This window comes from Corynebacterium tuscaniense (assembly GCF_008693065.1).
GTDB lineage: Bacteria > Actinomycetota > Actinomycetes > Mycobacteriales > Mycobacteriaceae > Corynebacterium > Corynebacterium tuscaniense.
Window position 1 is genome coordinate 1 of record NZ_VXKH01000008.1, and the last position, 52,623, is coordinate 52,623.

General features: G+C 60.1%; 39 protein-coding genes and 1 pseudogene. 28 read left to right on the forward strand and 12 right to left on the reverse strand.

Features of this window, described 5'->3' with window-relative positions; all coding sequences use genetic code 11:
* A partial coding sequence (locus F4V54_RS03270; protein ID WP_150386224.1) for an ACT domain-containing protein occupies positions 1-486 on the forward strand: 486 nt, incomplete at its 5' end.
* Positions 487-488: 2 nt separating this feature from the next.
* A complete protein-coding gene (locus F4V54_RS03275; RefSeq protein ID WP_150386225.1) occupies positions 489-1,157 on the forward strand; it encodes a histidine phosphatase family protein in 669 nt (222 codons plus the stop codon).
* Here F4V54_RS03275 and F4V54_RS03280 read toward each other — a convergent pair.
* Both F4V54_RS03280 and F4V54_RS03285 read right to left on the reverse strand, forming a co-directional pair.
* Positions 1,154-1,501 carry a metallopeptidase family protein gene (locus tag F4V54_RS03280; RefSeq protein WP_034665107.1) on the reverse strand — a complete coding sequence of 116 codons (348 nt, stop codon included), beginning with the start codon at positions 1,499-1,501 and terminating at the stop codon, positions 1,154-1,156. The genes F4V54_RS03275 and F4V54_RS03280 overlap by 4 nt on opposite strands.
* Before the next feature lie 3 nt (positions 1,502-1,504).
* Positions 1,505-2,563, reverse strand: coding sequence for a septum formation family protein (locus F4V54_RS03285; RefSeq protein ID WP_249041220.1), 1,059 nt, complete (start codon positions 2,561-2,563; stop codon positions 1,505-1,507).
* Between the two features lie 56 nt (positions 2,564-2,619).
* On the opposite strand from F4V54_RS03285, the gene serS reads away from it, so the two are divergent.
* From serS to glpK, 5 genes are read left to right on the forward strand one after another with little or no spacing between them, the layout of a single operon-like run.
* Positions 2,620-3,876 (forward strand): serine--tRNA ligase, encoded by a 1,257-nt coding sequence (gene serS / locus F4V54_RS03290; RefSeq protein ID WP_034665109.1) that lies wholly within the window; start codon positions 2,620-2,622, stop codon positions 3,874-3,876.
* Positions 3,877-3,899: 23 nt separating this feature from the next.
* On the forward strand, positions 3,900-4,763 hold the full coding sequence (locus tag F4V54_RS03295; RefSeq protein WP_150386226.1) for a lysophospholipid acyltransferase family protein: 864 nt from the start codon (positions 3,900-3,902) through the stop codon (positions 4,761-4,763).
* 3 nt (positions 4,764-4,766) lie between these two features.
* Positions 4,767-5,618 (forward strand): lysophospholipid acyltransferase family protein, encoded by an 852-nt coding sequence (locus F4V54_RS03300; protein WP_150386227.1) that lies wholly within the window; start codon positions 4,767-4,769, stop codon positions 5,616-5,618.
* 11 nt (positions 5,619-5,629) lie between these two features.
* Positions 5,630-6,463 carry an HAD family hydrolase gene (locus F4V54_RS03305; protein WP_150386228.1) on the forward strand — a complete coding sequence of 278 codons (834 nt, stop codon included), beginning with the start codon at positions 5,630-5,632 and terminating at the stop codon, positions 6,461-6,463.
* 15 nt (positions 6,464-6,478) lie between these two features.
* Entirely contained in the window at positions 6,479-7,999 is a 1,521-nt protein-coding gene (gene glpK, locus F4V54_RS03310) for a glycerol kinase GlpK (protein ID WP_211359455.1), read from the forward strand.
* An 11-nt stretch (positions 8,000-8,010) separates the two neighbouring features.
* On the opposite strand, the gene F4V54_RS03315 is transcribed toward glpK, so the two are convergent.
* The gene (locus F4V54_RS03315; protein WP_150386230.1) at positions 8,011-10,083 is read right to left on the reverse strand and encodes an N-acetylmuramoyl-L-alanine amidase; all 2,073 of its coding nucleotides are present in this window, start codon (positions 10,081-10,083) and stop codon (positions 8,011-8,013) included.
* A 163-nt stretch (positions 10,084-10,246) separates the two neighbouring features.
* On the opposite strand from F4V54_RS03315, the gene glf reads away from it, so the two are divergent.
* The 5 genes from glf to F4V54_RS03340 all read left to right on the forward strand — a co-directional run bounded on the left by glf (position 10,247) and on the right by F4V54_RS03340 (position 15,955).
* Positions 10,247-11,455 (forward strand): UDP-galactopyranose mutase, encoded by a 1,209-nt coding sequence (gene glf, locus F4V54_RS03320; protein ID WP_150386231.1) that lies wholly within the window; start codon positions 10,247-10,249, stop codon positions 11,453-11,455.
* Positions 11,456-11,463: 8 nt separating this feature from the next.
* Entirely contained in the window at positions 11,464-12,171 is a 708-nt protein-coding gene (locus F4V54_RS03325; RefSeq protein ID WP_034665126.1) for a FadR/GntR family transcriptional regulator, read from the forward strand.
* A 108-nt stretch (positions 12,172-12,279) separates the two neighbouring features.
* A complete protein-coding gene (locus F4V54_RS03330; protein WP_150386232.1) occupies positions 12,280-13,701 on the forward strand; it encodes a four-carbon acid sugar kinase family protein in 1,422 nt (473 codons plus the stop codon).
* 11 nt (positions 13,702-13,712) lie between these two features.
* Complete coding sequence (locus F4V54_RS03335; protein WP_150386233.1) at positions 13,713-14,618, forward strand: NAD(P)-dependent oxidoreductase; 906 nt, start codon at positions 13,713-13,715, stop codon at positions 14,616-14,618.
* Entirely contained in the window at positions 14,618-15,955 is a 1,338-nt protein-coding gene (locus F4V54_RS03340; protein ID WP_150386248.1) for a GntP family transporter, read from the forward strand. Before F4V54_RS03335 ends, F4V54_RS03340 begins: the two co-directional genes overlap by 1 nt.
* A 7-nt stretch (positions 15,956-15,962) precedes the next feature.
* Here the strand turns inward: F4V54_RS03340 and F4V54_RS03345 are convergent, their stop codons facing one another.
* On the reverse strand, positions 15,963-17,144 hold the full coding sequence (locus F4V54_RS03345) for an ATP-binding protein (RefSeq protein WP_211359457.1): 1,182 nt from the start codon (positions 17,142-17,144) through the stop codon (positions 15,963-15,965).
* A gap of 115 nt (positions 17,145-17,259) precedes the next feature.
* On the opposite strand from F4V54_RS03345, the gene F4V54_RS03350 reads away from it, so the two are divergent.
* Positions 17,260-18,165 (forward strand): EamA family transporter, encoded by a 906-nt coding sequence (locus F4V54_RS03350; RefSeq protein WP_249041221.1) that lies wholly within the window; start codon positions 17,260-17,262, stop codon positions 18,163-18,165.
* 142 nt (positions 18,166-18,307) lie between these two features.
* Complete coding sequence (locus tag F4V54_RS03355; RefSeq protein ID WP_150386234.1) at positions 18,308-20,020, forward strand: RNA-binding domain-containing protein; 1,713 nt, start codon at positions 18,308-18,310, stop codon at positions 20,018-20,020.
* 473 nt (positions 20,021-20,493) lie between these two features.
* Here the strand turns inward: F4V54_RS03355 and F4V54_RS03360 are convergent, their stop codons facing one another.
* On the reverse strand, positions 20,494-21,765 hold the full coding sequence (locus F4V54_RS03360; protein WP_170253098.1) for a glycosyltransferase family 87 protein: 1,272 nt from the start codon (positions 21,763-21,765) through the stop codon (positions 20,494-20,496).
* Positions 21,766-22,111: 346 nt separating this feature from the next.
* Here F4V54_RS03360 and F4V54_RS03365 point away from each other — a divergent pair, with 346 nt between their 5' ends.
* The 6 genes from F4V54_RS03365 to F4V54_RS03390 all read left to right on the forward strand — a co-directional run bounded on the left by F4V54_RS03365 (position 22,112) and on the right by F4V54_RS03390 (position 28,961).
* Entirely contained in the window at positions 22,112-22,345 is a 234-nt protein-coding gene (locus F4V54_RS03365; RefSeq protein ID WP_150386236.1) for a three-helix bundle dimerization domain-containing protein, read from the forward strand.
* A gap of 212 nt (positions 22,346-22,557) precedes the next feature.
* A complete protein-coding gene (locus F4V54_RS03370; protein ID WP_282958572.1) occupies positions 22,558-24,504 on the forward strand; it encodes a glycosyltransferase in 1,947 nt (648 codons plus the stop codon).
* On the forward strand, positions 24,494-25,018 hold the full coding sequence (locus F4V54_RS03375; RefSeq protein WP_034665140.1) for a phosphatase PAP2 family protein: 525 nt from the start codon (positions 24,494-24,496) through the stop codon (positions 25,016-25,018). Before F4V54_RS03370 ends, F4V54_RS03375 begins: the two co-directional genes overlap by 11 nt.
* Entirely contained in the window at positions 25,015-26,013 is a 999-nt protein-coding gene (locus F4V54_RS03380; protein ID WP_150386237.1) for a decaprenyl-phosphate phosphoribosyltransferase, read from the forward strand. Before F4V54_RS03375 ends, F4V54_RS03380 begins: the two co-directional genes overlap by 4 nt.
* Positions 26,014-26,023: 10 nt before the next feature.
* Positions 26,024-27,838 (forward strand): arabinofuranosyltransferase AftB family protein, encoded by a 1,815-nt coding sequence (locus F4V54_RS03385; protein ID WP_150386238.1) that lies wholly within the window; start codon positions 26,024-26,026, stop codon positions 27,836-27,838.
* 112 nt (positions 27,839-27,950) lie between these two features.
* Entirely contained in the window at positions 27,951-28,961 is a 1,011-nt protein-coding gene (locus F4V54_RS03390; RefSeq protein ID WP_034665183.1) for an alpha/beta hydrolase, read from the forward strand.
* Positions 28,962-29,599: 638 nt separating this feature from the next.
* On the opposite strand, the gene F4V54_RS03395 is transcribed toward F4V54_RS03390, so the two are convergent.
* Positions 29,600-30,703: an HNH endonuclease signature motif containing protein gene (locus F4V54_RS03395; protein WP_150386239.1), complete on the reverse strand. Its 1,104-nt coding sequence runs from the start codon at positions 30,701-30,703 to the stop codon at positions 29,600-29,602.
* A 454-nt stretch (positions 30,704-31,157) separates the two neighbouring features.
* Here F4V54_RS03395 and F4V54_RS03400 point away from each other — a divergent pair, with 454 nt between their 5' ends.
* From F4V54_RS03400 to F4V54_RS03425, 6 genes are all read left to right on the forward strand, one after another.
* The gene (locus tag F4V54_RS03400; RefSeq protein WP_150386240.1) at positions 31,158-33,128 is read left to right on the forward strand and encodes an alpha/beta hydrolase-fold protein; all 1,971 of its coding nucleotides are present in this window, start codon (positions 31,158-31,160) and stop codon (positions 33,126-33,128) included.
* Positions 33,129-33,143: 15 nt separating this feature from the next.
* Positions 33,144-33,611, forward strand: coding sequence for a hypothetical protein (locus F4V54_RS03405; RefSeq protein ID WP_034662679.1), 468 nt, complete (start codon positions 33,144-33,146; stop codon positions 33,609-33,611).
* A gap of 15 nt (positions 33,612-33,626) precedes the next feature.
* Entirely contained in the window at positions 33,627-34,547 is a 921-nt protein-coding gene (locus F4V54_RS03410) for a cutinase family protein (RefSeq protein WP_150386241.1), read from the forward strand.
* A 25-nt stretch (positions 34,548-34,572) separates the two neighbouring features.
* Positions 34,573-36,399: a FadD32-like long-chain-fatty-acid--AMP ligase gene (locus tag F4V54_RS03415; RefSeq protein ID WP_034662685.1), complete on the forward strand. Its 1,827-nt coding sequence runs from the start codon at positions 34,573-34,575 to the stop codon at positions 36,397-36,399.
* 93 nt (positions 36,400-36,492) lie between these two features.
* Positions 36,493-41,322, forward strand: a complete 4,830-nt coding sequence (pks13, locus tag F4V54_RS03420; protein WP_150386252.1) for a polyketide synthase Pks13 — start codon at positions 36,493-36,495, stop codon at positions 41,320-41,322.
* Positions 41,306-42,850 (forward strand): acyl-CoA carboxylase subunit beta, encoded by a 1,545-nt coding sequence (locus tag F4V54_RS03425; RefSeq protein ID WP_034662696.1) that lies wholly within the window; start codon positions 41,306-41,308, stop codon positions 42,848-42,850. The genes pks13 and F4V54_RS03425 overlap by 17 nt, the downstream gene beginning before the upstream one ends.
* A 187-nt stretch (positions 42,851-43,037) precedes the next feature.
* Here F4V54_RS03425 and F4V54_RS03430 read toward each other — a convergent pair whose 3' ends face one another.
* Positions 43,038-43,385, reverse strand: coding sequence for a DUF3054 domain-containing protein (locus F4V54_RS03430; RefSeq protein ID WP_150386242.1), 348 nt, complete (start codon positions 43,383-43,385; stop codon positions 43,038-43,040).
* 175 nt (positions 43,386-43,560) lie between these two features.
* On the opposite strand from F4V54_RS03430, the gene F4V54_RS03435 reads away from it, so the two are divergent.
* A complete protein-coding gene (locus F4V54_RS03435; protein WP_170253099.1) occupies positions 43,561-45,156 on the forward strand; it encodes a vWA domain-containing protein in 1,596 nt (531 codons plus the stop codon).
* Positions 45,157-45,244: 88 nt separating this feature from the next.
* On the opposite strand, the gene F4V54_RS03440 is transcribed toward F4V54_RS03435, so the two are convergent.
* Genes F4V54_RS03440 through trmB form a run of 4 tightly spaced genes read right to left on the reverse strand, consistent with a single transcriptional unit; the run spans position 45,245 to position 49,931 of the window.
* On the reverse strand, positions 45,245-46,246 hold the full coding sequence (locus F4V54_RS03440) for a lysylphosphatidylglycerol synthase transmembrane domain-containing protein (protein WP_102724400.1): 1,002 nt from the start codon (positions 46,244-46,246) through the stop codon (positions 45,245-45,247).
* The gene (locus F4V54_RS03445) at positions 46,239-48,506 is read right to left on the reverse strand and encodes an MMPL family transporter (protein ID WP_150386244.1); all 2,268 of its coding nucleotides are present in this window, start codon (positions 48,504-48,506) and stop codon (positions 46,239-46,241) included. The genes F4V54_RS03440 and F4V54_RS03445 overlap by 8 nt, the downstream gene beginning before the upstream one ends.
* Before the next feature lie 7 nt (positions 48,507-48,513).
* Entirely contained in the window at positions 48,514-49,170 is a 657-nt protein-coding gene (locus F4V54_RS03450) for an NYN domain-containing protein (protein ID WP_150386245.1), read from the reverse strand.
* Entirely contained in the window at positions 49,167-49,931 is a 765-nt protein-coding gene (trmB, locus tag F4V54_RS03455) for a tRNA (guanosine(46)-N7)-methyltransferase TrmB (protein ID WP_034662710.1), read from the reverse strand. Before trmB ends, F4V54_RS03450 begins: the two co-directional genes overlap by 4 nt.
* 299 nt (positions 49,932-50,230) lie before the next feature.
* Here trmB and F4V54_RS03460 point away from each other — a divergent pair, with 299 nt between their 5' ends.
* Complete coding sequence (locus tag F4V54_RS03460; protein WP_150386246.1) at positions 50,231-52,045, forward strand: phosphoenolpyruvate carboxykinase (GTP); 1,815 nt, start codon at positions 50,231-50,233, stop codon at positions 52,043-52,045.
* A 247-nt stretch (positions 52,046-52,292) separates the two neighbouring features.
* Here F4V54_RS03460 and F4V54_RS11415 read toward each other — a convergent pair.
* Positions 52,293-52,623: pseudogene (locus F4V54_RS11415) on the reverse strand (hypothetical protein); the annotation flags it as partial.

Sequence of the window (52,623 nt, forward strand, 5' to 3'; positions counted from 1 at the left end):
CGTTCCGCCGACCTGTTTGGGCTGGAGGTCCACGCCACCGGCATCGCGGACCTGGCCACCGCCCGCACCCGCTTTGTGCTGGCAGGACCCACCGGGGTGCCCACCCCGCGCACTGGGGATGACCGCACCTCTGTCGTCTTCCAGCTCCCTAACGAAGCCGGCACTTTGGTCGGCGCCCTGCACGAGTTCGCCTACCGCGGTGTGGATCTCACACGCATTGAATCCCGCCCGACTCGGGAGGAAGCCAACACCTACAACTTCTACGTTGACCTTGTTGGCCACATCGACGACATCCCACTCGCAGAAGCGCTGCGCTCCCTCTGGCTCCGTGCCACCCGGGTGACGTTCCTTGGGTCGTGGCCGCGCTACCGCGACTCGGATTCTGGGGTTGTTCCGTCGACGATGATGGACCCCGCCCGCCTTGCCCAAGCCGAAGATTGGGTTCGGGCTGCCCGCACTGGAGATCTAGGAGAGTTAGGAGACTAGTCATGCTGATTCTTTTACGCCACGGCCAAACCACCTCCAACGTCGACCGCAAACTGGATACTCTTCTCCCCGGTGCACCCCTGACTCCCCTCGGCGAGGAGCAGGCTTTGGCTGCGGGCCGAGCGATTTCAGCTGACTACCAGGTAGGGAGGGTCTTTTCCTCCGAAGCGTTACGCGCCCGGCAAACCGCCGCTATCGCCTTTTCTTCCCTGGTCGGCGACATCCCTGCCCTGCCCGGCCTCCACGAAATCCAGGCTGGACGGTGGGAAATGCACAACTCGTCCGCAGCCCACGAGGCCTACCTCACCGCATTCCGCGGCTTCTACCGCCGGGACCTCGCCGCCACCGTCGAAGACGGCGACTCCCTGGAGACTTTCCTCACCCGTTACCGCGCTGGGGTGCTGGCCGCGCTTGACCCTGCCTTGTATTCTGCCGGTTCTGCGGGTGCATCGGGTTCTAGCCGCGGTAGCACCGTGATCGTTTCGCACGGTGGGGCCATCAGGGGGTTTACCGCCAATGCCTGCCAGGTTGACCCCCAGTTTGCCGAGCAGTCCTACCTCCCCAACTGTGAATACGTCGTCCTAGACCCAGGTGAGGATCCTGCCGGCACCTTCGGGGATTGGCAGGTCGTGCGCTGGGGCAAGTATGACCTCGCCGGGTTGCGCGGCTAACCCCACCCCAACTCATGCAACTCATTTTCCTCTAGCCCGAAGTAGTGCCCAACTTCGTGGAAGACGGTGACTTTGACCTCGTGGCGGAGTTCCTCAATATCTGAGCAGATGGCTTCGAGCGCGTCTTTGTAAATGAACACGGCATCCGGCAGGTAGCCGGTGTGGTTGGCATGTTGTTCGGTGAGGGGGACTCCCTGGAAAAGCCCGAGCAGGGTGGGGTTGTCCTCGTTGTAGGGCCGGGCCAGGATGACCATGTTGGTCATGGACCGGGCGAAGGATTCAGGAATGAGGTCGAGGGCATCGTTGATGAGGGACTCGAACTCTTCGTCGCTGATGGGGTCCATGATTTAAGGTGCGTTGTAAGGCTGGGGTGCAACGGGGGCGGGGCCAGCAGCTCTACCCTGTGCAGAGCGCAGCGGTCGACGCTCTGGTGGCGGGGCAGGAACGGAGCCATCGACGGTGAGCGCTTCACGGCCGTCCTTGGCGGAGCCGGTGAGGGAGGCGAAGCGATCGTCTTTAGCAAACATGAGGCCGCAGTTGACGGTTCGGCTGCCACCATCCCAAGCTCGTGTGGTGGAGGTGCCCCAGTAGATCTGCAGGGTGGTTTGGTAGAGGTTTTCTTCGCCGCCGACGTATTCTTCGGCAGTTTTGGCGCAAACGTCGCCGAGGTACTTATTTTGTTCGTCGACAGAGGGGGTGTGGTCGGCGAAGACGGGGGCGAGGTCGACTTTGCCGGTGATTTCGATGTGGTGTCGGTCGGAGCATTTGACAACGTTGAGGTTGTTGGCCTGGTCCGTGATCAGGCAGGTTCCGGTTTCGGCGACGCGGGCTTGGTCGCGTTCGGCAGCTTTGCCGGTGGTAAGGATGGGTACGCCCTCGGTGTCGGTTTCTTGGAGGCCACACAGCATGGTGCGGTCACCGTCTTCCCATGCGTCGGTGGGCGGCAGGATGGGGGCGATGGAGTAGCGGCCGGAGGGGTCGTAGCGTCCGCCGAGGTAGCGGATGGATGCGGTTTGGCAGAGCTCTTCGCGGAGCTGGGCCTGACGGGTTTGGTTTGGTGGTGGGGCGCCGGGGCCGAATTCGGCGGTGGGGTAGGTGTTGAGGTCTTCGCGGGAGGAGACTTCGAAGCGGTGTTCTTTGTTGCAGTCGGTTTCTTCGAAGTCGCTGATGGTGCCTTTGTCGTCCATGTCCCAGGTCAGGCAGGTGCCTTCTTTGGCGGCGGTGAAGGGGATGACGCCGTTGGCATCGGGTTCCGGGGTGCCGCCGGTGCTGGCGCCTGATTGTTTGTCGGAAGCCAGGGTTAGTCCGGTTGTTCCGGCGTATGTGCCCATGCACAGTGCGCCGGCGAGTCCGGCGATGAGCAGGGTGCGCAGTCCTGTGCGGGAAAGCGAAGTGCCGTTATTCATATACACCATCATGCCTGCAGCTCGTGGGCCCAGTCCAACGGGTAGGGTTGGGGCTTGTGATTGATCTGAAGTTTCTGCGTGAAAATCCGGATGTTGTTCGTGCCTCTCAGCTGGCTCGTGGTGAGGATCCGGCGTTGGTGGATGCGCTGTTGAAGGCTGATGAGGAGCGGCGCGCGGCCATCGCTAAGGCGGATGAGTTGCGGGGGGAGCAGAAGGCGTTTGGCAAGAGGATTGGTCAGGCTGCTCCGGAGGATCGTCCGGCGTTGCTGGAGGGTTCGAATGAGTTGAAGGCGAAGGTGAAGGAGGCGGAGGCTGCGCAGTCGGGGGCGGAGGAACGTGTGACGCAGTTGCAGTATTCGATCTCCAATGTCATCGCGGGAGCGCCCGCGGGGGGTGAGGAGGACTTCGTTGTTCTTGAGCACGTGGGGGAGGTGCCAGAGTTTGATTTCGAGGTTAAGGATCACTTGGATCTGGGTGAAGAGCTGGGGCTTATCGACGTCAAACGGGGCACCAAAGTCGGTGGCGCCCGCTTCTACTACTTGGTGGGTGACGGTGCGTGGCTGCAGCTGGGCATGTTGATGCTGGCGGCACAGAAGGCGCGTGAGGCTGGTTTTAAGGTGATGGTCCCGCCGGTGCTTGTGCGTCCGGAGATTATGCAGGGCACAGGCTTTCTGGATGCGCATGATGAGGAGATTTATTATCTCGAGCGCGATGAGCTGTACCTGGTGGGTACGTCGGAAGTGGCGTTGGCGGGTTACCACAAGGACGAGATCATTGATTTAAGCGAGGGGCCGTTGTTGTATGCGGGGTGGTCGAGCTGCTTCCGTAGAGAAGCGGGCTCGTACGGCAAGGACACGAAGGGTATTTTGCGTGTCCACCAGTTCGACAAACTGGAGATGTTTGTTTACTGCAAGCCTGAAGATGCAGAGGAGATGCACCAGAAACTGCTGGGGCTTGAGCGTGAGATGCTTGCCGCGGTGGAGGTTCCGTACCGCATTATTGATGTCGCGGCGGGAGATCTCGGGTCATCAGCTGCCCGCAAGTTTGATACGGAGGCGTGGGTGCCCTCGCAGGGCACGTACCGTGAGCTGACGTCGACGTCGAATTGCACGACGTTCCAGGGTCGCCGCCTAGCTACTCGTTACCGTGATGAGGAGGGCAAGACGCAGACCGCTGCCACCCTCAACGGCACTCTGGCAACAACACGTTGGCTGGTGGCCATTTTGGAGAATAACCAGCGGGCTGATGGCTCGGTGGTGGTGCCTGAGGCACTCCGCCCGTGGGTTGGAAAAGATATCCTTTCCAAGAACTAACTGTCTGTGAAAGGGGTCCCAACATGACTGGGGACAAGGAGCCGAAGCGGTGGATTGGCCCACTGTTTGAGGTGCCGGCAGATTTTGTGGAGCCGGCACCTCACCCGGTGGAGTCGAAGGAGCGTTTCTACCAGGCCATCATTGGTGGTTTTAAGCGCATCATGCAGGCCCAGGGTCTGCGGTTTTATGTCCACGGTGCGGAGAATCTGCCGGAGCGGGACGGCGCGTTGTTGGTGATCAATCACACGGGCTACTACGATTTCATCATTGCCGGAATTGGGGCGCATCTGCGAGGCAAGCGCCTGGTGCGGTTTATGGCGAAAAAAGAGGTCTTTGACACCAAGGTCGTCGGTTCCTTGATGCGGGGGATGAAGCATGTGCCGGTGGATCGATCTGCAGGCATGGACGCGATCGCTGAGGCAACGAAGTGGCTGCGTGGTGGTGGCTTGGTGGGTATCTTCCCGGAGTCCACGCTCTCGCGCTCCTTTGAGCTCGCGGACTTCAAAACGGGTGCGGCCCGCATTGCGGATGAGGCTGGGGTGCCCATGATCCCCACGGTGATTTGGGGCTCACAACGTATTTGGACCAAGGGGATCCCTAAAAACCTGGGCCGTTCCCACACCCCGATTGTGCTCAGTTATGGGGAGCCTGTGTACACCACCGGTGACGCGGAGGAGGACACGCGCCGGGTGAAGGCAGCGATGCAGGAACTGCTGGAATTCAACCGCGAAGAGTATGCCCGCCGGTTCGGACCCTTTGAGCCTGGCCAGAAGTGGATGCCCGCATCACTCGGCGGTGGCGCTCCAACTCTGGAGGAAGCCACGGTGATCCAGGAGAAGGAACGCGCAGCGAAACTCGCCAAGAAGCAGGCGAAGAAGCAGGGGTAAAACATGACGAGTTACCGCGTTGAGAAGGGCGTTTTCTACATCCCTGAAGATGTCCCTGCACTGCCGGAGCAGCCAGGCTGGAAAAATGAACGCTGGTACCGGGCGGTGCTCAACACGGTGGTGCCTATCCTGCGGCTTCAGGGTCTGAAGTTTTACGTCAACGGCCTGGAGAACATGCCTGCGGAGGGGCCAGTTCTGGTTGCTGGGAACCACATTGGCTACTACGACTTTGTCACCGGTGCGTTGCCGGGTTTGCTGCGTGGGCGCCGGCCGACGCGCTATATGGCCAAGAAAGAGCTGTTTGATCATTGGCTGGTGGGGCCAGCTGCGCGGGGTACGGGGCAGATTGAGGTGGACCGGTCGATGGGTGCGGGTAGCGTCGATAAGGCTATTGAGCGGCTGACTGACAGCGATCAGGTTGTGGGAATTTTCCCGGAAGGCACCCTGGCGCGTTCCTTTGAGCTGGAGGAGTTCAAAACGGGTGCGGCGCGTATTGCGAAGGCCTCGGGTGCCACGTTAATCCCATCTGTTTCGTGGGGCACGCAGCGGATTTGGGCGAAACGCGGGAAAATTGAGATGGGTCGGACAAAGTATCCGATCATCACGAATATCGGGCCCGCGGTGTCCACGGAGGGGTCGCACGAAGAAATTACGGTCCGGCTGAAAGAAGCGATGCAGGTGCTTCTCGAAGGCGCCCGGGAAGAATACAACGACCGCTTCGGCCCCTTCCCGGAGGGCTTAGACTGGATGGCAGCGTCGATGGGGGGATCGGCACCCACGGTAGAGGAGGCAAAAGTGCTTGACCAGCGAGCCAAGGCCGAGCGGAAGAGCCGGAAGAAGCAGAAGAAAGGGTAGGTCGATTCCTCGTGTCAACCCCTAAGCCGCCGAAGCTGATTGTGAGCGATATTGATGGCACGTTGCTGGATAGCAATGGACGCGTGAGTTCGCGTCTGCGCGACACGATTACGCGGGCGGCGCGCATGGGTACGAAGATCGCGCTGGCCACGGGGCGGCCACATCGGTGGTTGACGCCGGTGCTGGATCAGTTGCCGTTTACCCCGGACTGCATCTGCGCTAACGGTGCGGTGGTGTATGACCCGTCACTGGATGAGGTGCTGGTGCGCCATGAGTTGGACACGGAGGCGTTGGGGCGCATCGCGGAGATCGCGCGTGAGGCTTTGGCAGGCTATGGCACCTACGGTTTCGGCGTGGAGCGCGTGGGCAGTTCCGCCTTTGACCCGGAGGAAGAATGCTTCCTCATTACCCCTGGTTACAGCCCTGATTTGTGGGATATCGGCTATGGGGTGGTGGACGTTGCGGAGCTGACATCGGTGCCCGCCGCGAAGATTCTCGTGCGCCACCCGGAGATGAGTTCGCAGGAGCTTTTCGACGTATTGGCGCCGTTCATCGACCCCGAAGATGCTCACGTGACCTACTCCATGAACGAGGGGCTGCTGGAGTTCAGTGCACCGGGGGTGAATAAGGCGACGGGTGTGTCGATCGTCGCTACGCAACATGGCATTGAGCGTGAACGGGTCCTTGCTTTTGGTGATATGCCGAATGACATGGAGATGTTGGCGTGGGCTGGCATGGGTGTGGCCATGGCGAATGCGGAGCCACTCGTGCAGGATGCGGCTGATGTGGTGACCACGTCGAATGATGATTTTGGTGTAGCGCGTGTCCTTGAGAGTTGGTTCTAGGGTTAAATAACCCCCATGCCATACATCGCCGCGATTGACCAGGGAACAACGTCCACCCGGTGCTACATCACCACTCCCGACGGCGAGGTGGTGGGCACCGCCCAGTTTGAGCACAAACAAATCATGCCGCGCGAAGGATGGGTGGAACACAACCCCCGTGAGATCTGGCGCAACACGCGCCGGGCACTCTCGGAGGCCTTGGTTGCCGCGGATCTCGATGTGGAGGACCTGGCTGCTGTTGGGCTGACCAACCAGCGTGAAACAGCGGTGATCTGGGATAAGGAGACCGGAAAGCCGATCTATAACGCCATTGTGTGGCAGGACACCCGCACGGAAGACGTGGCCCCGGACGGGGATAAGACGCGGTATCTGAAAAAGACAGGGTTGTTGGCTAATTCTTATCCGGCGGGCCCGAAGTGGGCGTGGATCCTGGACAACGTGGAGGGCGCGCGCGAACGCGCGGAAAAGGGCGAGCTGTTGGCCGGCACGATTGATACGTGGCTGATCTGGAACCTCACGGGTGGGGCGCGGGAATCTCGCAGGTCCGTGTTCGCAGGCATGTTCGGGTTTGCCAAGGGGCACGCACAGCATGTCACGGACGTGACCAACGCATCGCGCACGCTGCTCATGGATTTGGAGACGCTGAAGTGGGACGAGGAACTTTGCGCGGAAATCGGGGTGCCGCGGCAGATCTTGCCGGAGATCAAACCCAGCTTTGGCAACTTCGGGTCGATTCGCCGGAAGAAGAGCTCACGCGATGTGCCCATCACAGGTGTGCTCGGCGACCAGCAGGCGGCACTGTTCGGGCAGGGCTGTTTGGATAAAGGCACGGCGAAGATGACCTATGGCACGGGCTTGTTCATGCTTCTCAATACCGGCGACAAGCCGCATTTCTCCGAACACGGTTTGCTCACCACTGTTGCATACCAGAAGGCGGGTAAACCACCGGTATATGCGCTAGAGGGCTCCGTGGCTGTGGGTGGTTCGCTCATCCAGTGGCTGCGGGATCAACTGGGCATCATCAACAACGCGGCTGAATCAGAGAAGGTGGCCAGTCAGGTGGAGGATTCCGCTGGCGTAGTTATCGTGCCGGCCTTCTCCGGACTGTTCGCGCCACGCTGGCGGCCGGATGCCCGTGGTGTGATCACAGGCATCACGCGCTACACCGACCGGCGCCACATCGTGCGGGCTGCCTTAGATGCCACCTGCCTGCAGACGTTGGAGGTGGTGCGGGCAATGGAAGCGGATGCGCGGATAAGCATTGATGCTTTGCGTGTGGACGGCGGCATGACCGCGAACAGCCTACTCATGCAAATGCAGGCCGATGTGTTGGAATCCACCGTCGTGAGGCCTGACAACATGGAAACCACCGTGATGGGTGCGGCGAGTGCCGCCGGGATCGGGGCAGGGCTTGTGGATGAGCCGCTGAGCCTTGGGCAGGAAAAGACCTGGGAAAACACAATGGCCGGCCCCGACCGGGACCGGCTCATTGCGCGGTGGGAGGAAGCCGTGGCTCGCTCCCTTGATCTGGCTTGATGTAGCTTGATCTATTTAACGTCGATATCCAGGTTGCCCGTGGTCACGCGGTAGGTGATGGAACCGCGAGCGAAGTCAACGCGGATATCGCCATTGTTGGCGGCGGTATCAGACTTCACCGGCTTACCCAGCGGACCCAGGTCCAGGCCCTGCTTGATCCACGCATCGGCGATCTGCTCAGGCAAGATCACCTGGTTGCCATCGGCGCTGAGCAAGGCAATTCCCTTTTCGAAGATGCCGTACTCGTCGCCACCGACACCTTGAAGCACACCGTCGAGCTTGCCGAGCATCGGCTCAAACTGACTCCACTTCTGCTTCGCCTCCGGGCTGCCCACGGCGTTAATGAACTGGCCGACGTACGGGCGGATGCTGGCCAGCGTCATGCCCGGGATAATTTCCAGGTTTGCCACATTGCTCACCTGCTTAGGCAGCATGTCGTTGCCGGCAGCGAAGAGCAGGAGCGCGCCACCAACGGTGCCTGCCGCGGTGGCAATAGCAGCCGGGTCACCATTCAGAATGCCCTCAAAGGAGATGTCGCTAGAGGTGTTGGCCAGGTTGTTGATGGTCGTGGTTGTGCCATTATTATTCGGAACAGTACCGGTCTTTGGTGGTGTTTGCTGCGATGGAGTGGGCGCAGTTTGCTGTGGGTTTGACGTTGGCGGAGTGTAGGCCTGGTTGGAGCGCACCGCGTTGGCCTTGTTCTTGGCCACATTACGGATGTACCCCATCTGGCCGTACAGGTTATCGCCCGGGCAGCTGTTGTAGTGGAAGTCGCGGTGAGCATTCACAACATTGAAGTTCGCGCCCTGGCCCCGGTTGTACCTGGTGCCACGGAAGTTTGCGTCGGAGGTCAGCCAGACCTTGCCGGTCGGATCAAGGCCTGCGGTGCCAGCCTTCCAACCGATCATTTCACCCATCGCGTTCAGGGACTCTTGGGTGGGCTGCGCGTTCATGTAGTTACCCAGCATTGAAATGCCCCAGGTGTGGGCGTTGAAGCCACCAACGTGTGCGCCCTGCGGGTTGCGGTCCAGCCCGCCAGCGCGGCCTTCGTAGATGTTGCCGTACTTATCTACGAGGGCGTTGTACCCAATATCACCCCACCCGAGGTTGTTGGCGTGGTAAGCCCAAATTCCGCGGACGATGCCCGGTGCCTGCGCAGCGGTGTAGTTATTGGAACCGGCGGTGTGGTGAATAGTGATCGCCTTGGTCGGCTCCGAGTAGTACGGGGTACGGCTTTTGCCTGCGCCCCAGGAGGAGCGGGACACTACGCGTGGCATGCCGTTGGTGTTGTACTGCGCCGGGGCGATTGCGCCATCGGCTGTGCCTTCACCACCTTCAATGAACACAGCGTCAAGGTCAGCAGCGGTGGTCACTGGGGCGTTGTCGGCGTTGCCTTCGGACGGTTCATCTGCCAGCTCTTCAACGTCTGCAACTGGGGCGATCTCTCCGTAGTTGGTTGGCAGTGCGCGGTCTCCCAGCACGGACGGACCTGTGCCGGAGGGGAATCCAGACAGGTCAACAGGGGAGGAGTCAGGCAGGTCGCTGTCCGCAGTGCCCACCGGCGATTCAGACGGCGTATCAGCCGGTGCATCCTCTGCTGGAGCATCGTGTGCGACGAGGTCAACGTTTGCTGTGGAGACCTGAACCCGCTTGGTCTTTTCTACGTAAATCGGCTCGGTGCCGTTGGCAACGCCGTCTGGGCCGACTTCGGCGTCCATCTCGTACCACTCGGACCAGGTGCCGTCTGGGCGCTCGGCGCGGACGAAAGCGGCAATGTCACGGTCGCCTTCCCAGGTCAGGCCGAAAACGGAGAATTCCTCATCGCGGACGAACTCTTTCACCGTGCGGGCTTCATCGCCTTCGCCTTGGGTGGCCACGGCTGGATCATCAACGATGATGGATTTCGCGTCAGCCAGGGACGCTGTGGAAGAGGAAACCTGAATGTTGGCGGAGCCGACGTCCTGGGTCTTGAGGATCTCGTTGCCGCCGAAGACGCTCGCCGCGATGACGGCGAGGGTGCTGGCAACAGCGATGACCGGGGTCTTCTTCCTGGTGGAAGGGTTGAGGTGGCGTCGTTGTTTCACGTTCTACGCTCCTGAGTTAATAGTTACAGCTGTGACTAATCTAGACGAATAGCAACTATAGATCACTTATGGGGCTTTTGTGAATAGTGTGACTTGCTGGTGTGTCGCGAGTGTGTCGCGCCTATCTAGCGCTTCCACCCCATTTCCCAGTAGCCTTGGGCCCATGACTTCAGGTGACACCAATACGTATGACCTCATCGTTGTCGGCTCCGGCTTCTTCGGCCTCACCATTGCGGAGCAGGCAGCGTCGGAGCTGGGTAAGCGGGTACTCGTCGTCGAAAAGCGCGAGCATATCGGCGGCAACGCGTACTCCGAAAAGGAACCCGATACGGGCATTGAGGTGCATAAATACGGGGCACACCTGTTCCACACCTCCAATGACCGTGTGTGGGGGTACGTCAACCGCTTCGCTGAGTTCACTGATTACCAGCACCGCGTGTTCGCCATGCACGATGGCACGGCGTACCAGTTCCCCATGGGGCTGGGCCTGATCAACCAGTTTTTTGGCAAGTACTACAGCCCGGACGAGGCGAAAGCGCTCATCGAGGAGCAGCGCGAGGGTCTCGACCCGGCCGCAGCAACGAACCTGGAGGAGCGTGGCATCGCGCTCATCGGCAAGCCGCTTTACGACGCATTTGTGAAGCACTACACCGCCAAACAGTGGCAGACCGACCCGACAGACCTGCCGCCGGAAATCATTTCCCGCCTACCAGTGCGCTACACCTTCAACAACCGCTACTTCAACGACAAGTACGAAGGCCTCCCCGTCGACGGTTACGCCGCCTGGTTGGAGAAGATGGCATCGCATGAGCTTATCGATGTCCGCTTGAACACCGACTGGTTCGACGTCCGCGACTCCATCCGCGGTGAATCCCCCGATGCCCCGGTGGTGTACACCGGCCCGCTGGACCGCTACTTCGACTACGCCGAAGGTCGCCTTGGCTGGCGCACCCTCGACTTCGAGCAGGAAGTCCTAGACACCGGGGACTTTCAGGGCACCCCGGTGATGAACTACAACGATGCGGATGTCCCGTACACCCGCATCCACGAGTTCCGCCACTTCCACCCGGAGCGCACTGAGTACCCCGACGATAAGACCGTCATTGTGAAGGAATACTCTCGCTTCGCCGAGGACGATGATGAGGTGTATTACCCCATCAACACCCCCGAAGACCGTGAGATGCTCAAGCGCTACCGCGAGCTCGCCGCCGCCGAGTCCCGCGAGAACAAGGTCCTCTTCGGTGGCCGCCTGGGCACCTACCAGTACCTGGACATGCACATGGCCATCGGTGCAGCACTGTCCGTCTTTGACAACCACGTGCGCACCTACTTTGAAGACGGCAAACCCATCGACCAGCCGCGCGGGCACTAGGGGCTAGCGTGCGGAGGGACTTGGTCACCGAGGGGATTGAGAAAATGGTCAACTCCATTGCGAGCGGCCACTTCCCCGAAGGTGAAGCCTTGCCCGGTGAGCAGGCGCTCGCTGATTTTCTTGAGGTTTCACGCCCGACCATGCGTGAGGTTGTTCGCGCACTCGCTGATCGGGGCGTGCTCGAAGTCGTACACGGGCGGGGCACTTTCGTGCTGCCCCGTAGTCAGTGGCGCGATATGGAAACCCTGGTTGAGGTGTGGCGTCAGGTCTTGCCGCAAGCTGAGGTCAATCAGCGCCTCACTGAAGTGCGCCGGATGATCGAGGTTGGCTCCTGCGGGCATGCCGCTAACAACCGCACGGCGGAGGATATTGAGGAGCTTGAGGCCTGTCTTGCGCGCTTCGCTAAGGCCGCTGACAGCGGTGACCTTGAGGGTGTGAACAGGGCAGACGTGGATTTTCACAACCAGATCCTACGTGCGACGGGCAACCCATTCCTCATGGCTGTCATGCGTCCGCTGGAGGGTGCGTTGGCGGATTCGCGCCGGGCCACCACCGCGGATTCGGCGGTGCGCGTCCGCGCTGACCGGCACCACAAGAAGATCCTGGAAGCCATTAAGGCGGGGGATGCGGAGGGGGCAAAAAATGCCATGCGTGCCCACATGGATCAAACATGGTCGGACCTACGAACGTCCGATAGGGGCAACAATCGGGGGTAGTTTCTCTGTGATGCAACTCACATAACAAGGTTAAATGCGTTGCAGGTACTAACCTTTCAAGTGACTCCTCAGAGGTCTGAGGATTTGGCGAGAAGAAAGCGAGTCACAATGGTTTCCCTGCAAACCCTGCTTGAGGGCTACCCCGAACCCGTCCGCGTCCCCGCATCGGCCATCCCCACCACCGACACCACGCTGGTGGTGCTGGATGATGACCCGACGGGCACCCAGTCCGTAGCTAACCTTCCGGTACTGACCCGTTGGGAAGAAGATGACATGGCCTGGGCACTCCAGCAGGACGTCCCCGCGATCTATGTCATGACTAACTCCCGTTCGTTGGGCCCGGCAGATGCACGCGCGATCAACCTCGACGTGGCTCGCGCGGCTATTGCAGCAGCGAAGAAGCTGGACAAGAAGGTTGCCTTCGTTTCCCGCTCTGACTCCACGCTGCGTGGGCATTACCCGCTTGAGCCGGACACGCTCGCGGGGGTCGCAGAGGCGAACGGCCAGACCATCGACGGCTATGTCATTGTCCCGGCTTTCGGCGATGCCGGCCGCATCACCGTCGGCGGCGTGCACTATGCGGGCAATGACACTGATGGCTACCAGAAGGTGGAAGACACCGAGTTCGCCCAGGACGCCACCTTTGGTTACAAGCACTCCCGCATTGCAGACTGGGTGGAAGAGAAGACTGGCGGCGCGGTGAAAGCTGCCGACGTGATTGAGATCCCGCTGGATGTGGTGAGGGGGGAGCAAGGGGGCGTCGAAAAGCAATTGCTTCAAGCACACGACCGCACCCCGATCGCCGTGGACATTGTCACGGAAGATGATCTGCGTTTGCTGTCGCTCGGCCTGATCGCGGCTGAACGTGCTGGTAAAAACTTCATTTACCGCGTTGGCCCGCCGTTTGTGCGCGCGCGGATTGGACAGGATGTGCCGGAGCCGGTGCGCCCGGAGCGCGTGGCGGACCTTCGGCAGAACACGGACAACGTGGCCGGCGGTCTCATCGTGATTGGTTCGCACGTGCCCACCACGACGCGTCAGCTCGCGCGGCTGAAGGAGACCAATGGCGCGCCCGTCGTGGAGATGGATGTGGCGCGCGTGATCGGGGAGGACCGCGAAGACTACATCGCGGAACTTGCCGGCGAGATTGAACAGTTGCTCACCCGTGGCAACGTCATCTTCCATACCTCCCGTGAACTCGTGCGCGGGGCAACCCCGGATGAGTCGCTCGCGATTGCCCGCAAGGTCTCTGATTCTCTCGTCACCGTGGTTAACCGTGTGGTCAACCGCATTACGCCTGCCTTCGTTATTGCCAAGGGCGGCATTACGTCCTCCGATGTTGCATCGAAGGGCCTGGAGATGACCCGCGCGATGGTCATTGGCCCGATGCAACCCGGAATCATCTCCATGTGGCAGCTGCTTGACGGCCCTGCCGCTGGCGTCCCGTACATCGTCTTCGCTGGAAACGTGGGCACGGATGACTCGCTCGCCGAGGTCGTTGCCGCGCTTTCCACTCATCCCCTGAATTAAAGGAGCACACCATGTCACACACCATCACCGTCGTTGGCCTCGGAGCGATGGGCCTGCCGATTGCCACGAACCTGCGTAACCACGATTTCATCGTCCGTGGCGTAGACATCGCCGAGGCGCGCCTGGCGCTTGGTCGCGAGGCTGGCCTGGAGGTGTTCAACACTGCTCTCGAAGCCTCTGAAGGCGCCGACGTTGTGTTGCTCGCCGTGCGCAACCACGCGCAGCTCACTGATGTTCTCTTTGGTGAAGGCGGCATCGCCGAACGCATGAAGGACGGCGCCGCAATCTTGCTCATTTCCACCGTGGGCGTTGCTGCCGTGGAGCAGACCGCAGCCATGCTCGGTGACATGGGCATCTCGCTTATCGACGCCCCCGTGTCCGGCGGCCCCGTCCGCGCCGGCGAAGGCGACCTCTTGGTCACCGTCGGTGCTGAACCTGCGGTGGTTGACCGTTACCGCGATGTGCTTGAGGCAATGGCCGGCAATCTGGTGATTGTTGGCGACAAGCCAGGCAAGGGCCAGGCCCTGAAGACCGTGAACCAGCTGCTCTGCGGCGTGCACATCGCCGCTGCTGGTGAGGCCCTCGCCCTGGCGGGTGAGCTAGGTCTGGACCAGAAGGCCACGCTGGATGCCCTTATGAGCGGTGCCGCCGCATCCTTCATGCTGGGTGATCGCGGTGAGCGCATGCTGGATGCATACACCGAGGAAGGCGCGGAAGTGAAAAGCCGCATTGACATCTTTGTCAAGGACATGGGTATTGTCACCGCCGCCGCGAAAACCGCTGGCATCGCTGTGCCTGTTGCCGCTGCTGCTGAGCAGCAGTACCTGCAGGCCTTCGCACGCGGGATGGCTGCGAAGGATGATTCCTCCATCATCACCATTTCCTCCCCGACCGGCCCGAAGGGTGGGAACGCATGATTACCGGTACTGGTTTGATTTGGCTCGGCCTCGCGGCCGTTGCCGTCCTACTGGCCCTGGTGATCTGGGTGCGCATGCCCGCCTTCGTGGCTTTGCTCCTGGTCTCCCTAGCCACGGCAGTGCTCTCCGGCATCCCGCTGGCCGAGTCCGTGAGTGTGGTCACCGGCGGTGTGGGCAAAACACTTGGCTCCGTCGCCGTGGTGGTGGGCCTTGGCGCCATGTTGGGCAAGATCATTGAAGAATCCGGTGGTGCTACCGCCCTTGCCCAATACTTCACCGGCAAACTCGGCCGCAAACGCATCGTCGCCGCAGTGGTCATCGCCGCATTCATCCTGGGCATTCCAGTCTTCTTCGACGTTGGCTTCATCATCCTCGCGCCGATCATCTTCGGCTTCGCCGCCGTGGCCAACATCAACCCACTCAAGATCGGTCTGCCCGTCGCCGCAGCACTTCTCACCGTTCACGTTGTTCTGCCACCGCACCCAGGTCCGGTTGCAGTAGCAGAGCTTCTCGACGGCGACGCTGGCCTCCTCCTCACCATCGGCCTACCCATCGCTGCCGTGACCGTGGCCTTGGGTTACCTGATCACCCGCCGCATTGATGTCAGCGGCATTGAGCGCGCCGCATCCCCGGTTGAGGACGCCGGTGTGAACGAGGTGGACAACCCACCGTCACCGTGGACCATCATCGGCCTCATCTTGCTGCCGATTGTCCTCATCATGGTGGGCACGACCAGCGCCATGGTCCTGGAAGAAGACTCCTTCGCCCGCGATGTCGCCTCCTTCATCGGTGCGTCCCCGGTTGCCCTTCTCATCGCTGTGCTCGTGGCCTGGTGCGTCCTGGGCAGCCAGCGCGGCTGGAACCGCCAGGAATCCTCGGATGTCCTCGACTCCGCCCTGCCGGCCGTCGCCGTGATCATTTTCGTCACCGGCGCTGGCGGTGCCTTTGCCAACGTGCTCGTTGAATCCGGCATCGGCCAGGTTCTTTCCGACCTTCTCGCCGGCACCGGCCTGCCGCTTATTCTCACCGCGTTCCTGCTCACCGCCGCTCTCCGCGCCGCGCAGGGTTCCGCAACGGTGGCACTTCTCACCACCGCCGGACTCATCGCACAACCCATCGCGGATGCTGGCCTGAGCAGCGTCCAAGCCGCACTCGTCATGGTGGCCATCGGCTTCGGTGGCCTGGGACTCAGCCACATCAACGACTCCGGCTTCTGGATCGTGACCAAGTACCTCGGACTCAACGTCAAACAAGGCCTCCGCTACTGGACAACCGTGTCCACCATCTTCGGTGTCATCGGCTTCCTGCTCACCTGGGCGGTCTACGCGGTGGTGTAGCGCGCTCTCACTCCGGCCAGATGGAGAACTGCTCCATCGCATCGGTCACATGGTGGGAGCGTAGGTACTCGCGCATGTAGGGCAGCTCGTAGTCGACGTAGCCATGGGATGTGGGGCGGATCATTTCAGCGTCGATAAGCCTCTTGCGGTAGTTGCCCGCATATTGCGAATCGACGCTCATGCGCGCAGCAATGTCGGACATACGTGAGGGCCCGTCGTCTGCGGACATCGCGGTGAGGAAGGTGCGATCGACCTCCGATAGATCAGCAAGCGATGGTTCGTGAACGAGTTGTCCGAGTTTCCTGCGGGCAGCTCCGATGCCATGTGAAACCGCTTCTTCATTGATCTCGTTGTCAGTGAGATTGCGGAAAGCGTGTTGCCCAACGAGCTGGATCATGAATGGGTATCCGCCAGTCGCATTTGATGCGGCGTCAAGGGCCTCCGGGGTCCATGACACCCCAACTTGAGCGGCGGTCTCCTCCAATGCCATGCGTACCTCTTCGATTGGGACCATTCCGGTTTCAATCCTGTTTGCGCGCCGTAAGAAGGTCACGGGGTTGCGGCCTTCATCAGCAGCGAGAAGGGGCTTCACAGCACCGGGGATGCCGGCCATTGCAACCGCAATTTCACGATCTTCCCGGACAAGATGTTGGATTGTTGTGCCGAATTCGACGATCTCGTCCATGTGCGCGTAGTGCAGCTCATCCAAGGTAATCAACAGCCCGACCGGTTCCTGGCCAAGGCGGGCATCAATTTCTGCTTGGCAGTCAAACAGTTCATCGAGCACCGATCGCAACGTCGGGGTCGGCGAATATGCGGGAACAGATTCGGTGTCAAAGCCAAGGTAGGGGAGTTTGATTCCGGAGAGGCGGCGCTTGGGTTCGCTGGAAAGCTCCTGCACGAGCTTGTACGCACGGTCGCGGATGCGATCGATGAAACCGCGAGTCGTGGTCTCGGAGATGACGTGCCAGGAGTGAGATTTGGCGACTGCTTCGAATTCATTCAGCAAAACAGTCTTGCCTACACCTCTGGGACCGGTGATGATGGAGATTCGTTCGTGGCTTCCCGGACCGTCCTGGATGGCGGCGTCAAAGTCGCGGAGATACTCATCGCGCCCCGCGACCACCACCGGTGTCTTTCCAACCGTTGCGGTGAAAGGGTTCTTGGGGCGCCGCTGAATCGCTGACATTCCGCCTCCTTACTATTTCTTACTATCTTTACTATTTTTACTATCTTTACTACTTCGGCGCGAGGGGACGTGATCGAACGCTCAAGTTCTGCACCCATGTACTACCCTTTCCCGAGTGTCACGCGAACGTAACCAAACCCGATTGACCCGGCAGGGTGTCACCGCTTTTCTTGCCTTGCCGGCGGCCCCGGTCCTGATGGTGCTCATTGGGTCGCTCGGTACGCAGGCCGCGGCTGTGATTGTCACGGACATGCTGGCCACTGTCGGCGCGCCGGGTGTATCCGGCCTGCGCATGGCAGCTGCCGCGGTGATCATGGTGGCGCTGTTCCGGCCGAAGCTGACCGGCATGACACGGGCCCGCGCTATCAACATCGTGGTGTACGGCGTGGCCATGGGCATGATGAGCATGATGGTCTACGCCGCCATCGCGCGCCTCCCGCAAGGTGTTGCCGTGACCATCGACTTCCTTGGCCCCTGCGTCGTCTCCTTCCTTGGGTTGACCATGTGGCGCTCGCGCCTATGGGCCGTGGTCGCATTCATCGGTGTCGCCCTCATCGCGCAACCCTCCAATGACCTGGACATCGTCGGCATCGGCTTCGCCGCACTCGGCGCCGTGTTCTTCGGTGCCTACACACTCTTCGCCGCGCGCATGGGCAGCACCGACGGTGGTGGTATGCCGGATCTCGCCTTGTCGGTGGTCGTCGCCGCGCTTATTCTCATGCCGTTCTCCGTGCCTGCCGTTCCGCTTCTTAGCGGGCCTATGTGGATCACCATCATCATCTCCGGTTTCATCGGCGCCGTCATCCCTTATGTCATGGATACGATCGCGGCGGGGATTGTGTCGGCGGCGGTCGTCGGCACGCTTTTTGCCCTTGACCCTGTGATCGGCGCGATTCTGGGCTGGGCCTTCTCCGGCGACGAGCTGACCTGGTCCATGGTGGCGGGCATCGTGATGATCGCGGTCGCTGGCGCGATCATCACGTGGCGTGGGGCCCAGGAGTCGCCGGATATTGGGGAGTAATAAACAACTCCAAAAAACTAGAAACAACTATGTCTGCCTGCGTAAACGTGCTTCTTACAGCGTGTTTTTCGGAGAGTTGTTTGCCTAGTTGTTTCAGAGTTGTTTTAAACAACTCATGAACAACTCTTGCTAAACTAGGTGCATGCTGGATGCAGGTTTTGAGATTGTGGAGGAAGCGCTATCGGCGATTGAGGCTGGCGATAGCGCTGGCAATTGGGAGTCCCAAGTGCTGGATTTCAAGGAAGACCCCGCTGTCCATCCGAAGAACAAGAACCCTGATGCGAGGTTGGTTGAATTTCTTGTTGATGAGGTCATCTGTTTCTCGAATGCGGACGGTGGCGTTGCTTACATCGTCCTTGGCGTCAATGATAAGGAGGCGGGACCTTCTGCATTCACTGGAACTGACCGCCCTTGTGAGTGGTTGGTGGAGAAGATCTACAGCAACACTCAACCGCATATCCAGGTTGAGGCCTTTGCGATTCAACGGTGCGATGCCCGCCTAGTGGTCTTACGCATTCCTCGTGGGATGGCTTTGTATCAGCGTCCTAAAGGTCAGGCAAGCAAGCGTGTTGGCAAGAGCTGCGTCCCCTTGACTGAAGACGAGCGCCGCGGCATCCACTTGTCTCGCTCTAATCCGGATCTCAGCGCCGGAAAGTCGTGGCGTGGGCCCGAAGACCTCAACGTGCAAGCTATTGAGCGAGCAAAGGCTCTGCTTGCTAACAGGAAAAGTGCGCTCGGTGACACATCGCCTGTTCCGCAGACGGGCCTCGAGCTCTGCAGTGAGTTAGGCTTGCTCACTTCCGATGGCGCTCTGACTTTCGCGGCAGAAATATTGTTCATGCAGCCGTTGCACAACCGGACAGTGGTGCGCCATTTGCTTCGCGAGGTGCCTAGTGGTGACCCCAAAGTCACCGAGATTTCCGCACCGTTGATTACCGCTTCAGAGCAGGTACGTGCGCTTATCAAGGCCAATACGACGCAAGAGATTGCTCGTGTTCAGCTCCCGAACGGGCAGGAATTCCCAATTCCAGCATTCCCTGCCACCGCCGTCGATGAGATTGTGTCCAATGCTTTCGCGCACCGTGATTGGGGAGCGACCACCTCTATCGTCGTTGATCAGTCGCCTACCAGCTTGACGGTGTGGTCCCCCGGTGGTCTCCCCGTCGGCGTGGCTGAAGAGAAGATCCTGACTACCCAATCCATTCCGCGCAATCCGGTCCTCATGGCGGCGTTGCGACAGTTGGGGCTTGCGGAAGAATCTTCGCGTGGTTTTGACCGCATGTGGGTTTCCATGCTTTCTAGTGGCAGGCAAGCCCCAAGCCTGAATGCCAACGGGCCGTTCGTTGAAGTCACTTTGCCTTCGGGAAGTGTGGATTCAGGTTTCATCAGAGCGTTGTACCTGCTGCGTATTGAATTCGGCGAGTCCATTTTTGACGGCGCTAATGGCCTCCTGGTCACACGGCATTTAGCCAACAATCAGATCCTCATGACATCTACTGCCGCCAGGTTGATGCAGGTCTCGGACGCGCAGGCCCAGGAAACCTTGGCGTGGTACTCGAGCCAGGGCTTTCTGGAGCAGTTGCGGGATGCGCCGGAGTGGATCCTCTCCGCACGAGCCCGCGCTGCTTTTGATGGGGAAGCGCCTTCGGTGGTCAGTGCCGTCACCACTGAGGATTGGGTCCTCGCCCAACTCCGCGAAGGGAAGTCCTTGAATGCACGCGAGGTCGCTGATGAGTTGGGCGTTGAGCGGGAGGCAGTGAGCAGACTTCTCCGTCATCTGCGCGACGTAGGCAAAGCGAAGATCGCTGGCGATAGTCCAACGCGCGGCCCAAGCGTCCGATGGGTGTCCGCCTAGTTCGGATTCCGCGCCCCTCGCAAACAACTCCAAACAACTCCAAACAACTCGAAACAACTCGAAACAACTATGTCTGCCTGCGTAAACGTGCTTCTTACAGCGTGTTTTTCGGGGAGTTGTTTGCCTAGTTGTTTCAGAGTTGTTTGAAACAACTCCCGGACAACTTGCACGCTTTAGCCACTTACGGGCACGAACGTTGCCACCAGGTAGCGGTTGATGTCGCATACGAAGCCCGTGAGCTTGGCCACCAGCATGTCCGATGCTGGGGATCCGGCCTTCCGCCGCGGGCGCAGCAGAGCGCGCCCAAGGAAACGTAGCCATGTAGCCTCTCTAACTCGAGTGAACAGAATTGGCTTCGGTGGCGTTAGCTGGTTTTACGCGATTCCCAAACGCCAAGCAGTTGCCTTTCAAAACGCAAAGTGAAACCGTTTCAAAGCGCAAAACGTCCAGGTAGGAGCATGTGATTCTGGTGGCTAAAAGTCCCCGGCAACAGTGCGGGATGCTGGTGCTTCGACTTGCTGCTCTTCTGCCGGCCGATTGGCCAGCGCCCAGGCAGCCACCGCAACCGGCAGCGCGATGAACATGAACGACGGAATGTAGGCCAACGTGACGCCCAGCGTCACGTTGTCGGTTTCCGGCCAGGTCCAGTTGGCGTACATGAAAAGCAGGATCAGGGTGGTGACCGGCCAGCGCACCGGGGATTGGCGCCCGGCGATGGTGAGCACGAGAGGGATGAGCCAGATTGAGTAGTAGTTTTGCAGCAGTCCGCTGGCCATGAAGCCGCCGGCAAAGCACACGCCCGTGGCCACAAAGGTGAACAGAACTGGGTCTGTTTCTTTCCACTGCCACATCAGGGCGACCGCACCGAGTGATGCGACGATGACGAAAAGTGTCAGCACAGTAACTACTGCATTCGGCCATTCGAGGATGATTCCGAGTCCGCTGACTGAACCGTTGAATCGCGGCCGGGGTTCGCTGAGATAAGGGACCAGGTTGGTGAAGAACAGCTCTGGTTCCGCGATGGTGAACCACCCGAAGGCGAACAGTGCTGCGGCGACGAGCGTCGCGATAACCACCACGGCCACCTGCCAATAGGCAAGGGAGACGATGAACAGCACCGCGAACTGGGGCTTGATGGACAGTGCCACGCCGGCGAGAGCGCCCGCTACCCATGCTTCTGGCCGTGTGAAGTGATTGCGCCAGCCGACCTTTAGCGCCCGTAGGCGGAGGGAGAACCAGATGAATAGCACCTGCAACAGCAGCATGAAGCCGTTGATATTGGTCAGTGCCAACGTTGTGCGGACTGGTTCCGGTGTGATGAAGAAGAAGCTCACCGCGAGCGGGAAGACAATGTGGAACCAGCGTGGGCGAACCATGTGCGCGGCCACAGCGATGGCAGCGATGATGCACAGTGCGCCAAGAGCAGCCATGACCGCGCGCGCCACTTCTTGTGAACCGAAGACTGCAACCGGGGCGATCAGCACAGTGCCCGCAGGGGTGTACAGGTAGTGAGGCATATCGACGGTGTAATCCGAATTAAAAACTGGCTCGCCGGAAACATAGTTATTGGCTGCGGTCCAGATCGGAATGAAGTCCGTGCCCGAATTCATCTGGGGGAACACTATGGCCGAACGGAGAAGGATGAAGGCCATCACCGTGTACAGCAGGGGAACCGCCACGCGAAAGACTTCTGATACCGCCGGGGTGCGGGCGGGGGTGGGGGACTGTGGGGCGTCGATAAGCACAGCGGGGAGGTTAGCACGACAAAATAGCCTTCCAGGGCCACCGAGGTTAACTAAACGGTTAGCAAACATCACGGGATATGAACTTGAAGGTGAACTGCGCATTAACTTGCGCACGGTGCAAAGCTGAGGCGAATTATATTCATGCCATTAATGCAGGTGAATGACCATGGGTCTTAATGGGGTAATTAAATGCTTGATGTCCACCAACTATCTGCTAAAGTTAACGACAGGTTAACAAAGGGCTAACGTAAGAGTTCGCCCCGTAGGCCTCGTCCGAGGAGGTTCCCCTCCACGGAACGACCACATTCAACTTCATGGCTATCACGTTCAAGGAAAGGAGGATGCCATGATCGCAATCAATAACATTTCCAAGGACTTGCACGCTCGGTTTGATGGAGTCGTGGGCGTACACGTTGTCGACGCTGTGCTTGAGGCAGTTCTTGCAGAGCACGTAGAGCGCGCGAAGGTAACCCAGTGGGTTCCGCTTCTCGCTGGCCGCGCAGCTGCAGAAGAGCTTGCCCGCATTGCAGACGGCACCCTCGACCCCGCCAAGTACGGCGAGACCCTGATCGCCGCTTAACTGGCCGCGAACAGTCGAGCCTTTGCCACGAGCCCTGGCCTGGATTTCTTATCCGGGCCAGGGTTTTCGCGTTCCGGCTATTCCCCGGCACGTGAGACCGGCCTGCCTAAACTTGCACCCCTGAGAGCCGAAAACCCGTCGGGTGCCTGAACGCACTACGCTAAAGACGAAGTTCTGTTGAGAAGTCTGATTAGGCATCGAAAGTGAGATCTGTGGAAACAACGACTGCAGTAGATGTACTTCAGCGTGTGCTGATGCCAAAGAAGGGCGAACCACACGACGTTCGCATGCTGTACCTCATTGAGGCGGAGCAGAATAAACAGCGTTTGACGTGGTCGGGCCGTACGAGTTTTAACATTCTTGCGGGGGAGGAGGTCTCTTTCGAAACATATTTCAATGCTTTCCCAGCGTCGTATTGGCGCCGCTGGTCGCAGTTGGACACCGTGGTGCTAGCCATGGATGTCCAGGGAGCGGCGACAATTTCGGTGTACCGCTCCAAGCATGATGGTGTGCGCATCTCGGTCACGAATGTGGAAGCGAAGGATGCGCGGGTGGAAATCCCGTTGAAGCTGGCCAACTTCGAGGATGGTGGCTGGCTGTGGTTCGACGTGAATGCGGAGTCGGACGCAACGATCACGGACGCTGGCTGGTTCGCGCCGCATGAGCCGAAGGAGCAGGTGCTGCCGGACGGCAGCACGATCGCGCCGTCGGAGAAGAAGGTCGCGGTGGGTATCCCTACCTTCAACCGTCCGCGTGATGCTGTCAACGCACTACATGCGCTGGCGGAGGACCCGTTCGTGTTGGAGGCGATTACGGATGTGCTGATGCCGGACCAGGGTAACCAGCACCCGGCGGACGAGCCGGACTTCAAGGAGGCCGAAGCCAATCTTGCTGGAAGATTGAAGATCTTCCAGCAAGGAAACCTCGGTGGCTCCGGTGGCTACTCCCGCATCATGTATGAGGCCCTCAACCAGACGGACGCGCCGTTCATCCTGTACATGGATGATGATATTGCGATTGAGCCGGATTCGATTCTGCGTGCAGTGCAGGCGGCCCGTTACGCGAAGAGCCCGATTCTTGTCGGTGGCCAGATGCTGAACTTGCAGGATCGTAGCCAGCTGCGCACGACGGGTGAGACGGTGGACCCGAACATCTTCATGTTCTCCGCCGCTAAGCATGCGGTCTATGACCATGACTTTGCTAAATACCCGCTCGGTTACGTGGGCACGGAGGAAGAGGACCTCGACCCGCGAAAGACCACCTCGCGCCCGCTGCACCGCCGCATTGATGTGGATTACAACGGCTGGTGGATGAACCTTTTCCCGCGCGTGGTCGCGGAGAAGATGGGTCTGCCGTTGCCGCTGTTTATCAAGTGGGACGACAACGAGTACGCGTTGCGCGCCAAGGAAGCAGGTCTTCCCACGGTCACGTGGCCAGGCGTGGCCATCTGGCACATGGCCTGGGCCGACAAGGACGATGCCATCGACTGGCAGGCCTACTTCCACATGCGTAACCGCCTCATCGTGGCCAGCATCTATGGTCCGGAGAATCCGGAGGCGATGCTGAAGAACATGCTGAAGTCCACGCTCAAGCACTACGTGTGCATGGAGTACTCCACCATCGCGATTCAGAATGAGGCGATGAAGGACTTCCTCGCCGGCCCGGACCAGCTCTTTGACATCCTCGAATCCTCGCTGCCGCGGATTCAGGAGATCCGGAAGGGTTTCCCCGATGCGCAGGTGCTGCCGTCCGCGGCGGATTTGCCGGCAGCAACAGGCGCGCCGGGTGTGCCCACGAACAAGATGGGTGGGCGTCTGGCCAAGATCAAGAAGATTCCGTGGGCCGCGAAGTCTTTGCTTCACCTGCGGAAGCCGGAGGATCGTGCGCATTGGGAGGCACCGCAACTTAATCTGACGGCGGAGGAGGCGCGCTGGTACACGCTGGCTCGCGTGGATTCCGCGACGGTGTCCACAGCCGGTGGTACGGGCGTGGCCTTCCGCAAGCGTGACAAGGAGTTGGCAAAGACTCTCCTGGATGAGCAGAAGCGTCTGCGCGCGGAGATCAAGGACCGCTGGGCGGAGCTCAAGCGCACCTACCGTGAGGCGCGACCGGAGCTGACCAGCCACGAGAACTGGAAGAAGATCTTCGATGAGCAATAACAACTCTTTGACTGCTTTTGAAGTGAGCGGTTTACGCGAACTTCAAAAGCTGCTTTTCGACGCACCCGGGGTCCTCCCCACCGCCCGCGGCCTCAGCCATTTCGGCGAACATGCGCTTGGGTGGCTGGGCATTTCGGCGGCAGGTGCGGCTCTGGATGAAAAGCGTCGACGGAAGTGGCTGGCCATGGGTGCTGGTGCTTTCACAGCGCACGCGGCATCCGTGGTGATCAAGCGCATTGTTCGGCGCCGTCGCCCACATGATCCCAGGATCAAAGTGGGTGTGGGTACGCCGTCGAGGTTGAGTTTTCCGAGTTCGCACGCGACGTCGACAAGCGCTGCGATGGTGCACCTTGCAGACATCACTGGCTCGAAACTGCCGTATGCGGGGATTCCCATTATGATGGCATCCCGAATGGTTCTGGGCGTGCACTATCCCACGGACACTCTGGCGGGCGCGCTGCTGGGGGCGGGGGTGGCGCGAGCCGCGATTGAGATTGAGAGGCAGACAGCATGACCGAGCCGAGCACTCCACCGTTGCAGGAAGAGCCGTTTCTGAAATCCGAGCCTCACACCGAGGGTGTGGACTACAACCGGAAGAAAACTCCACCGAAGAACCTGCCTGACGCGATGATCAAGGGCTTGCGCCCGAAGCAGTGGGTCAAAAACGTCCTGGTTTTGGCGGCCCCGCTGGCTGCGGGCACTGATTCCTTCACGTCCCGCACGGTGTGGGATATTGTGCTAGCGTTCATCGTGTTCTGCTTCGGTGCGTCCTCGATCTACCTGGTCAATGACGCGCGCGATGTGGAGGCGGACCGCGCTCACCCGACGAAGCGTTTCCGCCCGATCGCCTCTGGCAAGCTGCCCATTGGGTTGGCGTATGCGATGGCGGCAACGCTCATTGCGCTGGCCATCGGCTTGTCATTCCTGGCCTCCGATGGTGTGGCTTTGGCAACCGTCATTGGGGTGTACATCGTGTTGCAGCTGGGCTACTGCTTCGGCTGGAAGCACATCCCAGTGATTGATATTGCGCTGGTGTCCTCCGGCTTCATGCTGCGTGCCATGGCCGGTGGTGTCGCGGCGAATATTGAGCTCTCACAGTGGTTCCTGCTGGTCGCGGCGTTCGGTTCGCTGTTCATGGCCTCCGGCAAACGCTACGCGGAACTGCTGCTGGCGGAGCGCACGGGCGCGAAGATCCGCAAATCGCTGCAAGGCTACACGCAGACCTACCTGCGTTTCGTGTGGACACTGTCCGCCACAGCCGTGGTCATGTCGTACGCACTGTGGGGCTTCACGCTTTCCGACGGCGTCGCCCCCGCCGAGGGTCTCTGGTACCAGATCTCCATGGTCCCCTTCATCATCGCCATCCTCCGCTACGCCGCCGAGGTGGATAGCGGCAACGGTGGGGCACCGGATGAGATCGCTCTGGAAGACCGAGTTCTGCAGATGCTGGCCCTGCTGTGGATCTTCACCATCGTGATGGCCGTCTATGTGGTTCCAGCCATAAGTTAAGATATCCCGCATGGAAAAAAGCGCTCGTTCTTCGCTGCTCTTGTCAGCCCTCATAGCGGGCGCTTTCGCATTCTGGGGTGGTTTCAGCCGCCGTTGGATCAGCGATGACGGGCTGATCGTTCTGCGCACCGTGCGCAACATCCTGGCCGGAAACGGCCCCGTGTTCAACGTTGGTGAGCGCGTTGAGGCGAACACATCCACCCTGTGGCAGTACCTCATTGTTGCCTTCTCCTGGGTGCCCGGGATGAAGCTTGAGGACGTAGCGATGTGGCTGGCGCTTGCCTTCACCGTCATCGCTGCGGTGGTAGGTACCGTTGCCGCGGGCAAACTCTGGGGGCAGCACGCGGTACTGCCATTTGGCATCATCATCTACCTTGCCCTGCCACCCGCCCGGGACTTTGCCACCTCCGGTTTGGAATGGGGGCTGTCCCTAGCGTGGCTGGCCGTGTGGTTCGCGCTGTTAGTGCGCTGGGCAGACCGATCAGAAAATCCCGCCACACTGTACTGGCTTGCCTTCTGGGCCGGCCTGTCATGGCTGGTCAGGCCAGAACTAGCCTTGTACGGCGGGTTGACCGGTATCCTGCTGCTTGCCCTGAACCGACGCAACCGGCGTCGCATTGGCGGAATTCTGGCTGCGGCGTTACCGTTGCCCGCGGCTTACACCATTTTCCGCATGGGCTACTACGGGCTGCTTACCCCGCACACGGCTGTAGCTAAGTCCGCCTCCGAATCCGCTTGGCGTACGGGCATCGCCTATGTATGGGACACCGTGCGCCCCTACGGGCTGCTATTGCCTATCCTCATCGCCGTCGTGTTCGGGGCGATGTTCACCTACCAGCGCGGCGGTAAACAGGCCCTGGTAGCCCTCCTAGTTTTCGGCTGTGGCGCGCTGCATCTTATATACGTGGTGAAAGTCGGAGGGGACTTCATGCACGGCCGCATGGTGCTGTTACCCCTCTTTGCCATGCTGCTGCCGGTGATGGCAGTGCCAGCCACGGTGGTCACAGGTGTGGCTACCGCGGGTCTTGTCATCTGGGCGGGCATAGTCATCTACCGCGGGCACGACTTGGGGTTTGATCCCTTTGATGAAAATCCCGTGGACCTCACCATCGTGGACGAACGAGAATTCTGGACAGCCGTTTTACAGCGCGAATCCGGAAACCCGCCACGCTACGCCGAAGACTTCTACGCCTCAGACATGATGCACGGATGGCCAGAAGCCTGGAACGAAATCCATGCCGATAAGGCCAACACCTCCGCTGTGGTGAGTCTCGTTCGTATTCAAGACCATCCAAGCGTGTTCCAGTGGCAAACTCGCCCCCGCTTGACGGGGAAGGACGTACAGACAGACCTCGGACAAATGCCCCCCACGGCCTACCACATAAATTTGGGTATGACCGGGATGCTATCCGAGCTCGATGACCGCATCCTGGACTCAGTAGGTCTGGCAACGCCACTCGCCGCGCGCCAACCACGACTGCCCGACGGGCGAATCGGCCACGACAAACAATTGCCGTTCCACTGGCAATTAGCGGATACGGGGGTGGATGTTGAGGGGCTGCCGGAGTACGTCGATAAGCAACTCGTACGGCAAGCACGCGCAGCGCTGCGCACGCCAGATATCAATGAACTGATTGCCACCTACCGCGAACCCATGAGCGCCAAGCGCTTCGTGAAAAACATGGGCTGGGCAGTGACAAAGGGCCGCACACTCACTGTCAACGACCACCCCGATGTGTACCTTGATGCCAACACCCTCGAGCGCATCGCAGCCGGAGAAGACGTTGGGCTAGACGGCCCGCCTGTGTACTGGTTGAGCGAATAATTAGAAAACTTTTAGGCACCGTTGATAACATCGCGGTAACACTCCGCAGACAATCTGCGACATATGGGGATGTAACCCCAAAAATTTTCCCGAAGATTTGAATGGTGACAACATGAACGCGACTCTCTCTGTGCGCCGCGCCCTGATCGCGCTGGTAACAGCAGTTGTAGCAGCGATGAGCATGATGCTCGTTGCGCCGAATGAGGCACAAGCCAACCCGCGCGGGTGGCTCCGCCCAGACGCAACAGGACACTGCCACTGGGACCCAGTTGGCTACTGGGTACAACGCTGCGATGTCTGGTCCCCGTCGATGAACCGCAACATCCCGGTACAAATCGTGCCGGCAGCACGCGGTGGCAACGCTGGCCTGTACCTGCTGGACGGCCTGCGGGCGACGGAAAAGACCAACGCCTGGTTCCAAGACGTCAACGCGGCCGCCATCTACGAGAACTCCAACATCACCCTGGTTGCCCCAGTTGGTGGCGAAGGCTCCTTCTACGCCGACTGGACCGCCGACCCCAAGTACGGCAACGGCAAAACCTACCGGTGGGAGACCTTCCTCACCCGCGAGCTGCCCGGCTACCTGCAGCAGCACTTCGGCGTAGCTCCGAACAACAACTCCATCATCGGACTGTCCATGGGCGGCACCGCCGCAATGAACCTGGCAGCCAAGCACCCGGACCAGTTCCGTCAGGTGCTCAGCTTCTCCGGCTACCTCACCACCACGCTGCCAGGCATGCAGACCCTCCTGCGCGTGGCCATGCTGGACGCCGGCGGCTACAACATCAACGCCATGTACGGCTCCCTGCTCAGCCCGTCCCGCTTTGAGAACGACCCGTTCCTCAATATGCACGGCCTGCGCAACACCGACGTATACATCTCCGCCGCCAGCGGCATCCCAGGCCCGGCCGACGCCGGCTACCTGCCCCAGCACCAGCTGGCAGGCTCCGCCCTCGAAATCGGTGCACTGGCAAGCTCCCGCATCTGGGAAGGCAAGGCCCGCCTGACCGGTATCAACGTAACCACGGATTACCCGCCACTGGGCCTGCACAACTGGAAGGAGTTCGGCGGCCAGATGGTTAAGACCAAGGCGCGCGTACTCAACCACATGAATGCGTGGTAATCGCTTTACCACTTAACCGCGAGTGAGCTCGCGTGAACAGGTCCCTCCCAGGTGACTAGGAGGGACCTTTCGTTTGTTCGGAGCTGGGGTGCGGCAGAGCTTAACCTGAGCGCTATCCCGGGGCATTTGCGGGACCTTGCTTCACACTCTCCCCAGAGACGGTCGTACGTCCTGGGAAAAGCGAATTGAGGGTTAAGTAACAGAAAGTAGCGTCCAAAATCGGTGATGCGTACTAGCTGATTTCGGGCGATGTCGAATTGCTCGATGTGGCACCCTTGGTCAAGATGGTCGCCGCTCGCGACGAGGTCGTGGCAGGGCTCTAGTCTCCGCCCGCCCGCGCCTCGTCATCGCGTCCTGGTCACCGCGCCGTAGTCATCGCGTTGCAGTGACCTTGCCCCGGTCAGCCTTTCTGGCGGCCGGGGCTTGTGTGTCCATGGGCTGGTTTGATTGTCCGGTTGGATGATCGGGTTGGATGACCCGGTTTGACGATCGCCCCGAACTGCGAACAGTGTCCTGGGGTTTTGCCCCGCGGCGATCGCGATAGTCCAACCGCACCACACAACCTGTTTTGGGCATGCGGAAAGGCCAGCTGTTGCTGGCTTTCTGTATGTGGTGTGTGGTGGTGGTTTATTTGCCGTCTACCTGCCGTAGAGCAGCGTCATCGCTCCGTAGGGGTGGACAGTGTTGGGTACCAGGTGTCCGCGGGGTGATCGCCAGGTTGGTGTGCCTCGGATGTTTTCCACCCTGCCCCGGTGGGCATGTGCTGGGTCGTCGTCGTTGGTGCGGTTGTGATACCTACACAACATCGCCAGGTTATCCATATTCGTATGCCCACCTTTCGACCAAGCTGTGATGTGGTGGACCTCGCAGTTATCGGCAGCATGCCGACAATCCGGTACCGGGCAGGTTGGCATGGTGGCCCGTGCTAGGTCGCGTTGTTTCCGGTTGGCGAACCGTTGTGTGTCATACAGGTTGACCGCACCTTCCTGCGGGTGGAATAACGCCACCTCCAGGTGGTCGCCGTGATGCTGCGCTAAGTACTCGGCTCCAGTCATGGTGGTGCCATCGGTTAGCCCCAGGATGGTGTCGTCGCCGTCACCGCCGATGATGTTGATGTGCTCGTCTAACGGGATGAGGATCAGTGGTCGGGGCACAGCAGGGGCAATCCGCGATGGGGCAGCATCCCCTTCGCCTTCAGCATCAGGACGAAGACCCAGAATGCTCATTAATGCCTCATACATCTGTGGGCCGGCAGGACCTTCACCAGTGACTCTTTGACGAAGCGCGTACTCAATAGCTGCCATGTCTTTATCTGGCCCCATGACGTTCATAGGGCGGGACTTTTCACGCGAGCGACCAAACCCCACTGTTGGCTCCGGGGCAGGCTTGTCCCCCTCCGGCACGATGTCCTCTGCCCGACGCTGAAGCGTCTTGTAATCCCCCTTAACGGAAAGCAGAGCAAGCCGTAGCTCCCATTTGTTGCCGGGGTCGTCGATCCCGGCAAGGCGGGTTTCGATAAGGACAAGCTGATCCAAGGACTTCTGCGTGGAGCGTGCCACAGCTACAGCGTTTGCTTGTTTGCGGGTGAACGTTGTTTTGCCGTAGTAGACTTTGTGGACTTTGGTCCATTCGCGAATACGAGCAGGGCTGCAGCCAACGGCGTTGAGCACCTGGGCATCGAAATGCTCCAGGGTCTCAATCGGGTTCGTCAGCCCTGCTACGAGTGCCGCAAAAGGATTCATGCCGGTAACGCTAAACCGAAACCGGCAAACGCGCATCAAACGGCCGAAACGGCTTGTGGATAACACGAAACTATCCACAAGCCACGCGCGCCCAAATACGCGCCAGAACACGCGAAGAAGCCACAGATCCAGCACAAACAGCACGGTTCCCTGAATGACACAAAAAGTTAGGCCGCGCTCCACGCCTTGCCGGGCGGGCGGACGCCTGGGGGATCCCACGATGAACGGGTCATGCAACCGGAATCACGTGTTCACCACTAAACTCAAGTGGTCACAATATTCACGCCTTTCACTCGGCGTGTCTTTGGGTTAAAGTCTCAAGTGAAACTTAAACTTTGCCGCACAACGTAATTAAGTAACCGGCCCGGCCTAGGGGAGGGGAACCCCTGGGGTGGTGAGCTCCGGCATTTTGCCGTACCTTTTTGTTCGAATCAACCACTAAAGGGATACCTCCATGCGCTTGACACCACGACGTTTTCCCCGCAAGGCCTCTAAGGGCCAGATGCTTGCTATCGCCGCGGTCCCGACAGCTCTCGCTGTTGGTGTGGCCGTTGTACCGGCGGTTGCTCAGATCGGGTCTGCTGATCTGTCCAGCTCTTTGTCTTCTGGCCGTGGCCTTTCTGATGGTCTGCGTCCGTCGGACCCGCCACAACGTACTCCTATTGAGGTGGATGAGAATCCGCAGATTGAGGGTCTGCCTGAGGGGGTGACGGTTGATCGGATTGAGTGGTTGACGCAGCGTCGTGTGGCTGTGTTTATTAACTCTGCTGCGATGCCGGGTGAGCCTATCCAGGTGCAGATTCTGTTGGCAAGGGATTGGCATTCTAACCCGCAGGCGAAGTTCCCTGAGGTGTGGGCGCTTGATGGGTTGCGTGCGCGTGATGATGAAAATGGTTGGACCATCGAGACGAATATTGAGCAGTTTTACGCTGACAAGAACGTCAACGTGGTGCTGCCGGTGGGCGGCGAGTCCTCTTTCTACTCCGACTGGCAGAAGCCGGATAACGGTAAGCACTATATGTGGGAGACCTTCCTGACTAAGGAGCTGGTCCCGGTGCTGAATAATGAGTACCGTTCGAATGGTTCCCGCGCTGTTGTGGGTCTGTCTATGGGTGGGACCGCTGCTGTGAATTTGGCGGAGCGTAACCCGCACCTGTTCAACTTTGTGGGTTCCTTCTCTGGATACTTGGATACCACCACGAGCGGTATGCCCATGGCGATTATGGCTGCTCAGAAGGATGCGGGTGGCTATAACTCTGAGGCGATGTGGGGTCCGGTTGGTTCCCAGGACTGGATCGACCATGATCCGAAGCTGGGTATCGAGGCGTTGAAGGGCAAGACTGTGTACGTCTCCTCGGGCTCGGGCAAGGATGATTTTGGTAACGCTGAGTCTGTGGCGAAGGGGCCGGCCAACGCGGCTGGTATGGGCTTGGAGGTTATCTCTCGCATGTCCACCCAGACTTTTGAGCGGTATGCGAAGCAGGCGGGTGTGCCTATCATTACTCGCTACCGTCCGTCGGGTGTTCACTCGTGGGAGTATTGGCAGTTTGAGATGGCTCAGGCGTGGCCGTTTATCGCTGAGTCGCTGAGCATTCCGGAGGGGGATCGTGGTGCGCAGTGCAACCCGGTTGGTGCGATCAATGAGGCAACTAAGTCCGGTGTCATTGGTTCGTGTGTGAACAACGAGTATGACGTGGCTGGCGGCCGCGGGAAGGCTCAGGAGTTCCGTTCTGGCTCCGCGTTCTGGTCCCCGGAGACTGGTGCGCACGTGCTGATCGGCGCGATCTTGGCTAAGTACAACGCTTTGGGTGGTCCGGCTGGATGGTTGGGCTTCCCCAAGACAAGTGAGCTGACCACGCCGGATGGCAAGGGCCGTTATGTCCACTTTGAGCGTGGTTCTGTCTACTGGACGCCGGAGACCGGTGCGCAGGCTATCCCGGGTGACATGTTCGCCGCATGGGGCAAGGGTGGCTACGAGGGTGGCCCGCTGGGCTATCCGGTGGCTGAGGCTGAGGCCGTGGGTGCTGGCTACGTGCAGAAGTTCCAAAACGGTTACCTGACCCGTAACCCGGAGGGCGTGGGCGAGGGCCACTACCAGGTCTTTGGTGCCATCGGTGCGAAGTATGCGGAGATGGGCACGGCGCGTTCTGATCTGGGCTACCCAACGAGCAATGAGAAGAAGATCAACGGTGGCTTCTTCCAGGAGTTCGAGCACGGTAATATCTACTGGTCCCCGGAGAGTGGAGCCCACGCGATTTACTACGGCAACATCTTTGATGAGTGGGGCAAGCACGGCTGGGAGCAGGGTCGTCTTGGCTGGCCAACGTCTGATATGAAGGATATTCCAGCTGGTGGTAAGACCATTACTTTCCAGCACGGCACGTTGGACGAGATCTTCGGTCAGGTCCGCGAGCGTAAGAACTAAGGAGTCACAACCCTCATGCGTAAAGTCGCAGTATCTGTGTTCCTCGCCGTGGCTGGTTTGACGTTGGCTGCGTGTGGTGGGACGACCGTCGATAGTTCTGATGTGACCGCAACCCCGAGTGCGGTGACGAATTCCGCGACGAGTACCGCGCCCACCACAACGAGCACGAAGTCGAGCGAGAAGCGCCCGGAAGATGATGCTTTGGCAAATGAAGGTGCTGCGAGCGAGGTCTCCGATTTTCCGGAAAACACCCCGAAGCGCCCTGCGGAGGAGGAGGCTTACCTGGAAGCTCTACGGGAAGGTGGAGTGAAAATTGAGGGGACCGAAGATCAACTTTTAGCAACTGCCGGTACGTTATGCGGTGGTGAAACTATCACTCGTGACGCGGTGGCTGGTCAGCTCATTGAGCAGCAGCGCACCTCACTTGACTATGAGCAGCTGATCAAGCTTATCGACGACGCCGCGCACGCCAACCTCTGCTAGTTAGGAGGCGCGCACGTGCGCACCCGCAAAGTCCTTACCCTTGTTACCGCCTTGCTTGTTGTGGGCGTCATCGCCTTTGGTGCGGTGAAATGGCTTGGGCCAGAAGGTGGTCCGATTGATGAGGGCCTGCGCCCAGGCCCAAGTGAGGCTGACGAGCCTGCATGGTGCCCGGCGGTGGAGGTCATTTCCGCGCCGGGTACGTGGGAGTCGTCGAAAGATGATGATCCGTTTAACCCGCAGGCGAACCCGGCAAGTTTCATGCTTTCCATTACCCAACCGCTGCAGGAGCAGTACGACATTAATGATGTGCGGGTGTGGACGTTGCCCTACACGGCACAGTTCAAGTCCGTGCAGTCCCGCAATGAGATGAGCTATGACGATTCGCGCGATGAGGGCACGGAAAGACTCAAAGCCGAACTGAAGTTCGTGGCGGACACGTGTGCTTCAACCCAATTCATTCTGGCCGGATTCTCCCAAGGTGCGGTCATCGTTGGTGATGTGGCTAATGAAATCGGACGTGAAGCCGGCGTGGTCAGCCCTGAGCGTATCGCCGGTGTCGTGATGATCGCGGATGGTCGCCGTGAGAACGCCGTGGGCATCAACCCCGGTGTGGAACTCGGTGGTGTGGGGGCGGAGATCGCGCTGCATCCCCTGAACCGAGTCGTGCAGGCAATCGTGCCTGGCGCCAGCATGCGCGGTGTGCGTGAAGGTGGCTTCGGTGTCTTGAATGATCGGGCAATTGAGATTTGTGCCCCGGATGACAGCATCTGCGATGCCCCACCAAATGTGGTGGATGCGCTGGGTCGAGCACAGGATTTGGTGAACGCGAATGGCGTGCACGCCATGTATGCATCAAATCCGAACGTGATTCCTGGCACCACAGCGAACGCTTGGACCGTAGAGTGGATTCGACAGCGCATCGCTGAAGTTAGTTAGCCACAACAAAAGGAACGGAACAAGTATGGATCTCGAGCAGCTGCTCTACCAGTTCTACAACGACGACAAGATTGACCTGCCGCCGGAGCTGTCGCTCTACCAGCTGTGCGAAATGCTCTACCAGGGCAGCGCAGAAATGGGCACGGGTGACCTGCACCAGATGCGCTACTGGGACTTCTCCGAATCGCGTGAGGGTACTCCGGTGGACTTCACTCGTGATGAGGTAATCACCCGAATCAAGGCCGTGGCTGCGCGCCTGCAGCAGACAGGTGCGCCGGGGGATCGTGTGGCAATTTTGGCGGCGAACTCCCCGGAGTACATCTTCGCCTTCATGGGTGCGGTGTATGCCGACCAGATTCCGGTGCCGTTGTATGACCCCAATGAGCCGGGCCACGATGAGCAGCTGCGCGCCGTCATGGCTGACTGTGGTGCCAAAACGGTGCTGACAAACAACGTGGGTGCTAAGGCCGTCCGCGAGTTTTTTGCGGAGGTGCCTAAGCCGGAACGCCCGCGCATCATGGTGGTGGATTCCCTGCCGGATTCCTTGGCGGATGCGTGGACCCCGCCAGAGGAGCGGGAAGGCATTGACTCGCTGGATGAGGTCGCCTTCCTGCAGTACACCTCCGGTTCCACACGCTTGCCGGCCGGTGTGGTGCTGACAAACCGTTCGATCTTGACCAACGTTTTGCAGATTTATGATGCAGCGGAACTGAAGATGCCGCTGCGCCTGTCCACGTGGCTGCCACTGCACCATGACATGGGCATCATCCTCACCGTCTTCGTGGTCATCATGGGTATTGAGTTTGAGTTGATGGCCCCGCGGGACTTCATCCAACAGCCGAAGCGGTGGACAGACCAGCTGTCCCGCCGTGAGGGTGATGAGGATCAGTTTGTTTACACCGTTGTACCGAACTTCGCCCTGGACCTTGCGGCACGGTACGCCGCGCCGGAGAACGCAGAAGACTATGATTTTTCACAGGTAGACGGCATTCTCATTGGTTCTGAGCCGGTCACCCGCGCAGCCGTGGAAACCTTCGTGGAGGCATTCGCCCCGTCCAAACTGGACCCGCTGGTGCTGCGTCCGTCTTACGGTCTGGCAGAAGCCACCCTCATCGTGTCCACTCCGCAGACCGAAGATCGTCCGCTGTTCAAATATTTTGACCGTGAGCAAGTCGGCGAAGGCCGGATCGTGGAGGTGCCCGAAGGGGACGCAACCGGTATCGCATTCGCTTCCAATGGGCAGCCGGTGCCGGATATGACGGTGGCGGTGGTGGATCCGTCGACAAGCAATGAGGTGCCGGAAGGAACCATCGGTGAGCTGTGGATCCACGGCGACAACGTGGCGGCGGGCTATGAAGGCCGCGAGGAAGATACGCAGCAGACCTTCCACAACACACTCGGTGAGCGCCTAGCCGAAGGCTCCACCGTGCCGGAAGGCACGCCGGATGATGGTTGGCTGGCCACCGGCGACCTGGTGTCTATCTACCAGGGGCACCTCTACATCACTGGTCGCGTGAAGGACCTCATTGTCATCGCCGGGCGTAACCACTACCCACAGGACATTGAGGCCACTGTTATGGAGGCCAGCGACCATGTGCGCCCCGATTCGGTGGCGGCATTTGCCGTGCCGGGCGAGGATGTGGAGAAGCTGGTGCTGCTGGTTGAACGCGTTGAAGGCGCTGACCCAGCCGCCGATGCACTCGCCGAGGATGCCATCCGTGGCGCAGTGAGCAGTAAACACGGCATCAGCCCAGAGGTTGTGCGCTTCTACGCCCCGAATGAAATTGTGCGTTCCTCCTCCGGAAAGATTGCCCGTCAGGTTAATCGAAAGAAGTATCTGGCTAACGGTTAACCTTGACCGTCCGATACATAACTGTATTGGCCTGTTCAATTTTTCAACGGTATTCAAAACGGTATTCCAAAGGAAGGACCTGTGGCACAGACGATGACCGAAGCAGAACTGATCACCTGGTTGCGGCAATGGATTTCAGATGCCACGGGGACCAGTGTCGATGAGGTAGACCCAGCTGCACCATTGGAAAACTTGGGGCTGTCTTCCCGCGACGTCATCGTTTTGTCCGGTGAGCTGGAAAACCTGCTGGATATCAAACTGGATCCAACGGTGGCCTACCAGTTCCCTACGGTGGAAGCGCTCGCACATGGGCTTCTAGCTGGCACTGGCCTGTCAGGTGAAGCGAAACCGGTGAGCACCCGCCGCGCGGCCGACGGTTCTGGGGATATTGCCGTGGTGGGTCGCGCTGGACGCTTTCCCAAGGCAGGTAACCCCGATGAGTTGTGGGATCTGTTTGTCACAGGCCAGTGCGTCACCGGTGAATTGCCGGAAGGGCGCTGGTCTGAGTACTTGAGCGACCCGGTGATGGCCAAGAAGATGGAGGAACAAAATCTTCAGGGTGGCTACCTGGAGGACATCCGCACCTTTGATAATGAGTTCTTTGGTCTGTCCCCGCTAGAAGCCACCAACATGGACCCCCAGCAGCGCATCATGCTGGAACTGGCCTGGGAGGCACTCGAAGATGCCAACCTGCCCGCGAGTGATCTGCGCGGGGAATCCGTCGGTGTCTTCGTGGGATCCTCCTCGAATGATTACGGCATGTTGATCACCTCTGACCCGGCAGCGGCGCACCCGTATGCGTTGACAGGTACGGCGAGCTCCATCATTCCGAACCGTATTTCTTACGCCTTCGATTTCCGCGGCCCAAGCGTCAACGTGGACACAGCGTGCTCGTCTTCCCTGGTTGCGGTGCACCACGCCGTGCGCGCATTGCGCGATGGGGAAGCGGATGTGGCCCTGGCCGGTGGTGTGAACATTTTGGCCTCGCCGTTCATCTCAACTGCGTTTTCAGAGCTCGGTGTGATCAGCCCGACTGGTAAGATCAGCGCATTCTCTGATGACGCGGATGGTTTCGTGCGCGCGGAAGCCGCCGGTTTCATCGTGCTCAAGCGCGTCGAGGACGCGATTGCGGATGGGGATGACGTGTTGGCGGTGATCAAGGGTTCAGCGACGAATTCGGATGGCCATTCCAATGGTTTGACAGCCCCGAACCCGGAGGCGCAGGTTGATCTGCTGCGTCGCGCGTACGCGGATGCTGGTGTGTATCCGGCAACGGTGGACCTGGTGGAAGCCCACGGCACGGGCACGGCGCTGGGTGATCCGATTGAAGCCACCGCCCTGGGTGAGGTCCTGGGATCGGGCGCTGGTCGCTCGGATTCGGAGCCACTGCTGCTCGGTTCGGCGAAGTCCACCATCGGCCACTCTGAATCCGCCGCTGGTGTGGTGGCCATGATCAAGGTTATCGACGCATTGACGCACGACACGGTTCCGCCGACGGCGAACTTCACCACGCCGAATAAGTACGTCGACTTTGATGCGCAGGCCATTGAGATCGTGGAGGACCCCCGCGAGTGGCCGCAGTACTCTGGCCGTCGCACCGCTGGTGTGTCGGGCTTCGGCTTTGGTGGCACGAATGCGCACGTGGTACTCACTGACTTTGATGCGTCGGACTACAAGGTCGAGGCTGACATACCTGCCGCGCTGATTGATCCGGAGAACCCCAACTTGGTACTGCTGCCGGTCTCGGGCTTGCTGCCATCGCGCCGCCGCGACATGGCGAGTGTGCTGGAAGAAGCACTGGAGAAAACCGACGCAAAGACGGATCTGCGTGCAACCGCGCGCACGCTGGCTGGCCGCAATCATGGCCGTTCCCGCGCCGTGGTCACCGCATCCACCGTGGATGAGGCCGTGAAGCGAATGGGGTACGTTGCCCAGGGCAAGAACACGCAGGGCGTCTACTCCGCGGATAGTCCGGCGGCGGTAGGGCCGGTGTTCGTGTACTCCGGCTTCGGTTCGCAGCACCGCAAGATGGCTAAGCGCCTGGTGGAGGTGAACCCGCTGTTTCGGGAGCGCATCCAGGAGCTGGACAAGGTTGTTGCCTTTGAATCCGGTTGGTCCATGATGGACCTCATTCTTGACGACGAGCAGACGTACGACACCGAGACCGGCCAAGTCACCATCACCGCCATCCAAATCGCGGTGACGGACCTTCTGGCCAGCTACGGCATCACCCCGGCTGCCACGATGGGCATGTCCATGGGTGAGATGGCTGCGGCCTACGCCGCCGGTGGCTTGTCCGCCGAAGACGCCCTGACCATTGCATGCGCCCGCGCCCGCCTCATGGGCGAGGGGGAGAAGCAGGTTGCTGGCACCGATGCGGAAGGCGCCATGGCCGTGGTGGAGTTGAGTCGGGAGGAGTTGGCGGAATTCGCGGATAAGCATCCTGAGGCCGCTGGCGTTGAGCCCGCTGTGTACGCGGGCCCGGGTATGACCACGGTGGGTGGTCCCGGCAAGGCCGTGGACTATCTGGTGGCGGCGCTGGAAGCCGAGGAGAAATTCGCACGTAAGCTGCAGGTTCGCGGCGCGGGCCACACGAGCATGCTTGACCCGATCCTGGGTGAGCTCGCCGGTGAGATCGCTGGCATTGAGCCGAAACCGCTGCGTATCACGCACTTTGGTTCTGTCGACGGTACGCACCGCCCGGGTGACACCGTGCATGATGTGGATTACTGGATCCGCATGACGCGCCAGCCGGTGATGTTCCAGGATGCCACGGAGGCGGCTTTTGCTGCTGGTCACACCACGTTGGTGGAGATCTCCCCGAACCCGGTGGCGATTATGGGCATGATGAACACGGCGTTTTCCGTGGGCAAGCCGGATGCACAATTGCTGTACTCCCTCAAACGCAAGGAAAATGAGGTGTCTACGCTGCTGGACCTAGCCGCCAAGCTGTATGTTCAGGGCATGCCGGTGAATCTCGCCGCGATTGCTGGGGCTGGTGCGCGCGCGGAGCTTCCGCATACGCAGTTCAAGCGCAATGATCTGTGGACGGATGCCCGCCCGTCGGCGTCGGGTACCGGCCCGCTGGGTGCGCGCGTGTCGCTTCCCGACGGGACCTTGGCGTACGCCACGCAGGCGGACCAGATTTATTCGGTCATGCAGCTCGTCGAACTCGCCGCGGCGGCAACGGACCCCAATGCGCGCGTTATTGCCGCGGAGGAACGCGCCCCGCTGCCCGCTTCAGGCGAGCTCACCACCTTGGTTCGCCGGGGTTTGGGTGGTCTCACCGTCACGGTTCACAGCGGGGAAGCGCTCATCGCAGAAGGCTTTGCTACGACGCTTGACCTCGCCACAACCCCTCTCCCCGGCGTGACGGATAATCCCCAGCCGCCGGAAGTGGCCGCTGCACGCGAGTTGGCGGAAGCTGCCCGCGAGTCCGGTGTTCCTGGTGCCGTGAATGTGGAGCCTGTCGTGTGGGACCCGGCCAGGGAGACCGTGGAGGAACGCCTCCGCGCCATCGTGTCTGAGTCCATGGGCTATGACGTGGATGACCTGCCGGTGGAACTGCCGCTCATTGACCTGGGCCTGGATTCCCTCATGGGCATGCGCATTAAGAACCGCGTGGAAAACGATTTCCAGATCCCGCCGCTGCAGCTCCAGGCGCTTCGCGACGCCTCCGTGGCCGACGTGATCCACATGGTGGAAGACGCCGTGGCTGGTCGGCCTGTGGCCGACCTGCCACGGGAAACGGGGGCTGGCCAGGTTGAGCCCGCTGCGCAGGCTCAACCAGAAGAAACAGAGGTAGAGCAGCCAGGGGCTGACCAGCCCGCTGGCGGCGTGGGTGTCGCCCCGCGCGACGCGTCCGAGCGCATGGTCTTCGGCGCCTGGGCGAAGTACGCTGGCGCGGCCGCTGCTGGTGTGACCTCACCGCTGCCAAAGATTGATGAGAAGGTGGCCGGTGAGATCGCCGCACACTTGACGGAGCGTTCTGGCATTGAGGTGACCGCGCAGCAGGTGTTGGACGCGGACACCCTGGAACCGCTGGCCAACGTGGTGCGTGAAGGTTTGGAAACTCCGGTGGAGGGCAATGTCCGCGTGCTGCGCGCACGTACGGATGAGACCACGCCGTCGGTGTTCCTCTTCCACCCGGCCGGTGGGTCGAATGTGGTGTACGAGCCGCTGACGCGCCGTCTGGCGGACAATGTTCCGGTTTACGGCCTGGAGCGCCTGGAGGGAGGCCTCGAGGAGCGTGCGGCGGCGTACATCGATGACATCGTGGAACTTGCCGAGGGTCAGCCGATCGTTCTGGCCGGCTGGTCTTTCGGCGGTGCCCTGGCCTATGAGGTGGCGCACCAGCTGCAGAACCGGACTGGCGCGGACACCCCGGACGTGAAGTTCATCGCGCTGCTGGACACCACGCAGCCGCGGAACCCGACGCCGAACACCCCGGAGAATGTCCGCGCACGCTGGGAGCGCTACGCCGCCTTTGCCAAGGAGACGTACGGCCTCGACTTCGAGGTGCCCTACGAGCTGCTGGACACTGCCGGTGAGGATGCGCTGCTGACCATGCTGGGTGAGTTCCTGGCCACCACGGATGCTTCCGCGCACGGCTTGTCCGCTGGTGTGCTGGAGCACCAGCGTGCCAGCTTCGTGGATAACCAGATTTTGGCCAAGGTGGATCTGACCAAGTGGGCTGACGTTGACGTGCCGGTGTTGCTCTTCCGTGCGGAAGGGATGCACGAGGGTGCGATTATGCTGGAGCCTGCTTACGCAGATATTGCACCGGACGGCGGTTGGGCCGCCATCGTGGAAGATTTGACCATCGTGCAGCTGCCGGGTGATCACTTGGCGGTTGTGGATGAGCCGGCGGTGGGGATCGTCGGTAAGCATATGCAGGAGTGGATTAATGGCAACGACCGCTGAAAAACTCGCTGAACTGCGTGAACGTCTGGAGCGTGCGCAGGACCCGGGCTCGGAGCGCGCGCGGAAGAAGCGTGATGATGCTGGGCAGACCACGCCGCGTCAACGCATCAATGCGCTTCTTGACGAAGGGTCGTTCGTCGAATCCGGCGCCCTTGCCCGCACTCCTGGCGACCCGGACGCTGTCTATTCCGACGGTGTGGTGACTGGTTATGGTCGCATCGACGGCCGCCCGGTGGCCATTTACGCCCACGATAAGACAGTGTATGGCGGTTCCGTCGGTGTCACCTTCGGCCGCAAGGTCGTGGACGTGATGGAGATGGCCATCAAGATTGGCTGCCCCGTCATCGGTATTCAGGATTCTGGTGGCGCGCGTATTCAGGACGCGGTGACCTCCTTGGCTATGTACTCGGAGATCGCGCGCCGTCAGCTGCCGCTGTCCGGCCGCTCCCCGCAGATCTCCATCATGTTGGGTAAATCCGCTGGTGGCGCGGTGTATGCACCGGTGACCACCGACTTCATCGTTGCCGTGGATGGTCAGGCGGAGATGTACGTTACCGGCCCAGCGGTGATCCGTGAGGTGACCGGTGAGGATATTTCCTCAGCTGAACTTGGTGGCGCTTTGCAGCAGGAACAGAACGGCAACGTCTCGGTGACGGTGCAGTCTGAGGATGAGGCGTTTGACTTCGTCCGCGACTTGCTTGCGCACCTTCCCACCAGCGCCTTTGATGAGCCACCGGTGGCGTGGGCGCCCGCGGATGAGGATTTGGATGATTCTGCTTTAGATGAGTTCATGCCGGATGACACCAACGCTGGCTACGACATGATGGATCTGCTAGTACAGCTGGGTGATGATGAGGAGATCCTGGAGATCCAGGAGAACTACGCCCCGAACCTCATCTGCGCCATCGGGCGTATCGACGGTCGCCCGGTCGGCTTCGTAGCCAACAACCCTATGCACTTTGCTGGATGTATTGATGCGGATGCTGCCGATAAGGGAGCTCGGTTCATTCAGATCTGTGATGCCTATAACCTGCCACTTGTCTTCGTGGTGGATACTCCGGGCTACCTGCCGGGCGTGGACCAGGAGAAGGTGGGTCTCATCCACCGCGGCGCCAAGCTGGCGTTTTCCGTGGTGGAGGCAACTGTGCCGAAGATCGCGCTCATTGTGCGCAAGGCTTATGGTGGCGCCTACGCCGTGATGGGGTCAAAGAACCTGACGGGTGACCTGAACTTCGCGTGGCCTACTGCGCAGATCGCCGTGATGGGTTCTGCTGCCGCGGCCGTAATGATTCAGGGCAAGCAGCTGGCGGCCATTGAGGATGAGAGTCAACGTGCGTACATGAAGAAGGTGTTCATGGACTTCTATGAGGAGAACATGACCTCCCCGTACGTGGCCACCGAGCGCGGGTATTTGGACGCGATGATCCAGCCCTCGGAGACCCGCCTGACTTTGCGCCGGGCTTTGCGTCAGCTATCCACCAAGTACGACCAGGATTTGCCAAAGAAACACGCTATTCACCCGCTGTAAACAGTCGGCTGTAACGGACCTAGCTTTAGCGGCGATACTCGAAGCGATAAAGGAAAATCACTTCTACCTTTGGGAGGACTCAATGCTCAGCAGTGCACTGGACATCGGCGCAGAAATTATCAACTACATCGTCTGGGTCGTTCGGTCGATTGCCTCCGGCAAGTCGCCGTTCTAAAAGACGGGCAACTTACCGTTTGATCAGGCGCGCAATGCCGCGCCACCCCAGCATCAGCAGCGCCGACATCACACTGGCCACGAGAATGAAGGACCAGTGCGGCAGCTGCTGATTTCTTATTGCCCAAATAATCAAACCGGTAGCCACGGTGATGAGCCAGATGACCCAACCTCTGGCTTCTTTCAGCGCGAATAGCGCGAACATCCACGCCAGCGCAACGCCGAGCAAGAACGGCCAGAGGGTGTCGAGCCAAGTGATGAAGTTCAGTGGTGTCTCTTCGGTCTGGTGTGCAATGCGCGCAAACAAAGCGAACAGTGCGATAGCAACAGCGTCGAGCGTGATCGCAGTGGAGTTCTTCATAGCTCCAGAATAGCCCCCAGTCTTTTCATCGATGACATGCAATTCGACGTTGAAAGGGAGTTTTGGCGGATCGAACCTGCACACCTTCGCCGTTTATTGCAGTGGACCTGAATGCGGAGTAGTGTTTTTCCGAACGCCTTTTAAGGCATTTCTCAGATCCTTTGGAGTTATTTGTATGAAGACATCACACCGGGTGAGCCCTCAGTGGTTGCTTGTCGCCATGGTCACGATTCTGGCGCTGGTTGCCAGCGTCCTCGTAGCAACGCCGCGGGCTGTTGCTGATCCAGGGCCGGTCCCAGCCGGCCACCCCATCGCAGAAAATCCGCCGCTTCCTGAGCGTTGCGGTGGCTTGAGTATGGCTCTTGTGTTTGACGTTTCGGGTTCCATTGGCCAGCGAGGCCTGGCTGACTCGAAGAACGCGGCCAAGGCTGTTGTTGAGGCGCTGAAGGATACTGACATCACGATCGGTATGTACAGCTTTGCTAGGCATGCTCCGGCGAAGGGGCAGCAGAACCTGGACAAAACCCCGGCTTCTGAGCAGGAGAAGCTGAACGCTCATATTGATAAGTTGGCCATCCCAAGTGGAAGGGACAACTACACCAACTGGCAGCAGGCTCTGACACAAGTTGAGGGTATGGGCTACGACGTTGTGTACTTGATCACGGATGGTCAGCCGAATACCTATGGTGACGACGACGGTACGGTTGAGGGCCAACCACCACTGTTGAGTGTCCAGAATGCAGTGAAGGCTGCTAATGATCTCAAGCAGGCAGGCACTCGTGTTGTGCCACTGGCCGTTGGTGGTGGTGTTCAGCCGGGTACTGAAGCGGCAACGTACCTGGGGTACATCTCAGGCGAGGATGATTGGATCCCTGTTGCTCAGTACGCCGAGTTGTCCGAGGCACTCGTCGAGCAGACCACGAAGGGCTGCCAGGGCGAAATCAACATTCAGAAGAACTTTGTGAATAAGCGTGGCAAGGTTGTTGAGCCCACTGCGCCGGCCACGAAGTCTGGGTGGAAGTTCTCCATCGCAGACACGAAGGCGAATGACGCGGATAAGAAGATCGTGGCACTCGATGAGGAAGACGTGGTCACCGATGAGAAGGGTGCAGCGACCCTGCGTTACCGCACGTCGAAGCCGGACACTGAAGGCACTGTGACGGTGGCTGAGGCAGACGGTGAACCGAAGAATGTTAAGTGCACCGATTCCAACGGCACTGATGTTGATGTGAAGCTGGAGGGCAATAAGTTCACTGTTCCGGCGAAGACCGGTTCGGAGCTGTCCTGCACCGTGTCCAACCTGGATGAAAACGCTCCTGGTTCTTCGGGTGGCGGTTCGAGTGATGATCCGATTACGGATCGTTGTTTGCCGGCTGTTGGTGGTGTTCTTGGTGCGTTGATTCTGGCGCTCCCGTTGATTGCGCTGGGTAATGCGAAGGCGCCGGGCATCATGGCTTTGCAGGAGAGCATTGGTAAGCAGATTCGGGAGGCGAACTCCAGGATTCAGCAGGGTACGGGTATTTACAACGAGGATTCTTCGCGGTTTGCTGCGCAGATCGATGATCAGCTGAAGGCTCTTGCTTACAACAACCAGGATGCTCTGAAGGTGTTGGGTAGTTTGGCTGCTCTTGCTGGTGCGGCTGGTTTGCTGTGGGCGTTCTGCGCCCCGGGTTCTGGTAGTTCTGGTAATAAGATCACGGTTGGTGAGGCTTTCGAGAACTTGGGTAGCTCGGAGAAGCCTTCCGAGGATACTGAGTCGGAAGGCAACTAGGCCACCAACGAGAAACAGGTTGCTACAGCGGAGGCGTAGTGCTCTTCGCTCCTGTTGAAAACGAATAGTTCATGCTCGGTGGGCAGCGTTATTGCTGCCGGCCGAGCATGAATCCTTTTCCGGCATAGGCAATGAGATAAATCACCCAACCGATGACGGTGATAAGGGCGAAAGAGACAATGCGGTAGATCAGGGTGGTGGCGGTGGCGTCGACCAGCGTGAGGCCGGTTGCCACCAGCGATGCGGTGGCAACGGGCTCGACGGTGCCAATGCCTCCGGGGGTGATCTGGGCGGCACCAGCTAATTTGGTCATGATGAAGGCCAGGGTCACTCCTTGGATTGTGGTTGCGTCCAGGCTGGGGTGGAAGCCGGGGAGGGAGCCGGTGACGGCGGCGACGCAGAAGTAGAGGGTGGCTACGTCGATAAGCTGATTGAGCAGTGAGAAGACTGTGGCGGCGATGAATCCGCGGGGTGACACGCGGATATCACCAAGTTGGGTGATTACGGGCAGGACGCGTTCACGCACGCGCGTGGGTAGATAGCGGGCCCAGCGTGCAAGCACGTTGGGGTTGTACACGGCCCAGAACAGGCCGGCGATGGCGGCGGTGGCCACGGCGAGGGAGCCGGCGAGCGCCCACATGGATAAGTTCGCGCCGAGGAAGATGGCGGCGACGATGCCAATGACTACCATCCACACGGTGGAAAGTGCGCCGGAGATGACAAAGAACCACCCGCACAGGCCAGCGGAAGCGCCCCAGGAGCGGTGGATGCGGTAGGTCAACCACGCTGAGAGGGCGGGGCCACCGGGGATGGTGGTGGACCAGGCGTTGCTGGCCAGGGTGACGGCGGTGCAATTCCCCATGTTCGCGTTCACGTCTTTGGAGGCGAGGAGGATGCGCATCACGGCGGCCATGGACACGATGGCCAGCACCGAGAAGAAAATCGCTGCCGCCACGTACTTGGGGGAGGCCTGGCCGAGTGCTGCGAAGGCCTGCCCGAGGAATGGCAGCTGGTCACGGAAGACCAGTGCCACAATAATGAGGACCGCGATGGGGGCCAGCCACCGCGCCCAGGAGCGAAGATCAGTCATTCAGTCGGCGCATGAGTTCATCGAAGGGAATGAGGTCACGGTTCTGTTCCACGCTCACACCACTGCGGGCGTGCTGCGCGGCCAGGACGGTGGCGCCGATGGGGATCTCACCGGCGCGGGGGTGGGCGGGTTCGGAGTGGCTGGCGGCGCTGGTAGAGCTGCCTTCTCCGAAGCTCTCGTAGGCGCGCTTGACCCAGCGTGGGGCCCACCAGTTGTCTTCGCGCAGTTCGCGCATGACTGCGGGTACGAGCAGCAGGCGGATGAGTGTGGCGTCGAGTGCGAGGGAGAAGATGAGGCCGAAGGAGATGTACTTCATCATCACAATCTCACTCATCGCAAACGCGCCCGCGACCACGATCATGATGAGGGCGGCCGCTGTAATAATCCCGCCAGTGTGCGCAGTGCCGTATTTGATTGCATTGCTTGTCGACGCACCCTTGTGCCGCGCCTCCACCATCCGGGAGACCAAGAACACTTCATAGTCCGTGGACAGGCCGTAGAGAATCGCAATGATGAGCACCAGCACTGGACTCATCAGCGGGCCTGGTGTGAAGCCGAACATGCCGGAGCCGACGCCGTCCACGAAGACGAGGGTGAGGAAGCCGAGCGTGGCGCCGATACCTAGGACGTTCATGATCACGGCCTTGACAGGCAAAATCATCGAACCGAAGAGCACAGCCATGAGCAGGAATGTCGCCACAACCATGTACACCGCCATCCACGGCAGGCGGCCCAGCAGCGCTTCGATGGATTCGACTTCCATGGCCGGTGTGCCGGCGATGTAGAGGTCCACGCCTTCTGGTGCTTCGATGGCGCGCAGTTGGTCGATGACTTCCTTACCGCCGTTGCGGTCCGCCAGCGTGCCGGAGAGCACGGTCGTACCGTCCTTGGTGGCCTGCGAGGGCTCCATGGGGGAGGCGAGGCCGGTGACCTGGCGTGTTTGCAAAACTACGTCCACGAGCTGTTGATTGTCGGCGCCGGTAATTACCAACTTCACCGGGTCCGTGCGGAAAGCAGGGAAGGTCTCATTGAAATCGTCCTGTGCCTGGCGGACAGTATTGGTGGGTGGCAGGTACGACTCGTTGATGCCGCCGAAGGTGATGCCCACGATGGGGATGGTCAGCGCCAACAGCGCGCCGGTCACCCCCACGATGACGCCCTTGGAGTGTCGCATGGCCCACGCCGGGATCCGGAACCAAATCGTGTCCTCAATCCGCTTGGCTGTGCGGCTGGTGTGGCGGACGGACCACTTATCGATGTTGCGCCCCAACATCCCAAACAACGCTGGTAGTACCGCCACCGAGATCACAGCGGCGAAAAGCACCGCGCTGATCGCGCCGTACGCCACTGATTTCAGGAAAGCCTGCGGGAACATGAGCAGCCCGGACAAAGCTACGCCGATCAAGAGTGCAGAGAAAAAGACTGTCTTGCCCGCCGTGGTGGTAGTTTCCGCCACGGCATCTTCGACTGTTCTGCCCTTATCCAGCTCCTCCCGGAAACGGGAGACCATGAACAGGCCATAGTCGATGGCCAGGCCCAGCCCCAGCAGCGTGATGATGGACTGGGAGAACACGTTGACCTGATGGAACTTCGCCAGAATCGCCAGGATGGACAGCGACCCGATGATGGAAAGCACACCCACGATCAGTGGCATCGCTGCCGCGATGACACCGCCGAAAACAAATAGCAAGATCACAGCCACAAAAACAAGGCCAATTTTTTCCGCGCGGGCAATGTCATCCGCCATGCCACGGTCCAATGCGTCAGCCACAGCGGTGGCGCCGGCGATTTGCACCTCCGCGCCGGGGATCTCAATGGCTTCGAGTTCTTCCTGCAGCTCCCGGAAATCCTTCAACGTTTGCTCGCCATCACCGGCCAGGCCGATCGCAGCAAAAGCCTTCGTTTTATCCGGGGAGATCAGCTGCGGGTTCGGGGTAGAAAAGTAGCTGGTCAGTTGGGCAACTTCGGGGCGATCTTTGAGTTTGGAGATCTGCCTGTCGGCGGAAGCCATCACCTCTGGGTCCGTAACATTGCCACTGACCAACAGGATCACGTCGCCGGCGTTGTCGCGGCCAAACGTGTCCTCCTCAATCACCGCAGCGGTGGTGGAATCCGCCCGCGGATCCTCCCAACCTTCCTGGGACAGGCGCTCACCGAGTTTGGAGCCCCAGAGCACCTGCATGAGGATGATCAGGGCAATGATCACCACAGGAATGATCTTGCGGTGCCGGTAGGCGGCATGGCCCCACCTATAGAACATGCGTCTCCTAGTTTTTGATCAATGCGCTCAGCGGGCGGAACGGCTGCAGCCACGCACCGCCGTCCGGCAGTTGGTCCAGGTTGACGCGCGGTAGCGGTTCGCGGAATACACCAGGGATGTCCTCTAAGTCTACGAATGTGATGTCCGGTGAGGTGACTGCCCAACTGGCGTGTTCGTGAAAACCTATGGCGGTGACGGGGATGCCATCATGCGCGAGCTCCGTGAGTAAGTCCTGGAAGTTCTGGCCATCGGCGGAAGCAACCACGACCCCGCGCAGCACGCCCTCATCTCGGCGGCGGTTGATGTGGGCAACCATGTCCGCATCCACATCAGATTCATCATCCGCCTTCGGCTTAGCAAAAACGGCGAAACCAACGTTGCGCAGCGCCTCCACCCAGGGCCGCACCACATCAGCGGAACCGAGGGTGACATTGGTAAACACGGTTGCTTCCGGCTCTACCTCACCCGGCATGTCCAGGGCGCGGTGCACAAGCCAGCGGCCAATAGCATCAAAGCGCGGCCGGTACGCGGCGGTGGGACGGCCACCCAGAATGGCGCCTAAGCCCATGTCCAGGTTGGGTGCATCCCACACCAGCAGCAGACTATCCGGGCCCGCATCCGCGCCGGGGGAGTAGGAATGGATCAGGCTATGTACATCTGTCATTTTTTCACCCAGAGATATTCAGAAATCACGTGCTGTTTATCCAGGCCTTTGCCTTCAAACTTGGTGATCACCTGGCGGTCTGTCAGGATGGGGGCATTCTCCCACGGCCAGCCCTTATATTCCAGCATCGGCTCGACCTCAACTAGCTCATTGATCCACTCGGCGTAGTCGGCGTGGTCCGTGGCCACGTGCAATACGCCACCTGGCTTCAGGCGCGTGGCAATGAGGTTGAGCGTTCCCGACTGGATGATCCGCCGCTTGTGGTGCCGGGCCTTCGGCCACGGATCGGGGAAGAAAATGCGCACGCCATCAAGGGATTCTGGTGGGAACATGCGAGCGAGCACCTCCACTCCGTCGCCTCGCACCATGCGGATGTTTTCAATCCCGCCGCGCACAACGGAACCCAGCAACTTGGCCAGCCCCGGCTTGTACAACTCCACGGCGATCACATTCGTGTCTTTTTCCAACGGCGCCATCGCAGCGGTGGACGTGCCTGTGCCTGAGCCAATCTCCACGATGGTTTTATGCCCGCTGCGTCCAAACCACTCATCAACATCAATGGTCTGATCCTCATCAGAGTGGGTGAGGATGCGGCCGAGGCGGGGCCACCATTCGTCGAAAAGCTGCTCCTGATTAGGCGTGAGCGTGCCACGACGAAAAGTGACGGAACCCAGGCGGGGGTAATCCAGGCCCGTGTCAAACTCAGTCTGCGGGGGGCGACCGTGCGGGAGTTCACCAAGAGAATCATTCACGCACGCCATTGTCGCAGCTTTTCGGGCTGTCCCCCGCATAGGGGCAATAAAGGCAAAAACATCCACGGATTATACCCGCAGAACTCACATACCGTCCGCTTGGCAGGTATTGCGGGGATCAAGGCTGCTTATCGACGTTTTATCCCCCGCACCCACCATTCTCCAATGACCCACATTCGGGGGTAGCGATAATGTGGCATCGTCGCGCTATCGTGGAGACTTTCGAGCGACAGGCGGGTGACGGTAACACTTCGATATTCTAAAGGAGAAGAATTAACTGGGTAGTCGCCGATTATTGAGGAGAAAGTATGACCGCCGTAGTGAAGGGTCTTCAGGGGCAGGCCCCCACCGAAAACGAGCAGCTGATTGAGTGGATCAATGAGGCTGTGGAGCTGTTCCAACCGGAACAGGTAGTTTTCGCTGACGGATCAGACGAAGAGTGGGAGCGTCTCGCCGCTGAACTGGTGGAAAAGGGCACGCTGATCAAGCTCAACGAAGACAAGCGCCCGAACAGCTTCCTTGCCCGCTCCCACCCGTCTGACGTTGCCCGCGTGGAGTCTCGCACCTTCATCGCCAGCCCCACCAAGGACGGCGCAGGCCCGACCAACAACTGGGTCGAGCCGAACGAGCTCAAGGCCGAAATGACGGAGCACTTCCGCGGCGCCATGAAGGGCCGCACCATGTACGTGGTGCCGTTCTGCATGGGCCCGATTTCCGACCCGGAACCGAAGCTCGGCGTTCAGCTGACGGACTCCCCCTACGTGGTCATGTCCATGCGCATCATGACACGTATGGGGCAGGAAGCTCTGGACAAGATTGGCAAGGACGGTGACTTTGTCCGTTGCCTCCACTCCATCGGCGCACCGCTTGAGCCCGGCCAGGAAGACGTGGCATGGCCCTGCAACGACACCAAGTACATCTCCCAGTTCCCGGAGACCAAGGAGATCTGGTCCTACGGTTCTGGCTACGGCGGCAACGCCATCCTGGCTAAGAAGTGCTACGCCCTGCGTATCGCATCCGTCATGGCCCGCGAAGAGGGCTGGATGGCTGAGCACATGCTCATCCTCAAACTCACCGACCCGGACGGCAAGGCCTACCATATTGCGGCCGCCTTCCCGTCTGCTTGCGGTAAGACCAACCTGGCCATGATCACCCCGACAATTGAGGGCTGGACCGCTGAAGTCGTCGGTGATGACATTGCATGGCTCAAGCTGCGCGAGGACGGCTTGTACGCCGTCAACCCGGAGAACGGCTTCTTTGGCGTGGCCCCGGGCACGAACTACGAGTCCAACCCCATTGCTATGCGCACCATGGAGCCAGGCAACACCCTATTCACCAACGTCGCGCTTACGGATGACGGCGATGTCTGGTGGGAGGGCATGGACGGCGACGTGCCGGCGCACCTCATTGACTGGCAGGGTAATGACTGGACCCCGGAGTCCAGCACCCCGGCTGCCCACCCGAACTCTCGCTACTGCGTGGCCATCTCCCAGTGCCCGACCGCTGCACCGGAGTTCGACGACTGGAAGGGCGTCAAGCTCGACGCCATCCTCTTCGGTGGCCGTCGCCCGTCCACCATCCCGCTGGTCACCCAGGCCCGCGACTGGAACCACGGCGCCATGATTGGCTCCCTGCTCTCTTCTGGTCAGACCGCCGCTTCCCTCGAGGCAAAGGTGGGCTCCCTGCGCCACGACCCATTCGCGATGCTCCCGTTCATCGGCTACAACGTCGGCGATTACGTCCAGAACTGGATCGACCGCGGCGTCGAGGGCGGGGACCGCATGCCATCCATCTTCCTGGTTAACTGGTTCCGCCGCGGCGAGGACGGCCGCTTCCTGTGGCCCGGCTTCGGCGACAACTCCCGCGTACTCAAGTGGGTCATCGACCGTATCGAGGGCCGCGTGGAAGCCGACGACACCGTCGCCGGTCTGGTTGCTCGCGCTGAGGACCTGGACCTCACCGGCCTGGACACCCCGCTCGAGGACGTCCGCGAAGCACTCACCGTTAACCCGGCCGAGTTCGAAGCCGAGTTCGCCGAGGGTGAGGAGTACCTCAAGAACCTGGGCGACCGCGTCCCGAAGGAAATCTTCGACGAGCTGGAGAAGTCCAAGGCGAAGATCTAACAGGCAAAACGCTTGCGCGTTGAGAAGGCCTGAAAGAGGGCTCGGCACGGCCGAGCCCTCTTTCTATCTAGAAACCCTTTTTCTGAGTTGATCAGGGGGTGCTATTTCATTTTTTAGTGTTGGTTATGCCAACCACTAAACTCAGGACGCTTCAAAACGGGTAGATGTGCCCCCAATCAGAGCCGTAATCAGCACAACCCCCAGAAATAGGCGAAGCTCCTTTTACCTTCCTCTGTTCCCAGACTGTCTAGCGTTTGGGTTCGCGTACCCATGCGCCGATGACTCCGGGGACGACTTCGGGTGCTTCACCAAGAAGTGCTTTGAGGTTGCCTTCACGTTCTACCGCTGAGGTGACTGCTTGTACCCGGCCCCGTTTTTGCTGTCCGTTACGCCCACCGCGGCCAGCACCAGCAGCAGGACCCATGCCGTACCCACCACCAGTGCTACCGGAAGCGCCGCCGGTTCGTGGGCTTGCACCGGGACTACCAGCCCCCACACCACCGGCTCCTGGCCCGTTGCCTGGTGCTGGCCCCACACCCCCGGTACCTGCACCGCCACCGGCTCCTGGTGGGGTGCCA

Coding starts and splice junctions, on each gene's coding strand:
- F4V54_RS03275 (WP_150386225.1), top strand. CDS start 489: ATGCTGATTCTTTTACGCCACGGCCAAACCACCTCCAACGTCGACCGC.
- F4V54_RS03280 (WP_034665107.1), bottom strand. CDS start 1,501: ATGGACCCCATCAGCGACGAAGAGTTCGAGTCCCTCATCAACGATGCC.
- F4V54_RS03285 (WP_249041220.1), bottom strand. CDS start 2,563: ATGAATAACGGCACTTCGCTTTCCCGCACAGGACTGCGCACCCTGCTC.
- F4V54_RS03295 (WP_150386226.1), top strand. CDS start 3,900: ATGACTGGGGACAAGGAGCCGAAGCGGTGGATTGGCCCACTGTTTGAG.
- F4V54_RS03300 (WP_150386227.1), top strand. CDS start 4,767: ATGACGAGTTACCGCGTTGAGAAGGGCGTTTTCTACATCCCTGAAGAT.
- glpK (WP_211359455.1), top strand. CDS start 6,479: ATGCCATACATCGCCGCGATTGACCAGGGAACAACGTCCACCCGGTGC.
- glf (WP_150386231.1), top strand. CDS start 10,247: ATGACTTCAGGTGACACCAATACGTATGACCTCATCGTTGTCGGCTCC.
- F4V54_RS03330 (WP_150386232.1), top strand. CDS start 12,280: ATGGTTTCCCTGCAAACCCTGCTTGAGGGCTACCCCGAACCCGTCCGC.
- F4V54_RS03335 (WP_150386233.1), top strand. CDS start 13,713: ATGTCACACACCATCACCGTCGTTGGCCTCGGAGCGATGGGCCTGCCG.
- F4V54_RS03345 (WP_211359457.1), bottom strand. CDS start 17,144: ATGTCAGCGATTCAGCGGCGCCCCAAGAACCCTTTCACCGCAACGGTT.
- F4V54_RS03355 (WP_150386234.1), top strand. CDS start 18,308: ATGCTGGATGCAGGTTTTGAGATTGTGGAGGAAGCGCTATCGGCGATT.
- F4V54_RS03365 (WP_150386236.1), top strand. CDS start 22,112: ATGATCGCAATCAATAACATTTCCAAGGACTTGCACGCTCGGTTTGAT.
- F4V54_RS03375 (WP_034665140.1), top strand. CDS start 24,494: ATGAGCAATAACAACTCTTTGACTGCTTTTGAAGTGAGCGGTTTACGC.
- F4V54_RS03380 (WP_150386237.1), top strand. CDS start 25,015: ATGACCGAGCCGAGCACTCCACCGTTGCAGGAAGAGCCGTTTCTGAAA.
- F4V54_RS03385 (WP_150386238.1), top strand. CDS start 26,024: ATGGAAAAAAGCGCTCGTTCTTCGCTGCTCTTGTCAGCCCTCATAGCG.
- F4V54_RS03390 (WP_034665183.1), top strand. CDS start 27,951: ATGAACGCGACTCTCTCTGTGCGCCGCGCCCTGATCGCGCTGGTAACA.
- F4V54_RS03395 (WP_150386239.1), bottom strand. CDS start 30,703: ATGAATCCTTTTGCGGCACTCGTAGCAGGGCTGACGAACCCGATTGAG.
- F4V54_RS03400 (WP_150386240.1), top strand. CDS start 31,158: ATGCGCTTGACACCACGACGTTTTCCCCGCAAGGCCTCTAAGGGCCAG.
- F4V54_RS03405 (WP_034662679.1), top strand. CDS start 33,144: ATGCGTAAAGTCGCAGTATCTGTGTTCCTCGCCGTGGCTGGTTTGACG.
- F4V54_RS03415 (WP_034662685.1), top strand. CDS start 34,573: ATGGATCTCGAGCAGCTGCTCTACCAGTTCTACAACGACGACAAGATT.
- pks13 (WP_150386252.1), top strand. CDS start 36,493: ATGACCGAAGCAGAACTGATCACCTGGTTGCGGCAATGGATTTCAGAT.
- F4V54_RS03425 (WP_034662696.1), top strand. CDS start 41,306: ATGGCAACGACCGCTGAAAAACTCGCTGAACTGCGTGAACGTCTGGAG.
- F4V54_RS03430 (WP_150386242.1), bottom strand. CDS start 43,385: ATGAAGAACTCCACTGCGATCACGCTCGACGCTGTTGCTATCGCACTG.
- F4V54_RS03435 (WP_170253099.1), top strand. CDS start 43,561: ATGAAGACATCACACCGGGTGAGCCCTCAGTGGTTGCTTGTCGCCATG.
- F4V54_RS03440 (WP_102724400.1), bottom strand. CDS start 46,246: ATGACTGATCTTCGCTCCTGGGCGCGGTGGCTGGCCCCCATCGCGGTC.
- F4V54_RS03445 (WP_150386244.1), bottom strand. CDS start 48,506: ATGTTCTATAGGTGGGGCCATGCCGCCTACCGGCACCGCAAGATCATT.
- F4V54_RS03450 (WP_150386245.1), bottom strand. CDS start 49,170: ATGACAGATGTACATAGCCTGATCCATTCCTACTCCCCCGGCGCGGAT.
- trmB (WP_034662710.1), bottom strand. CDS start 49,931: ATGGCGTGCGTGAATGATTCTCTTGGTGAACTCCCGCACGGTCGCCCC.
- F4V54_RS03460 (WP_150386246.1), top strand. CDS start 50,231: ATGACCGCCGTAGTGAAGGGTCTTCAGGGGCAGGCCCCCACCGAAAAC.